This window comes from Microbacterium sp. MRS-1, from assembly GCF_000585455.1.
GTDB lineage: Bacteria > Actinomycetota > Actinomycetes > Actinomycetales > Microbacteriaceae > Microbacterium > Microbacterium laevaniformans.
The window spans coordinates 1-40,510 of the sequence record NZ_JAUF01000086.1 but is presented as its reverse complement, the minus strand read 5'-3'; the positions used below and the strand labels follow the sequence as shown (position 1 = coordinate 40,510).

The 40,510-nt window shown below is 68.6% G+C and carries 38 protein-coding genes and 4 tRNA genes; 15 read left to right on the top strand and 27 right to left on the bottom strand.

The window, feature by feature from the left end; translation table 11 throughout:
* Positions 1-362: 362 nt before the first annotated feature.
* Together AS96_RS13430 and AS96_RS13425 are read left to right on the top strand one after the other, a co-directional pair.
* A complete protein-coding gene (locus tag AS96_RS13430) occupies positions 363-611 on the top strand; it encodes an SHOCT domain-containing protein (RefSeq protein WP_036290716.1) in 249 nt (82 codons plus the stop codon).
* A complete protein-coding gene (locus tag AS96_RS13425) occupies positions 611-2,071 on the top strand; it encodes a multicopper oxidase family protein (RefSeq protein WP_036290713.1) in 1,461 nt (486 codons plus the stop codon). The genes AS96_RS13430 and AS96_RS13425 overlap by 1 nt, the downstream gene beginning before the upstream one ends.
* Positions 2,072-2,098: 27 nt before the next feature.
* On the opposite strand, the gene AS96_RS13420 is transcribed toward AS96_RS13425, so the two are convergent.
* From AS96_RS13420 to AS96_RS13405, 4 genes are all read right to left on the bottom strand, one after another.
* Positions 2,099-3,400, bottom strand: coding sequence for an ISL3 family transposase (locus tag AS96_RS13420; RefSeq protein WP_036290710.1), 1,302 nt, complete (start codon positions 3,398-3,400; stop codon positions 2,099-2,101).
* 185 nt (positions 3,401-3,585) lie between these two features.
* On the bottom strand, positions 3,586-4,317 hold the full coding sequence (locus tag AS96_RS13415) for a DUF1361 domain-containing protein (protein ID WP_036290708.1): 732 nt from the start codon (positions 4,315-4,317) through the stop codon (positions 3,586-3,588).
* A 25-nt stretch (positions 4,318-4,342) separates the two neighbouring features.
* Positions 4,343-5,851 (bottom strand): tetratricopeptide repeat protein, encoded by a 1,509-nt coding sequence (locus AS96_RS13410; protein ID WP_036290705.1) that lies wholly within the window; start codon positions 5,849-5,851, stop codon positions 4,343-4,345.
* Between the two features lie 58 nt (positions 5,852-5,909).
* Positions 5,910-7,190 carry a replication-associated recombination protein A gene (locus AS96_RS13405; RefSeq protein WP_016465246.1) on the bottom strand — a complete coding sequence of 427 codons (1,281 nt, stop codon included), beginning with the start codon at positions 7,188-7,190 and terminating at the stop codon, positions 5,910-5,912.
* 188 nt (positions 7,191-7,378) lie between these two features.
* Here AS96_RS13405 and AS96_RS13400 point away from each other — a divergent pair, with 188 nt between their 5' ends.
* From AS96_RS13400 to AS96_RS13390, 3 genes are all read left to right on the top strand, one after another.
* Positions 7,379-7,681, top strand: coding sequence for a hypothetical protein (locus AS96_RS13400; RefSeq protein ID WP_016465245.1), 303 nt, complete (start codon positions 7,379-7,381; stop codon positions 7,679-7,681).
* Positions 7,682-7,797: 116 nt separating this feature from the next.
* Positions 7,798-9,252, top strand: coding sequence for a DUF349 domain-containing protein (locus AS96_RS13395; RefSeq protein WP_036290751.1), 1,455 nt, complete (start codon positions 7,798-7,800; stop codon positions 9,250-9,252).
* A gap of 93 nt (positions 9,253-9,345) precedes the next feature.
* Positions 9,346-9,903 (top strand): SAM-dependent methyltransferase, encoded by a 558-nt coding sequence (locus AS96_RS13390; RefSeq protein ID WP_036290702.1) that lies wholly within the window; start codon positions 9,346-9,348, stop codon positions 9,901-9,903.
* On the opposite strand, the gene AS96_RS13385 is transcribed toward AS96_RS13390, so the two are convergent.
* From AS96_RS13385 to pdxS, 12 genes are all read right to left on the bottom strand, one after another.
* Positions 9,882-12,158 carry a RelA/SpoT family protein gene (locus AS96_RS13385; protein WP_036290688.1) on the bottom strand — a complete coding sequence of 759 codons (2,277 nt, stop codon included), beginning with the start codon at positions 12,156-12,158 and terminating at the stop codon, positions 9,882-9,884. The two genes, AS96_RS13390 and AS96_RS13385, sit on opposite strands and share 22 nt — an antisense overlap.
* Positions 12,159-12,217: 59 nt before the next feature.
* Positions 12,218-13,207 carry a protein translocase subunit SecF gene (gene secF, locus AS96_RS13380; protein ID WP_016465244.1) on the bottom strand — a complete coding sequence of 330 codons (990 nt, stop codon included), beginning with the start codon at positions 13,205-13,207 and terminating at the stop codon, positions 12,218-12,220.
* On the bottom strand, positions 13,207-14,946 hold the full coding sequence (gene secD / locus AS96_RS13375) for a protein translocase subunit SecD (RefSeq protein ID WP_036290686.1): 1,740 nt from the start codon (positions 14,944-14,946) through the stop codon (positions 13,207-13,209). The genes secF and secD overlap by 1 nt, the downstream gene beginning before the upstream one ends.
* A 35-nt stretch (positions 14,947-14,981) precedes the next feature.
* Positions 14,982-15,419 (bottom strand): preprotein translocase subunit YajC, encoded by a 438-nt coding sequence (locus AS96_RS13370; protein ID WP_005049530.1) that lies wholly within the window; start codon positions 15,417-15,419, stop codon positions 14,982-14,984.
* 65 nt (positions 15,420-15,484) lie between these two features.
* Entirely contained in the window at positions 15,485-16,516 is a 1,032-nt protein-coding gene (gene ruvB / locus AS96_RS13365; RefSeq protein WP_005049529.1) for a Holliday junction branch migration DNA helicase RuvB, read from the bottom strand.
* Positions 16,509-17,132, bottom strand: coding sequence for a Holliday junction branch migration protein RuvA (gene ruvA / locus AS96_RS13360; protein WP_036290684.1), 624 nt, complete (start codon positions 17,130-17,132; stop codon positions 16,509-16,511). Before ruvA ends, ruvB begins: the two co-directional genes overlap by 8 nt.
* Positions 17,133-17,196: 64 nt before the next feature.
* Complete coding sequence (gene ruvC, locus AS96_RS13355; protein ID WP_036290681.1) at positions 17,197-17,766, bottom strand: crossover junction endodeoxyribonuclease RuvC; 570 nt, start codon at positions 17,764-17,766, stop codon at positions 17,197-17,199.
* A 156-nt stretch (positions 17,767-17,922) separates the two neighbouring features.
* Positions 17,923-18,681 (bottom strand): YebC/PmpR family DNA-binding transcriptional regulator, encoded by a 759-nt coding sequence (locus AS96_RS13350; RefSeq protein WP_036290679.1) that lies wholly within the window; start codon positions 18,679-18,681, stop codon positions 17,923-17,925.
* Between the two features lie 34 nt (positions 18,682-18,715).
* Positions 18,716-19,249, bottom strand: a complete 534-nt coding sequence (locus AS96_RS13345) for a DUF1697 domain-containing protein (RefSeq protein ID WP_036290676.1) — start codon at positions 19,247-19,249, stop codon at positions 18,716-18,718.
* A gap of 46 nt (positions 19,250-19,295) precedes the next feature.
* Positions 19,296-19,703: a hypothetical protein gene (locus tag AS96_RS15785; protein ID WP_231477268.1), complete on the bottom strand. Its 408-nt coding sequence runs from the start codon at positions 19,701-19,703 to the stop codon at positions 19,296-19,298.
* A 438-nt stretch (positions 19,704-20,141) separates the two neighbouring features.
* Positions 20,142-20,744 carry a pyridoxal 5'-phosphate synthase glutaminase subunit PdxT gene (gene pdxT, locus AS96_RS13335; RefSeq protein ID WP_036290674.1) on the bottom strand — a complete coding sequence of 201 codons (603 nt, stop codon included), beginning with the start codon at positions 20,742-20,744 and terminating at the stop codon, positions 20,142-20,144.
* Positions 20,738-21,628: a pyridoxal 5'-phosphate synthase lyase subunit PdxS gene (gene pdxS / locus AS96_RS13330; RefSeq protein ID WP_005049522.1), complete on the bottom strand. Its 891-nt coding sequence runs from the start codon at positions 21,626-21,628 to the stop codon at positions 20,738-20,740. The genes pdxT and pdxS overlap by 7 nt, the downstream gene beginning before the upstream one ends.
* Before the next feature lie 106 nt (positions 21,629-21,734).
* On the opposite strand from pdxS, the gene AS96_RS13325 reads away from it, so the two are divergent.
* Together AS96_RS13325 and pdxY are read left to right on the top strand one after the other, a co-directional pair.
* Positions 21,735-23,093 carry an aminotransferase class I/II-fold pyridoxal phosphate-dependent enzyme gene (locus tag AS96_RS13325; RefSeq protein WP_036290671.1) on the top strand — a complete coding sequence of 453 codons (1,359 nt, stop codon included), beginning with the start codon at positions 21,735-21,737 and terminating at the stop codon, positions 23,091-23,093.
* Positions 23,094-23,100: 7 nt separating this feature from the next.
* Positions 23,101-23,952, top strand: a complete 852-nt coding sequence (pdxY, locus tag AS96_RS13320; RefSeq protein WP_016465235.1) for a pyridoxal kinase PdxY — start codon at positions 23,101-23,103, stop codon at positions 23,950-23,952.
* A 105-nt stretch (positions 23,953-24,057) separates the two neighbouring features.
* Here the strand turns inward: pdxY and AS96_RS13315 are convergent, their stop codons facing one another.
* The 3 genes from AS96_RS13315 to thrS are packed head-to-tail and all read right to left on the bottom strand — an operon-like array spanning position 24,058 to position 27,117.
* Positions 24,058-24,519, bottom strand: coding sequence for an SMI1/KNR4 family protein (locus AS96_RS13315; RefSeq protein WP_036290668.1), 462 nt, complete (start codon positions 24,517-24,519; stop codon positions 24,058-24,060).
* Complete coding sequence (locus tag AS96_RS13310; protein WP_036290666.1) at positions 24,516-25,085, bottom strand: HIT family protein; 570 nt, start codon at positions 25,083-25,085, stop codon at positions 24,516-24,518. The genes AS96_RS13315 and AS96_RS13310 overlap by 4 nt, the downstream gene beginning before the upstream one ends.
* Positions 25,086-25,098: 13 nt before the next feature.
* On the bottom strand, positions 25,099-27,117 hold the full coding sequence (gene thrS / locus AS96_RS13305; protein ID WP_036290663.1) for a threonine--tRNA ligase: 2,019 nt from the start codon (positions 27,115-27,117) through the stop codon (positions 25,099-25,101).
* 182 nt (positions 27,118-27,299) lie between these two features.
* On the opposite strand from thrS, the gene AS96_RS13300 reads away from it, so the two are divergent.
* A complete protein-coding gene (locus tag AS96_RS13300) occupies positions 27,300-28,460 on the top strand; it encodes an SLC13 family permease (protein WP_081768069.1) in 1,161 nt (386 codons plus the stop codon).
* A gap of 28 nt (positions 28,461-28,488) precedes the next feature.
* Here AS96_RS13300 and AS96_RS13295 read toward each other — a convergent pair whose 3' ends face one another.
* From AS96_RS13295 to AS96_RS13280, 4 genes are all read right to left on the bottom strand, one after another.
* The gene (locus AS96_RS13295) at positions 28,489-28,998 is read right to left on the bottom strand and encodes a glycine cleavage system protein R (protein WP_036290657.1); all 510 of its coding nucleotides are present in this window, start codon (positions 28,996-28,998) and stop codon (positions 28,489-28,491) included.
* A 417-nt stretch (positions 28,999-29,415) separates the two neighbouring features.
* A tRNA-Val gene (locus AS96_RS13290) sits at positions 29,416-29,487 on the bottom strand.
* A 28-nt stretch (positions 29,488-29,515) separates the two neighbouring features.
* A tRNA-Cys gene (locus tag AS96_RS13285) sits at positions 29,516-29,586 on the bottom strand.
* 67 nt (positions 29,587-29,653) lie between these two features.
* Positions 29,654-29,726: transfer RNA gene (locus AS96_RS13280), tRNA-Gly, on the bottom strand.
* A 160-nt stretch (positions 29,727-29,886) separates the two neighbouring features.
* On the opposite strand from AS96_RS13280, the gene AS96_RS13275 reads away from it, so the two are divergent.
* From AS96_RS13275 to AS96_RS13265, 3 genes are all read left to right on the top strand, one after another.
* Positions 29,887-29,962 (top strand) — tRNA-Val (locus AS96_RS13275).
* An 84-nt stretch (positions 29,963-30,046) separates the two neighbouring features.
* Positions 30,047-30,472, top strand: a complete 426-nt coding sequence (locus AS96_RS13270) for a hypothetical protein (RefSeq protein WP_005049514.1) — start codon at positions 30,047-30,049, stop codon at positions 30,470-30,472.
* Between the two features lie 54 nt (positions 30,473-30,526).
* Complete coding sequence (locus AS96_RS13265; RefSeq protein WP_005049513.1) at positions 30,527-30,874, top strand: YnfA family protein; 348 nt, start codon at positions 30,527-30,529, stop codon at positions 30,872-30,874.
* A 24-nt stretch (positions 30,875-30,898) separates the two neighbouring features.
* Here AS96_RS13265 and AS96_RS13260 read toward each other — a convergent pair whose 3' ends face one another.
* The 4 genes from AS96_RS13260 to AS96_RS13245 form a co-directional block, all read right to left on the bottom strand.
* A complete protein-coding gene (locus tag AS96_RS13260; protein ID WP_005049512.1) occupies positions 30,899-31,465 on the bottom strand; it encodes a type II toxin-antitoxin system PemK/MazF family toxin in 567 nt (188 codons plus the stop codon).
* A 91-nt stretch (positions 31,466-31,556) separates the two neighbouring features.
* Positions 31,557-32,828 (bottom strand): ammonium transporter, encoded by a 1,272-nt coding sequence (locus tag AS96_RS13255; RefSeq protein WP_016465228.1) that lies wholly within the window; start codon positions 32,826-32,828, stop codon positions 31,557-31,559.
* Between the two features lie 191 nt (positions 32,829-33,019).
* Entirely contained in the window at positions 33,020-34,048 is a 1,029-nt protein-coding gene (zapE, locus tag AS96_RS13250) for a cell division protein ZapE (RefSeq protein ID WP_036290653.1), read from the bottom strand.
* Entirely contained in the window at positions 34,045-35,286 is a 1,242-nt protein-coding gene (locus AS96_RS13245; protein WP_005049508.1) for an alpha/beta hydrolase, read from the bottom strand. Before AS96_RS13245 ends, zapE begins: the two co-directional genes overlap by 4 nt.
* 25 nt (positions 35,287-35,311) lie before the next feature.
* On the opposite strand from AS96_RS13245, the gene AS96_RS13240 reads away from it, so the two are divergent.
* The 4 genes from AS96_RS13240 to AS96_RS13225 form a co-directional block, all read left to right on the top strand.
* Positions 35,312-35,917: a DUF3000 domain-containing protein gene (locus tag AS96_RS13240; protein WP_036290729.1), complete on the top strand. Its 606-nt coding sequence runs from the start codon at positions 35,312-35,314 to the stop codon at positions 35,915-35,917.
* On the top strand, positions 35,910-37,106 hold the full coding sequence (locus tag AS96_RS13235) for a ribonuclease D (protein WP_016465224.1): 1,197 nt from the start codon (positions 35,910-35,912) through the stop codon (positions 37,104-37,106). Before AS96_RS13240 ends, AS96_RS13235 begins: the two co-directional genes overlap by 8 nt.
* Before the next feature lie 72 nt (positions 37,107-37,178).
* Positions 37,179-38,381 (top strand): thiolase family protein, encoded by a 1,203-nt coding sequence (locus tag AS96_RS13230; RefSeq protein WP_036290650.1) that lies wholly within the window; start codon positions 37,179-37,181, stop codon positions 38,379-38,381.
* Between the two features lie 13 nt (positions 38,382-38,394).
* Positions 38,395-40,510 (top strand): 3-hydroxyacyl-CoA dehydrogenase NAD-binding domain-containing protein (locus AS96_RS13225; protein WP_036290648.1); only part of this gene is annotated, 2,116 nt, incomplete at its 3' end.

The window sequence follows — 40,510 nt, the reverse complement described above, 5'->3', positions numbered from 1 at the left end:
AGGAGCCTGCTCGAGGCCGGAGGTTTCAGACCCTCGCTACACCCTTGATTCCGAAGAGCCCGTTGACTATTCTGGCTGTGCGGGTCGTCGGCGGCCGACCAAAGGCGGCACGACCCAAGGCGCACGAAGATCGCTCGCAACGCCGCGATCGCCCGAGCGATCCAGGTCAGCCGTTCGAGGCTACGAATATCCGAGCCGAGTTGCCGACCAAGACTTCACACCCCACAAGGGGCAAGGACGAGAGTCGGATGCTCGGCAGGCCCGCATCTGCTTCCGGTTCGGCCAGCACGATGGCCGCGCTCCCGCAGAACCATCCAACTGGTTGGTGACCGCAAGCAAATTCAAGGAAAGGCGCACGTGTCATGATGAACGGGATCGGGATGGGTGGCGGATGGCTGTTCGGGGTGCTCATCGCCGCGGGAGTCGTTCTGCTCATCATCCTCTTGGTTCGCTTCCTCGGGGGCGGCATGAAGCACGACCGTCCCGACGAGCAGAACATGCCAAGCCGAAGTAGCAGCGCCCGCCAGCTGCTCGACGAGCGGTATGCCCGAGGGGATCTGACGACGGAGGAATACCAGGAACGAATCCGTGTTCTCGGGGATGGAACCTGATGGAGCCCATAAGCCGACGGCAGGCTCTGATCCTCGGTGGTCTCGGAACAGCCAGCATCGTTGCCGGCGGCGCCGGGCTCTTCTGGACGGCGAATCCCGGGTTTGTCCCAGCGGCAGCCCAACGCTTTACCGAACCGACAGCGCTGCGCAGTGTCAACGGTGCCCTGCAACTCACACTGACGGCTGCGGAAGGGCCCGCGCAGATAGCCGGACGCCACGCAACAGCTCTCACTTACAACGGCGGACTGCCCGGCCCAACGTTGATTATCCGCCCGGGTGACCGGCTGAAGATTTCCGTGGATAACCAGCTAAAACAGCCCACCAACCTCCATGTTCATGGGCTTCACGTTTCCCCGGACGGTAACAGCGACAACGTATTTGTGTCGATCGATCCGGGATCATCCTTCGACTACGAATACCAGTTGCCGAAAGATCATCCGCCGGGTGTGTACTGGTACCACCCGCACCATCACGGCATGGTTGCCACCCAAGTATTTGGTGGCCTTTATGGTGCCATCATCGTCGAGGATCCCACCCCGATTCCTGTCAGCCGGGAGCGGGTTCTCGTCCTCTCCGACATCACTCTTGACGCGGCCGGAACAATACCCGCGGCGTCCGCGATGGATCGGATGGTTGGGCGAGAAGGGAACCTGATGCTCGTCAACGGGCAAGCCTCACCGCAACTGAGCGCTCGACCGGGTGAGCGCGAACGATGGCGGATTATCAACGCGTGTGCTGCACGGTATCTCCGACTTCGCCTTGACGGTCAGCGGTTGCAACTCCTGGGGATTGATTCTGGGAGATTCCCGCGCCCGCAGGACGTCAGGGAAGTCGTCCTCGCTCCAGGAAACCGCGCCGACCTTCTAGTCACGGGAGTGGCAGGAACGGCATCGTTTCAGACTCTGCCCTTTGACAGGGGAGCCGCGATGGGAATGATGAGCGGAACACGTCCGTCCTCCACGACGGTGAATCTGGCCACCTTTATTGTTGCCGGCCCACCTGCCGCGCCTGCCGCTGTGCCCACGCAGCCACAACCTCGCGATCTGAGGAACTCAACGGTTGATGGTCGACGCGAGCTGACCTTCGCGATGGGGATGGGTGCCGGCGGGATGGGCATGGGGTCGGGAGGCAACATGATGAGCTTCACCATCGATGGGAAGGAGTTCGACCCAGCCAGGATCGACACGATCGTGCGGGGTGGCACCGTCGAGGAGTGGACGCTGAGCAACACCAGCCCGATGGATCATCCCGTGCATCTGCACGTCTGGCCCATGCAGATCGTCGAGCGAGCCGGCGCCGCCGTAAACGGCGTCCTCTGGCAAGACGTGGTGAATGTGCCCGCGATGAGCAGTATTCGGGTGCGGATCCCCTTCGACGACTTCACCGGCAAGACGGTGTATCACTGCCACATCCTGGACCATGAAGACGGCGGCATGATGGGAATCGTCAACGCCACCTAACAACAGACGCAAACAGGCTCTTCGGAATTAGGGGTGTAGCGCGGGTCTGAAGCCTCCGGCTTCGAGCAGTGATCTCGCGATGTAGTGGGTGAGGTTGCGGAAGCCGAGGGCGGAGCCGCGGAGGTGCTCGAGCCGGCCATTGATCGCTTCCGTCGGACCGTTGCTGGTGCCGGGCCGGTCGAAGTACGCGAGCACGTCGAGGGCGCGCTGTTTGAGGGTTCGACCGAGCCTGCGGATCTCGACGAGCGCGGCGGGGACGCCAGCGGTGACGGCGTCGATCAGGTCCCGCATCAGCTGCTTCGCCTTCTTCTTGTCGGGCTCTCGGTAGGCGGCAACGATGCGCTGGTAGATGCCCCAGGTCGCTTCGACCTCGACGTGCTCTTCGATCGCGAACACCGCCTCGAGACGGGCGTGCTGCTTCTCCGTGAGCAGACTGGCACCGGTGTGCAGTGTGCGGCGCGCCTTGTAGAGCGGATCGCCGGCGCGGCCACGATGCCCGAGCGTGTCCTGCTGCACCCGCTGCCGGCAGCGGTCCAGCGCGTCGCCCGTGAGACGGACGACATGGAACGGGTCCATCACCGGGACTGCGTCGGGGAGCTCTTCCGCGGCGGCCGTCTTGAACCCGCTGAACCCGTCCATCGCGACCACCTCGATTCCGTCTCGCCATGCCTGCGCGCGACCCGCGAGCCACTGCTTGAAGACGGCCTTGGAGCGGCCCTCGACCATGTCCAGCAGCCGTGCAGGGCCCGTGTTCTCGCGGGCCGGGGTGAGGTCGATGATCACCGTAACGTACTTGTCGCCCAGCCGCGTGTGCCGCCAGACGTGCTCATCGACACCGATCGTGGTGACACCATCGAACCGGGCCGCATCATCGATCAGGCGGCGCCGACCCTCGGCGATGATCGCGCTGTTCGCGGTATGCCACGACACCCCGAGACCGGCTGTGGCGCGTGTCACGGTGAGGTGATCGACGACGATCGCGGTCAGCGCCCAGCCCAACCCGCCGCGCGAGATCTTCGCGCGAGGCGCCGCGGCCTTCGATGTGTCCTGCCGCCACGTCTTCCCGCAGTGGGCGCATCGGTAGCGGCGCACCCTCACCTGCAGGATCGTGGGCCGGTGCCCGAACGGCTCATGCGCGAGCCGACGGACCACGGTGTCCCGCGGCACGCCCTCTGCTCCGCACTTGCGGCACCACGGATCGTCGTCGACAACGCGGCACTCGATCACCGCCCGATCCGCGTCGAGATGCTGCCCGACGGCCTCGAGGCCGAGCTCATCGAGGCGGCAGAACGTGGTGAGGCAAGGCGCGGCGAAGGTAGCGTTGAGCACGTCGAGGTCTTCCGGATGGTGAGTGTAGGAACTTCCCTCCTCGGGGGACCTCGACCCCTATCCAGCCACCGCCGCCCGACCCCCGGCTACACCCTCAACTGCGAAGAGCCGCTTGAGGTACCGCCCTTCCCTTCGTGTGGCTGGCCCACCTGCGGCGCGATAAGGGCGACATTTATCGCCGCAGTTCACACGTCCGCGCGCAACGCGGTCCAGCCCAGCGCGAACAGCGGCACGTAGAGGATGGCGATGAGCAGTGCGTGGGTGAGGACGAAGCCGAACGCTTCCAGAGCTTTGCCCCGATGACGCAGATGGTCACGCAGCTTGCGGATCATGGATCCCGGATGCCGGATGTCCCAGCTGTTGAGCCGCAGGTAGCGCCCCAGATAGACGCCGATGGCACCGAGCAGGATCACGGTCGCGGCGAAGCCCCAGCTGGCGGCGGGGATGCGTCCGTCGGGGCGATCGATGAGAACGAGGCCCATCGTCTGCACGACGGCCAGGCTGAGGACCGCATTGGCGATGCCGGAAAGCGTCAGCGCCAGCGTCTGGACGATGTCGTACCACAGGGGTACCGGTGTGGTCTCGGCTCGATGGCTGAAGTTGAGCTCCGTGATCAGGTACACCGAGTTCGGGAAGAACACGAGCCACAGCAGCGTCGCGACGATCAGGTAGGCCCACACGGCAAACGTGCCCGCCCCGGCGATCGCCTCGGTCGCCCGCCCGATCAAGGGGGTCAGCAGAAGCAGGCCCGCGCCGAGCACGACCGCGAGCAGCACAGGAAGAAAGGAGAGTCCGATGTTCAGCAGCATCGGCCGGTACAGCTTCACGCCGTAGACCCGCGCGCGCAGCACGATCAGGACGGCCGCGTACAGGTTGAGCAGCGTGACGGCGATGACGCCGATGAGCAGAGCCGACATCCCGTCAGCCTGTCACAGTCGACACTCAGCGCAGCAGGTCGAGGACGCCGACCGGGTACACGGGCGGCGCATCCGCAGCCCACAGCGCCGCGATCTCGTACCAGCCCACCGTCGTGTGGCTGTCCCGCACGGGCAGCCGTTCACCCACCGGCAGCGCGGCCAGCTGCGGCGAACGTCCCCGGAAGACATGCACGATCTCGTGCCCGCGACCGCTGCCGCTGTCGAAGATGTTCTCGGTGACGGCCGCGAGCACGGCGTCGTCGAACTCCGCCGCAAGCTCCTCGGCGAACTCCCGGACGACGGCGCGCGCCGCGGTCTCGCCGAACTCGATGCCGCCACCCGGAGCACGGAGGAACTCGCCGTGCCGGTCGGTCTCCGGGTACGACTCCAGCAGCACACGTCCGTCCTGGACCACCAGCCCGACGGCGATCGCGCGGATGCGGGCGAGGCTCGCCAGCTCCCCCGCGTACGCGTCGACGGCCCGGCGATACTGCGGCAGCATCGGCGCGAGCGTCTGTAGAGCCGTGCGCACCGCCGCGGTCGGCTTCTCGTCGTCATGCAGCGCGAGGGCGAGGAAGGCGCGGGCGGGGGCGATCAGCGGGTCGTCGTCGCCGACCGTGCGCAGGAGCGCCATCGCGGCGGAGGCGTCGCCCACGTTGCGCAGTGAGCTCGCCAGCTGGATGACCGCCTGCGTGCGGTGCGGGGCGGCCAGGCCCCGATCAAGAGCCTGCCGGTACAGCGGGATCGCGGCTTCTTCCTCGCCGAGCGCGTCATACAGCGACGCCCGCTCGAATGCGGCGCGGGCATCCTCCTGTCCACACGCGTCGAGGAGGCGCCCAAGCTCTGCGTGCGCCGTCGCGGGGTCCGCCGGATCGAAGCGATCCCAGAACAGTGCGAACTCATCGACGGGATCAGCGACCGGCGTCGATCGCAGCGCACGCTCCAGCGCGGAGCGCACTCGCTCCTGTGCACGGCGGAGCACGGGGTCGGCGACGGATGCCCGCGTGAACACGAGCAGCCCACGCGCAGCCTCCCCCGCGTCGCTCAAACCGCCCGCCAGCAGGTGCGCGACGAGCTCGTCGATCCCGATCGTGCGAACGACACCCGTCTCGCCGTCTTCCCAGTGCGGATCTGCGACGCGGCGGCAGCCGGCGGCGACCACGACGTTCTTGCGTCGAGTGGAGTTGGCTCCCGACCACTCGCTCCCGGCGTGGAACAGGGCCGCGGCGCGATGCCCCGTCTCCTCGAGCAGCTCGCGCGCGCCGGCGGTGAGAGCATCCTCGCCTGTGTCGATCAGCCCGCCGGGAAGCTCGCGCACCAGAGCGCGCGGACCGACGCGGTACTGCTCGAACAGGAGGGCGTCACCGGTGTCGGTGAAAGCGATAACGGCGACGGTGTCGCCCTGATCGAGCACGTCCCAGTCGGAGACCGAGCCGTCCGGAAGACGGTACGTGTCGCGGCGTACCCGCGTATACCCGTTGTAGACCTCGGTCTCGGTGAGCAGCTGCCAGGGCTGTGCGCGCTCGTCGTCCATCTCTCGATCCTCGCACCGGCCGGCGGAGCGACAGTCTCCTCGCACGCCGCGGGCGCTCTCAATCCCCGAGAATCTTGCGGATCTTCTCGACGCGTGCCGCGATGTCGCGCTCCAGACCGCGTCCGGTGGGCTCGTAGTAGTGGCGCCCCCGCAGCTCGTCCGGCAGGTACTGCTGGGTAGCGACGCCCACCTCGAGGTCGTGCGGATAGACGTAGCCCTTGCCGTGGCCGAGCCGCTTCGCGCCCGGGTAGTGCGCGTCGCGGAGGTGCGTGGGCACACGGCCGAATCCCCCGGCACGCACGTCGGCGATCGCCGTGTCGATCGCGAGGTAGGCGGCGTTGGACTTGGCCGTCGTCGCGAGATAGGCGGTGGCCTCCGCGAGCGGGATACGGCCCTCGGGCATGCCGATGAAGGCGACGGCGTCGGCGGCGGCGACCGCGATGACCAGCGCCTGCGGGTCGGCGAGGCCGATGTCCTCGGATGCCGAGATCACGAGACGCCGGGCGATGAAGCGCGGGTCCTCCCCCGCCTCGATCATCCGCGCCAGATAGTGCATGGCGGCATCGACGTCGGAGCCTCGGATCGACTTGATGAACGCACTGATGACGTCGTAGTGCTCATCCCCTTGGCGGTCGTAGCGCAGCAGAGCGCGGTCGACGGCGTGGGCGACGTGGGCCGCTGTGACGGCCGGGCGCCCGTCGCCATCGGCATCGTCGTCGACGACCATGGCCGCCGCCGCTTCGAGCGAAGTGAGCGCGCGGCGTGCGTCGCCGGAAGCCAGCTGGACGAGCGCCGTGCGTGCCTCGGCATCCAGGACCACGGCCCCATTCAGCCCGCGAGCATCCGACACCGCGCGATCGAGCAGGAGGCCGAGATCGTCGTCGGTGAGCGGCTTCAGGGTCAGCAGCAGCGACCGCGACAGCAGCGGCGAGATGACCGAGAAGGACGGGTTCTCGGTAGTCGCGGCGATCAGGATCACCCAACCGTTCTCCACGCCCGGCAGAAGAGCGTCCTGCTGGGCTTTGGTGAAGCGGTGGATCTCGTCGAGGAAGAGGATCGTCGAGATGCCGTAGAGGTCGCGCTGGGTCATCGCCTCCTGCATCACCTCGCGCACGTCTTTCACGCCGGCGGTGACCGCCGAGAGCTCCACGAACCGGCGTCCCGACGTACGCGCGATCGCCTGCGCCAGTGTTGTCTTGCCGGTGCCCGGCGGGCCCCACAGGATCACCGAGACGGCTGTCTTCGCGGCGCCTGCCGGGTCGGCGAGGGCGACCAACGGAGATCCGGGGCGCAGCAGATGCCCCTGGCCGGCCACCTCCTCCAGAGAGGTCGGTCGCATCCGGACGGCCAGAGGGGTCTGGCCTTGGAAGAGAGCGGATGCCGATGCCACCGGACCAGGGTATCCGTGACCGCCGACGTCGGGGCCGCCCAGGTTTGTCGACAGCGTGCGCCGCGACGTAGTCTTCCCAGAGTGCTGCCCGGCCCGGATCACGGCGGCCGGGGCGCATCAACACGAAGGAGGTCCGGGTGGCTGCGGCGGGCAAGAAGCAATCGCGCGACGAGAAGGAACGCGCGCGCCTCTATCGGGCACGCCAGGAGTTCCACGCGAGCCTCATCGCACGCCGGCGCCGCGACAACGTCATCGCGGGCGTCGCGGGAGGCCTTCTGCTGCTCGCGGTGGTCGGCGGTCAGGTCGCGTACTACACCGCCGGACCAGGCGCGCCGACGCCCGCTCCGAGCGGCGCCGCCACACCCGCCCCGACGCCGCTGGAGTTGCCCGGCTCCTCCGAGATCCCGGCACCGACACCGTCTTCTACCACCGCGCCCTGACAGTCAGCGGTGGAGCGCGCGTCGCGGGTGAGCGCTCCACGGACGGCGGGCACGCCCGTATAGGCTGTAAGCCGACCGAACCCCCATGCGGCGTGCGCCGCGACGAGGTGCTATCCGTGACTGACGTCTCCCCTTCCCAGCCCGACCACGAGCCTGCCGAACAGGCCGCTGTCGAGGACACCGCCACCGTTGCCGCCGACGAGGCCGCGCCCGTCTCCGACGAGGCCGCAGCCGCGGAGGCTACGCCCGCTTCGGCGCGACCGGCGCCGGCTCCGACTCCCCGGGCGATGCCGGTCCCGCGCCCTCCCGCGCGTCGCGCCGCCGTCGCCCCCCTCCCGGCAGCCGCGCCCGACTCGTTCGGTCGCGTGGATGACGACGGCACCGTCTCGGTGCGCGAGGGCGATGACTGGCGTGTCGTGGGTCAGTACCCCGACGGCACGCCCGCGGAGGCCCTCGCCTATTTCGAGCGGAAGTACGTCGATCTCGCCGGTGAGGTCACTCTGCTCGAGGTTCGTCACCGCAACGGCGGGGCGTCCGCCTCCGATCTCCGTTCGACGCTGGCGACCGTGCGTGAGCGCGTCGTCGGTGCGGCCGCCGTGGGTGACCTCGCGGCCCTGGAGGCGCGACTGGGCGCGCTGGATGCCGCACTCAGCGAGGCGTCGGCCGAAGAGGCGCAGGCGCAGCGCGAGGCGGTCGATGCCGCCATCGCAGAGCGGACGGCGCTCGTCGAGAGGATCGAGGCCCTGGCGGCCCGCGACCCCAAGTCGATCCAGTGGAAGCAGACCACCGCGGATATCGGCGAGCTCTTCGCGCAGTGGCAGGCTCACCAGGCGACGGGTCCGCGCCTGCCCAAGAGCACGGGCCAGCAGCTGTGGAAGCGCTTCCGCGATGCGCGCGCCACACTCGACAAGCACCGCCGCGAGTTCTACTCGGGCATGGACGAACAGCACCGCGCCGCTCGCGACGCCAAGGCGCGCCTCGTCGAGCGCGCCGAGGCGCTCGCCAGCAAGGGCGAGGACGGCATCGGCGCCTACCGCACGCTGCTGGACGAATGGAAGAGCGCGGGTCGCGCCGGCAAGAAGGCCGACGACGCGTTGTGGGCGCGCTTCAAGGCGGCCGGCGACGCGCTGTACGCCGCACGCAGCGATCGTGAGCAGGCGGATGCCGAGGCGTCGCGAGAGAAGATCGAGGCAAAGCGCGCGCTGCTCGCGGAGGCCGCCGCGGTGCCGCAGGAGAAGGACCTGGTGAAGGCCCGCACGCTGCTGACCGGCATCCAGCGTCGCTGGGACGAGATCGGCCGGATCTTCCCGCGCGAAGCCGAGCGTGGGCTTGACGACGAGCTGCGCAAGATCGAGCAGGGCGTCAAGGCGCGTGAGGATGCCGACTGGAAGAGCAACAACCCCGAGACCAAGGCCCGTCAGAACGACATGACGCAGCAGCTGCGTGATGCCATCGCCGGCCTGGAAGCCGACCTGGAGAAGGCCAAGGCGTCGAAGAATGCGGGAGCCATCGCGAAGGCCACCGAGGCGCTCGAGGCACGCAAGGGCTGGCTGAAGGCCCTCGGCGGCTGAGGACACGTCCTCCCCGGCCGGGCCCCGTCCGAATCTGTCCACAGATCGCCGTCTCCCCGTCCGCGCACCGCGCGCGACGGGGAGACTGCCCTCATGGGCTGGCCCTTCCTCTACTTCGCCGGAGATCGGCTGTCGACCGCTGAGCTGAGCGCGGCTCGACTGGACGGCGACCTCGTCGAGGTCGGCGAGGCCTACATGCCGACGGATGCCGTGGAGACACGGGAACTGCGCGCGGGATCCCTGCGTCCGCTGATGTCGGCAGCGCTCGCGCTGACGCGGCGATCGGCGGCCTGGGTGCACGGTGCGCTGGCGGAGCCGCCGGTGCGCCATGACGTCCAGCGGTTCTCAGCGCGGCGGATCCACTCCGTGGTCGACAACCGACTGGTCTATCGCGACGTTACGCTGCGCGGCGAGGACGTGATGGCGATCTCGGGTGTCGCCGTGACCACACCGGCCCGGACGCTCGCTGATCTCGTGCGGGATCAGTGCGGCGGCGTCGACACGGCGGCGGAGATCGCCGCTGTTCTCCGCTGGTCTCCGGGTCTTGCCTCGACGGCCGCGCAGGTCCTGGCCGACGGCCCACCGCTGCACCACAAGCGCGCGGCCATCGCCGTGCTGCGCACGTGCGCTCAGGAAGAGGTCACCCGGTAGACGTCGTACACGGCGTCGATGCGGCGGACGGCGTTGAGCACCCGGTCCAGATGCACGATGTCGCCCATCTCGAACACGTAGCGGCTGAGCGCGAGGCGGTCGTTGGTCGTCTGCACCGAGGCCGAGAGGATGTTCACGTGGTGCTCGCTCAGCACGCGCGTGATGTCGCTGAGCAGTCCCGAGCGATCCAGTGCCTCGACCTGGATGTGGACCAGGAACACACTCTTGGTCGTCGGCGCCCATGCCACGTCGATCATGCGATCGGGATCGTCCTGAAGGGATCGCACGTTCGTGCAGTCCGCCCGGTGCACGGATACTCCGCTGCCACGCGTGACGAAGCCGACGATGTCGTCGCCCGGCACCGGCGTGCAGCACTTGGCGAGCTTGACGAGGATGTCCGGCGCGCCGCGCACCAGGACACCCGAATCGCCGCCGCGGGGTGCTTTCGAGCGGCCGATGTGCGGAATCTCGATCGGGCCGGTGGAGGTGTCCTCCTCCGAACTGACGAGCGCCGTGACCTTCTCGATCACCGACTGCGTCGACACGTGGCCCTCGCCGACGGCGGCGTACAGGGCGGTGACGTCCTCATAGCGCAGTTGGTGGGCGACCTCGGTGAACGAGTCCTGGTTCATCAGGCGCTGCAGCGGCAGGTTCTGGCGGCGCATGGCCCGCGCGATGGCGTCCTTGCCCTGCTCCACGGCCTCTTCGCGGCGCTCCTTGGTGAACCATCCGCGGATCTTGTTGCGTGCCCGCGTGCTCTTGACGAAGCTCAGCCAGTCCTGGCTCGGCCCGGCATCCGGGTTCTTCGACGTGAAGACCTCAACGACATCGCCGGAGTGCAGCTCTGACTCCAGCGGCACGAGTCGACCGTTGACCTTCGCGCCCATCGTGCGGTGACCGACCTCGGTGTGCACCGCATAGGCGAAGTCCACGGGCGTGCCGCCGGCGGGAAGCCCGATGACCCGGCCCTTCGGCGTGAAGACGTACACCTCTTTCGCGCCGATCTCGAACCGCAGCGAGTCGAGGAACTCCCCCGGATCCGCCGTCTCCGCCTGCCAGTCGGAGATGTGCGCGATCCAGGCCATATCGGTGTCGACGGCCTTCGTATCGGACTTTCCGCCCGCCATCCGCTCCTTGTACTTCCAGTGCGCGGCGACACCGTACTCCGCCTGCTGGTGCATCTCGTTGGTGCGGATCTGGATCTCGACGGTGCGACCGCCGGGGCCGATCACCGTCGTGTGCAGCGACTGGTAGAGGTTGAACTTGGGTGTGGCGATGTAGTCCTTGAAGCGACCCGGAATCGGGGTCCAGCGCGCATGGATCGAGCCCAGCACGGCGTAGCAGTCGCGCACGGTCCCGACCAGCACCCGGATGCCGATGAGGTCGTAGATGTCGTCGAACTCGCGGCCGCGCACGACCATCTTCTGGTACACGGAGTAGAGCTGCTTCGGGCGCCCCATGACGCGGCCGCGGATGCGGAGGTCGCGGAGGTCCGCCTCGACGGCGTCGATCACGTTGTGGACGTACTCTTCACGCTGTGGCGTGCGCTGCTTCACGAGGCTGTCGATCTCGGCGTACAGCTTCGGGTGCAGCACCGCGAAAGACAGGTCCTCCAGCTCGTTCTTGACGGCCTGGATGCCGAGTCGGTGGGCCAGCGGCGCGTAGATCTCGAGCGTCTCGGTCGCCTTCTTCGCGGCCTTCTCCGGAGGCACGAACCCCCAGGTTCGCGCGTTGTGCAGGCGATCGGCCAGCTTGATGATCAGCACCCGGATGTCCTTGGACATCGCAACGATCATCTTGCGGACGGTCTCCGCCTGCGCGGCATCCCCGTACTTGACTTTGTCGAGCTTGGTCACGCCGTCGACGAGCATGGCGACCTCGTCGCCGAACTCCGCCGTCAGCTCGTCGAGACGGTAGTCGGTGTCTTCGACGGTGTCATGCAGGAGGGCGGCGGCGATCGCGCGCGGGCCGAGACCGAGATCGGCGAGGATCTGTGCGACAGCGAGCGGGTGCGTGATGTAGGGCTCGCCGCTCTGCCGCTTCTGGCTGGCGTGCGCCCGCGCCGCCACCTGATAGGCGCGCTCGATGATCGCGACGTCGCCCTTGGGGTGGTGCGTGCGCACCGTGCGGATCAGCTGCTCGACGCCGTTGCGCGAGGGCGCGCGGGAGAAGATCCTCGGGACGAGGCGACGCAGAGAGCTGGGCGGGGGCGCGACGTTTCCGGCACTGGCAGACGTGGGAACCGTCTCGGCCATCCGCTCACCTCCGCCTTGACTGATCCGTTTATCCTACGCCCGGGCGGACCGTGTCCTGCTCACGCGTCGACGCGGGCGCGCTCGCGAGCAGCGAGAACGCGCGCGTCGCGCGACCTGAGGTCCGACTCGTTCTCGCGCAACAGCGAATACAGCGGGGCAGCGACGAACAGCGTCGAGTATGCGGCGACGATCGTTCCGACGAAGATCGACAAGGAGATGTCGGTCAGCGTCTGCGCGCCGAGCCACAGCGCTCCGATGAACAGGATCGCACCCGTCGGCAGTGCGGCGACCACCGTCGTGTTGATCGATCGGATCAGCGTCTGGTTGACGGCGAGGTTGACGGACTCGCCGAAGGTGCGTCCTGACTTCTCACCGTCATCGCGTGTGTTCTCACGGATCTTGTCGAAGACGACCGTCGTGTCGTACAGCGAGTACGACAGGATCGTGAGGAAGCCGATGACGGCCGCCGGCGAGATTTCGAACCCGAAGAGGGCGTAGACACCCACGGTGATGACGAGCACATCGACCAGGCCGATGATCGCGGCGACCGACATCTTCCAGGTGCGGAAGTAGATCGCGAGGATCACGAAGGTGAGGGCGAGGAAGATCGCGAGACCCCACAGCGACTGACGCGTGACGTCCTGACCCCAGCTCGGGCCGATGAAGGACGAGCTGACGTCGGACTCCTGCACCCCGAACTTCTGTGCCAGGGCCGTGGTGACGGCCTGCGTGTCGGTGTTGGTCATCTGGTCGGTCTGGATGCGCAGCGCGTCCGATCCGATGGTCGTGACCTTCGTCGTCGCTCCGGGAACCACAGACTGCACCGCTGCGGTCGCGGCGGTCTGATCGGGGTTCGCGACCTGGTTGACGGTGAACTGCGATCCGCCGGTGAACTCGATCGAGAACTGGATGGGACGAATCAGCGGTACGAGCGCTGCGGCGATGACGAGGGCTGCGGCGATGATGAACCACAGGCGGCGACGTCCGACGAAGGGGAAAGAGGTCTTGCCGGTGTAGAGGTCGTTGCCGAACTCGTTCATGGAGCGCATCAGTCGTCTCCCTCCGTCGTCGAAGTCGGTTTGCCGGCGTTCTTCGCCGCGAGCTCGGCCTGCTTGCGCTCGGCGATGGTCTGACGGCGTTCCGCCTCACCGCGCGAGCGGCCCGCGCGTCGCGCAGCCGAGCCCTTCGCGCCGTCCAGCACCGGAGCCCGGAACTGCGCGCGCCCGCGATAGACGGCGCCGAGGGCATCGGGATCGAGCCCCGACAGCGGGTGGCCCCCGCCGAAGAAGCGCGTTCGAGCCAGCAGCTGCAGGACCGGGTGGGTGAACAGGATGAAGATCAGGATGTCGATCAACGTCGTCAGGCCCAGCGTGAACGCGAAGCCCTTGACGGTGGCGTCGGCGAGGATGTACAGCACCACGGCGGCGAGGATGTTGATCGACTTCGAGATGTAGATGGTGCGCTTCGCGCGACCCCAGCCGTCCTCGACCGCGCCGGTGATCGACTTGCCGTCACGCAGCTCGTCGCGGATGCGTTCGAAGTACACGATGAACGAATCCGCGGTGAACCCGATCGTGACGATCAGACCCGCGACGCCGGCCAGCGACAGGCGGAATCCCATGCGCCAGGCCAGGATGCAGAGGGTGATGTAGGTGAGCACCCCCATCACGCCGAGGGAGGCGATGATGACGAAGCCGAGCGCGCGATACACGACGAGCGAGTACAGGGCAACGAGCGCGAGACCGATGAGGCCCGCGATGAGGCCGATCTGCAGCTGCTGCGAGCCCAGAGTGGCCGAGATGGCATTGTCGCTCACGATGCCGAAGCTGAGCGGCAGCGCGCCGTACTTCAGCTGGTCGGCGAGCGTCTTGGCGCTCTCCTGGTTGAAGGAGCCGCTGATCTGCGGCTTGCCGTCGAGGATCACGCCGTTCATGGACGGTGCGGAGATGACCGCTCCGTCCAGAACGAAGGCGAACTGGTTCTGCGGGCTCTTGCCCGCCTGGGTGAACGCGTACAGGCGCTGGCTGACCTCACCGAAGGTCTTGGTGCCCTGATCGTCGAAGACGATGTTGACGACCCACTGTCCGTTCTGGGTGTTCATGCCGCTCGTGGCGTCGCTGATGGACGAGCCGTCGAGTTCGACGGGACCGAGAAGATACTTCGCCGTGCCGGTCGGGTCGCACGCGATCAGCGGCTGGTCTGCCGGGCTGTTTGCCGGGTCATTGTCCTTGTTCGCGCAGTCGTAGGCGAGGAACTTCGCCTGGAGTGCGGGGGTGATCCAGCTGAGGTCGCTGCCGTTGGTGGGCGATGCCGTGGGTGTGGAGGGCAGCGACGGGTCGGGCGTCGGGTACGGCGTGGAGTTGCCGTCCTGTCCGACGAACGACGTGCTCGCGGCGGTCGTGGCCAGCACTGCCCGCAGCTGCATCTGTGCGGAGGACTCGATGCGCTTGCGCGTCTCCTCGTCGGCCTGTCCCGGGATCTGCACGACGATCTGGTTGCCGGCCTGGGTGGTGATGTCGGCCTCGCCCACGCCGGACGCGTCGACGCGCTGGCGGATGATGGCTGCGGCCTGGTTCATCTGGTCGGTCGTCGGCGCGGCACCGTTGGGAGTCTTCGCCTCGAGGATGATCTGCGTGCCGCCCTGCAGATCGAGCGCGAGCTCAGGCGCCCACGAGCTCTTGCCGAAGACGTAGACGCCGAGGGCGTTCACTCCGAACAGCAGTGCCGTGATGACGAGAAGTCCGGTCAGTGCGCGCCAGGCACGGCGCACCGGGGTGGGTGTGGCCACGGAGGGTCAGCTTTCTTCGGGAACGTGCGGCGAGATCAGGCGTGCGGCTTCGCGTCGCCGGAATCGGCCGGCTTGTCGGCGACCTTCTCGGCGGCTTCTGCGGCACGGTCGTCGCTCACCGACGAGATGACGCCGTTGGCGACATCGCCCTCGTACTCGGCCTGGTCGGCCTCGGCTTCGATGAACTCGTCCTCGGTGACGTCCTCGTCGTCCACGACGCGCAGGATCGCCTGGCTGTGGACCTCGACCGCGACGCCGGGCGCGAGCTCGACGGTTGCCGCCTTGGACAGGTCCTCGCCGTCGTACGAGACGAGCACGCCGTACAGGCCCCCCTGCAGCAGCACCTTGACGCCGGGGAGCATCGCCCGTGCCTTGGCCTCCTGCTCCGCCTTCATCTTGGCGGCGCGCTTGCGAGAGCTCCAGAACATGAAGCCGAGCAGCGCCACCATCGCGACGAGCAGAATCCAATCCATGCGGATACACCTTTCGGGAGCGCGCCGGATCGACGCTGAAGAGGGCGGCAGGAAGCCTTCAGTGATTATAGGTCATCGAATCTCAGCGCCCCGTCCGGACGAGGCACGCGCAGATGCGCGTAGGCCTCCGGCGTGGCAACCCGTCCCCGCGGCGTGCGCCCGAGGAATCCGATCCGCACCAGGTACGGCTCGACGACCGATTCGATCGTCTCCGCCTCCTCGCCGACGGTCACCGCGAGCGTGCTGAGGCCGACCGGTCCCCCGCGGAACCGACGGACCACGGCATCCAGCACCGCACGGTCGAGGCGATCGAGACCGATCGCGTCGACGTCATAGAGCTCCAAGGCGGCCGCGACGTGCGCATCGGTCGCCGACGACGCGCTCTTTCCGTGCACGATGACGTAGTCGCGTACTCGCCGCAGGAGACGGTTGGCGATGCGGGGTGTGCCGCGAGAACGTCGGGCGATCTCGGCGCGGGCGGTGCGGGGCAGATCGACGCCGAGGACCGCTGCCGAACGGGAGATGACCTGTTCGAGCTCGCCGGGTTCGTAATACTCCAGGTGCGCGGTGAACCCGAACCTGTCGCGGAGCGGGTTGGGCAGCAGGCCAGACCGGGTGGTCGCACCGACCAGGGTGAACGGCGCCAGGTCGAGCGGGATGCTGGTCGCCCCCGCTCCCTTGCCGACCATGATGTCGATGCGGAAGTCCTCCATCGCCAGATAGAGCATCTCTTCGGCGGAGCGCGCCATCCGGTGGATCTCGTCGATGAAGAGCACCTCGCCGGGCACCAGGCTCGACAGTAGTGCGGCGAGATCGCCGGCGTGCTGGATGGCCGGCCCGCTGGACAGACGCAGAGGCCGCTGGCTCTCGTGCGCCACGATCATGGCGAGCGTGGTCTTTCCGAGCCCCGGCGGACCGGACAGCAGGATGTGGTCCGGCGGTCGCTGTTGGATGCGCGCCGCATCGAGCAGCAGCTGGAGTTGTCCGCGCACCTTCTGCTGGCCGACGAACTCGGCGAGGGATGCCGGCCGCAGCGCGCCCTCGACGGCGAGCTCGGTCTCGTCTTCCGCCACGGCGGGATCCTGGGAATCAGACACCGGCGCGCTCCGGACGGGCGGGACCCAGCTGGGCGAGGGCGAGCTTGAGCAGCACCGGCACCGACCGCCTGTCGGCATCGGTCGCGGCATCCAGCACCAGCGTCACCGTCTCGACGCTCGTGCGCTCGTTCCACCCGAGGGCTGTGAGTGCTGCGACGACCTGGCCCGCGATATCGCCGGCGGCGGAGCCGGCAGTCGGCCGGCTTGTTGCGGAGCTCACGTGAAGTTTGCCGGCGAGCTGCACCACGATGAGCTTGGCCGTCTTGGGCCCGATCCCGGAAACGCGCCGGAACGGGTCGTCATCCTCGTCGGCGACGGCGTGCGCGATCTGATCGACGCTCAGCGACGACAGCACGCCGAGGGCGGACTTGGGGCCGACCCCCGACACGCTGAGCAGGTGATGGAACACGGTGAGCTCGTCGCGCTCGGCGAAGCCGAACAGCGACAGGGCGTCCTCCCGCACGATGAGCGCGGTGTGCAGTGTCGTCTCGTCGCCCACGTGGAGCGAGCGGGCCACGGAGGCGGGCACTGCCACGCTGAAGCCCACGCCGCCGACCTCGACGATCGCCGATTCGGCGTCCAGATGCAGCACACGGCCGCGCAGCGAGGAGATCATGGCACCACCCTAGACAGTCATTCGCAGTTTTGTTCGATCGACACGCGCGCGGGGTACGCAGCTGTCAGCGTCGCGTCGCTCTCTTCTCGGCATCCGCCCACGCCCGTTGCGCCGGCGTGAGCGCCCCGGCGGCGGCGCTGCCCGAGGGGGCACCTCTCCGCCACCCGTGGCAGAGGGCGATGGCGAGGGCGTCCGCGGCATCGGCGGGCTGTGGCAGGGCGTCCAGGCGCAGTACTCGGGCGACCATCGTCTGCACCTGGAGCTTGTCGGCGGAGCCGTAGCCGGTGATCGCCGCCTTGACCTCGGAGGGAGTGTGCGTGGCGGCGGGCAGGCCGTGTTCGGCGGCGAGGAGCAGTGCGATGCCGCTGGCCTGCGCGGTGCCCATCACCGTGCTGCGGTTCTGCTGGGCGAACACCCGCTCGACGGCGACCACGTCCGGGCGGTGTGTCGCGAGCACCTCCCGCAGCCCCCGCGCGATGAGGGCGAGGCGTTCCGCGACGGGAAGCTCGGCGCCCGAGCGGACCACGCCCACGTGGACGAGTGCCGCCGACCGGTCGGCGCGCACGTCGACGACACCGACACCGCACCGGGTCAGGCCGGGGTCGATGCCGAGGATGCGCACAGCGGATGCCACTCCCCCACGCTAAGCGCTCGACGCGGATGGGGGCGTTTCGACTCGCGGCTGCGCCCCTCGCTCAACGACCGGTGCCCCGGGTCGTTGCGCGAGAGGAGCGAGTCGAAACGCGTGCGCCCCCGGTCGTTGCGCGAGCGGAGCGAGTCGAAACGCGGCTTACTCGTCGTTCTCGAGCTCGGCCTGAACCTCGGCGGTGAGGTCGAAGTTGCTGAAGACGTTCTGCACGTCGTCGCTGTCTTCGAGCGCGTCGATCAGGCGGAAGATCTTGCGTGCCGTCTCGGCGTCGATCTCGACCTTGAGGTTCGGCACGAACTCGACGTCGGCGGATTCGTACTCGATGCCCGCATCGGTCAGTGCCGAGCGGACCGCAACGAGATCGGATGCCTCGGTGATGACCTCGAAGCCCTGCGCGTGCGGCTCGATCTCCTCGGCGCCGGCCTCGAGGGCGGCCAGCATGACGTCCTCTTCGCTGGTGTTCTCTTCGGACACGACGATGACGCCCTTGCGGGAGAAGTTGTAGGCGACCGAGCCGGGGTCGGCGAGCGTTCCGCCGTTGCGGCTGAGGGCGGTGCGCACCTCGGCGGCGGCGCGGTTCTTGTTATCGGTCAGACACTCGATCATGAGGGCCACGCCGTTCGGTCCGTAGCCCTCGTACATGATCGACGAGTACTCGACCGACTCGCCGCCGATGCCGGCGCCGCGCTTGATGGCGCGGTCGATGTTGTCCTTGGGCACCGAGGTCTTCTTGGCCTTGAGGACCGCGTCGAACAGGGTCGGGTTCCCCTGCAGGTCCGGGCCGCCGAGCTTCGCGGCGACTTCGATGTTCTTGATGAGCTTCGCCCACGACTTCGCGCGGCGGGAGTCGATGACCGCCTTCTTGTGCTTGGTCGTGGCCCATTTGGAGTGTCCGGACATGGTCTCCAGTTTACTCAGGCGACACCGTTGCTTTTCAGCCGAGGATCTTGACGAGTGTGCGCAGATTGCGCGTGGTCGTCGTCGGCTTGTACGCCGCGCGCCCGAGGAGCTTTCCGAACGGGGTGTCGATCGTCCGGCCGACCTCGGGGCTCCAGTACACCACCCCGATTCCGGGGTGCGTGGGGTCCTCCGCCGGGTCGAGGGATGCCGCGGCATCCACCAGCGCATCGCGCACGGCCACGTCGGTGCAGAAGACGACGTACGGTTGCCGGCTCGGCTCTGCCGCATCGAAGGGGTAGGCGGTGACGGCCGCGGCGAGCTCGTCGAGCGTCACGAGGACGATCCACGCGTCGTAGTCGAAGCGGTCACGCAGGGCCGCCTCGATGCGAGTCTTCAGCTCAGCGCGCCGGGCGACGTCGACATCGACCGTGAAACGGGCGTTGCCGCTGGCGAGCACCGTCTTCACCTCTTCGAATCCGAGCCCGCGCAGCAACGCCGCCAGCTCCGCGCTGCGGATCGTGATGCCGTTGACGTTCACGCCGCGAAGCAACGCCACCCAGGTCGTCATGCAGCCACGTTAGCCCGCCGCGCCGACACCGCGCGCGAGTCGAGGATCAGTGCGGCGGGCGCAGATCGCTGCGTGCGGTCGTTCCGCGGCAGCCGAGCTCGCCTGGCTGCAGGTACACGCGCGGCGCATACACCCGCTCGGTGCCGTCCACGCGGCGCACGAGCACGCACCTGCGCTCGGTGCCCATCGAGGCGCCGATCGCGCCGTCGGCGGTCCGCACGACCTCGAGGGGGGCGAGCTGCTCGTAGGGGCCGGTGGGCGCAGTGAGTCGGGCCAGGATCGCGCTCTCCAGCTCGCTCGTCGAGACCGTCGCGGAGGCGTCGGCGACCACGGCGAGGATCGCGTCGGCTGCCCCCTCGGGACCACGAAGACCGGAGAGGTGTCGGGCGGCGGCGTCACCGACCTCGCCCCGTCCGGGCAGTCGATCGCTCGGACCGTGCGGGGATCGCTCCACGGCCGATCGTTCGCGACCGGGCCGTATCTCGTGAAGTCGACGGCGTAGCACGACGTGCTCGACACGGTCTCGGCGGACCACATGCCGGTGCGGCGCGCGGTCATCTCAACGCGGAAGGACAGCGTGCCCAGCGGGTCGATCGGGTTCTGCGCGGTCTGCGGGGTGATGCCGATGAGCGTGATCGCGCTCCGGTCACCCGTGGCTTGCGCAGCCAGCCGCGCCCATCCGTCGATGTCGGGCGCCTGCCGATGCGAGATCTCGCCGATGAGGTCCGCGACCGCGTCGCGTGCGGCCGCGTCCGCCGCGTTCTCGTGGGCCGCGAACCGCGTGAGGACGATGACCGCGATCGCACCGGCCGCGGCGCTGCCGATCATCCGCGATGCACGTCGTGTCATGGCGCGATCCTCCGCATCCGCAGATGCGGGTCGCGGCATCCGCTCAGCTCGCGCGTGCGGCGACGAGATCGAGGAACAGCTCGTGGAACCGCGTCTCCCCCGACACCTCGGGGTGGAACGCGGTGCCGAACAGCGCTCCCTGCCGGACGGCGACGATCGCTCCGTCCAGAAGGGAGGCCAGCACTTCGACGGCCGGTCCGGTCTCCACCACCCGCGGCGCGCGGATGAAGGTGGCGGACACCGGCTCATCGAAACCCGCGACCGTGAGCTCCGTCTCGAAGGAGTCGATCTGCGAGCCGAAGGCGTTGCGCTGCACGGTGATGTCGATCCCTCCGAAGGTTTCCTGTCCGCGGATGCCGTCGGCGATGCGGTCCGCCAGGAGGATGAGCCCGGCGCACGTGCCGTACGCCGGCATCCCGCCTGCGAGGGCCTCACGGATCGGCTGCTGCATACCGAACGTCCGCGCCAGCTTGTCGATCACGCTGGACTCGCCGCCCGGGATCACGAGCCCCGAGACGGTTGCGAGCTCCTCGGGGCGGCGCACCGCGACGACCTCCGCGCCCAGCGTCTCCAGGGCCCGGACGTGTTCGCGGACATCCCCCTGGAGGGCGAGGACGCCGACCCGAGGCATCCCCGTCGTCACCATCCGCGCTCGGCGAGCCGGTGCGGGGCCGGCAGGTCGGCGACGTTGATGCCGACCATGGCCTCGCCGAGGCCGCGCGAGACATCCGCGATGACCTTCGGGTCGTCGAAGAACGTGGTCGCCTTCACGATCGCGGCGGCACGGGCGGCCGGGTCGCCGCTCTTGAAGATCCCTGAGCCGACGAAGACGCCGTCGGCGCCGAGCTGCATCATCATCGCGGCATCGGCGGGTGTGGCGACCCCGCCGGCGACGAACAGCACGACCGGGAGCGTGCCGGTCTCGGCGATCTCGGCGACGAGCTCGTACGGTGCCTGCAGCTCCTTGGCCGCGACGTACAGCTCGTCGCGGGACAGCGCCCCGAGCGCGGCGATCTCGCCGCGGATCTTGCGGATGTGCTTCATGGCCTCCGACACGTCGCCGGTGCCCGCCTCCCCCTTGGAGCGGATCATCGCCGCCCCCTCGGTGATACGTCGCAGCGCCTCGCCGAGGTTGGTGGCGCCGCAGACGAACGGAACGGTGAAGTTCCACTTGTCGATGTGGTTCACGTAGTCGGCCGGTGAGAGCACCTCGGACTCGTCGATGTAGTCCACGCCGAGCTCCTGGAGCACCTGAGCCTCGACGAAGTGGCCGATGCGCGCCTTCGCCATGACGGGGATCGATACGGCCTCGATGATGCCGTCGATCATGTCGGGATCGCTCATCCGTGACACGCCGCCCTGGGCGCGGATGTCGGCGGGCACGCGCTCGAGGGCCATGACGGCGACGGCGCCGGCGTCCTCGGCGATCTTCGCCTGATCGGGGGTGACGACGTCCATGATGACGCCGCCCTTGAGCATTTCGGCGAGTCCGCGCTTGACGCGGGACGAGCCGGTGACGGGAGTGGACACGGGTTTCTCCTTCGGGTGTGGACGTCGCTCGGGGCGGCGGAGCGGGATGCCGTAGCTATTGGCCTAGGCCAAAACGTAGCATGTCCTGTCACATACACTGATCACCGTGAACGCCGTCCCCGATGCCTCCTCCGTGCTGCGCATCGCCGGGGCCACCGCGACCGATATCGCCGACAGCGTGCGACAGAGGATCGAGCGCGGCGAGCTGGCGCCCGGCTCGGCACTGCCTCCGGTGCGAACCCTCGCCGACGAGCTGGGGGTCAATCGCAACACCGTCGTGTCCGCGTATCGTCTGCTGACGCAGGCCGGGCTCGTCGAGGCCCGCGGCCGCGCCGGCACGCGCGTCGCCGAACGCACCCCCGTGGCGCAAGAAGGCTTCGCACGCGGCACGGTGCTGCGCGACCTCGCGGCGGGCAACCCCGACCCGGCACTCATCCCCGATCTGCATCCAGCCCTCAGTCGCATCGCGGGTCGGCCGGTGCTGTACGGCGAACCCGTCATCGACCGCGACCTGGCAGCGTGGTCCGAAGAGTGGATGCGGGCCGCCGTCGGAGACGACCGCGCGCTGCGTCTCACGATCACGGGCGGCGCCTCCGACGCGATCGAACGTCTGCTCGCCCAGACGCTGACGCGCGACGATGCCGTGGCTCTCGAGGACCCGTGCTTCCTCGCGAGCCTGAACACGGTTCGCCTCGGCGGTTACCGCCCCATCGCCGTCCCCGTCGACGATGAGGGCATGACCGTCGCCGGGCTCCAGGCCGCGTTGGATGCCGGGGTGCGCGCCGTGCTGCTCACTCCTCGGGCTCAGAACCCCACGGGGGCGAGCCTCAGTGCCGAGCGCGCTGCGGCGCTGCGCACACTGCTGGCCGACCACCCGTATGTCCTCGTCATCGAGGACGACCATTTCTCGATGCTGTCGGCGCAGCCCTTTCACTCGGTGATCTCCGCGTCCCATCGGCGCTGGGCGCTCATCCGGTCCGTCTCGAAGTTCCTGGGGCCCGACATGTGTCTCGCCGTGGTCGCCTCCGACCCCGACACGGCCGAGCGGCTCGCTGAGCGCCTCAATCCGGGCGCGACGTGGGTCAGCCACCTCCTCCAGCGCGTGGCGCTCGAACAGCTCACCGATCCGGACGCCCTCGCGGCGGTGGCAGCGGCATCCGCCCACTACGCCGCGCGCAACCGCGCGGCCGCCGCGGCGTTCACCGCGGCGGGCGTCCCGGTGGTCGCGGGCGACGGTCTGAGCCTCTGGGTGTCGCTGCCGGTTCCGGCGCGCGCGGCATCCGAGCAGCTCATGCGTCGCGGATGGCTCGTGCGTCCGGGCGACGAGTTCGTGCTCGAAGGCGCGCGCGCCGCCCGCCATCTGCGCATCACCGTCCACGACCTCTCGGACGCCGATCTCGCGCGTCTGGCCACCGACCTGGCCGCGGCGATCCCCGCCGCAGCCGCGACCTCGAAAGCAGGATGATCGCCCGATGAAGATCCTCTCCATCCAGTCCGCCGTCGCGTACGGCCACGTCGGCAACTCGGCCGCCGTGTTCCCGCTGCAGCGCATCGGCGTCGAGGTGCTGCCGGTGTACACCGTGAACTTCTCCAACCACACCGGTTACGGCGCCTGGCGCGGTCCGCTCATCGCCCCCGACGACGTCCGCGACGTCATCACGGGCATTGAGGAGCGGGGCGTGTTCGGGGAGATCGACGTCGTGCTCAGCGGCTATCAGGGCGGGGAGGGCATCGCGGACGTCATCCTCGATGCGGTGGCGCGCGTGAAAGCGGCCAATCCTGCGGCGGTGTACTCCTGCGATCCCGTGATGGGCAACGCCAAGAGTGGGTGCTTCGTCGCTCCGGCGATCCCCGTGCTGCTCCGCGATCGCGTCGTGCCGGCGGCCGACATCATCACGCCCAACCAGTTCGAGCTCGGCTTCCTCACGGAAACCGAGCCGACGGACCTCGCCTCGACGCTCGCGTCGGCGGATGCCGCGCGCGCGATGGGCCCGCGCACCGTGCTCGTCACGTCGGTCGAGCGTCCGGATGCCCCCGAAGGCACGATCGAGATGCTTGCCGTGACCGATGACGGCGCGTGGATCGTGCAGACGCCGCGCATCCCCATGAAGGCGAACGGGTCGGGCGACGTCACGGCGGCGTTGTTCACGGCCCACTATCGTGCGAGCGGCGACGCCGCAGATGCGCTGGCGAAGACCGTGTCGAGTGTGTACGACCTACTGCAGACGACGTTCGACTCCGGGCAGCGCGAACTGCAGCTGGTCGAGGCGCAGGAGTTCTACGCCCACCCGCGCCTGCAGTTCCCCGTCACCCGGGTGCGCTGAGGTTCGGCGTTTCGACTCGGCGCTGCGCGCCTCGCTCAACGACCGGGACTTCGCGCCCTTCCCCGGTCGTTGAGCGAGCGCAGCGAGTCGAAACGCCCTGCCTGGTCAGACCAGCTCGTATGGCCAGCGCACACCGAGCTCGGGCGAGATCGCATCCAGTGCGGCGAGGGTGCGCTCCACGGCGGCATCATTCGCCTCGTCGAACTGCTCGAGCGCGTGCAGCACGTGCCCCACCATCAGCCACTGCGTGATCGAGAGGTGCATCGGCGCGAAGCGCGACACGGCCCGTTCGCCGTCGACGTGGTCGAAGAACCAGACGTCGCCACGCGGACCGAGCCACCACTCATCGCCCTGGCCGTTGTCGCCGACGAGCACCCATCCCCGTGGCACCTCGAGGTCGACCCAGTACAGCGGGTCCTGACGCTCGCGCGTCTCTGCCTCGGCGCGGCGAGCGTCGAACGCGGTGATGTCTCCGCACAACTCCACAGTGGATGCCGGGAGCGTGCGCAGGCGCCGCGCGTCGACCGTGAACGGCTCCGCGCCGTCGTCCGGACCGCCCGGGCTCACGCCGCCGGCCAGGCGGCCGCGACGGCCTCGCGAACCTCGCCGAGCAGCTGCGGCAGCGCCTTCGTACGCGCGATGATCGGGAAGAAGTTCGCGTCCGAGCTCCACCGCGGAACGATGTGCTGGTGCAGGTGCTCGTCGACCCCCGCGCCGGCGACCGCGCCCTGGTTCATGCCGATGTTGAAGCCGTCGCAGCGCGAGACCTCGCGGAGCACCCGCATCCCGGTCTGTGTGAGAGCGCCGATCTCGGCGACCTCCTCCGGCGTGGCCTGGTCGTACGTCGCGATGTGGCGGTACGGGCACACCAGCATGTGACCCGAGTTGTACGGGAACAGGTTCAGCAGCACGTAGGACGTGACACCGCGGTGGACGATGAGCCCCTCGGCATCCGACTTCTGCGGCGCGGCGCAGAACGGGCAGCCCGAGCCCCGGAGGGCATCGGCGCCCGTGTTGATGTAGGCCATACGGTGCGGCGTCCAGAGCCGCTGGAAGGCGTCGGGGACGGCCGCGAACGTCGCGGCGTCCTCGAGGGCGGCGTCGGCGTTTCGACTCGCCTCCGGCTCGCTCACCGACCGGGCCCTCTCACGCCAGGTCCTCGGCGGTGTTGACGAGCAGCTTGCCGGCGATCGCGGCGACGATCTTGTCGATCGCCTCATCCACCGGGATGCCGTTGGTCTGCGACCCGTCACGGAAACGGAACGAGACGGTACCGGCGGAGCGGTCCTGCTCCCCCGCGATCAGCTGCAGCGGCACCTTCTGGGTGGTGTGCGTGCGGATCTTCTTCGGCATCCGATCGTCGGAGTGGTCGACCTCGGCCCGCACGCCGGAAGCGCGCAGGCGCGCGACGATCTCATCGAGGTAGGGCGCGAAGTCGTCCGCGACGGGGATGCCGACGACCTGCACGGGCGCGAGCCACACCGGGAAGGCGCCCGCGTAGTGCTCGAGCAGGATCGCGAAGAACCGCTCGACCGAGCCGAAGAGCGCGCGGTGGATCATCACCGGGCGGTGCTTCTCGCCGTCGGGGCCGGTGTACTCGAGCTCGAACCGCTCGGGCTGGTTGAAGTCGAGCTGGATGGTCGACATCTGCCAGGTACGGCCGATCGCGTCGCGCGCCTGCACCGAGATCTTCGGCCCGTAGAAGGCGGCGCCGCCCGGGTCGGGCACGAGCTCGAGCCCGGATGCCTCGGCCACCTCGCGCAGGGTTTCGGTCGCCTCCGTCCAGAGCTCGTCGGCGCCGATGAACTTCGGGTTGCCGTCTTCCTTCGTCGACAGCTCCAGGTAGAAGTCGTTGAGGCCGTAGTCGCGGAGGGTCTGCAGCACGAAGTCGAGGCTGTGGGTGAGCTCGCCCTTGACCTGGTCGGCCGTCACGTAGATGTGGGTGTCGTCCTGGGTCATGCCGCGCACGCGCGTGAGGCCCGAGAGGGTGCCGCTCTTCTCGTAGCGGTACACCGACCCGAACTCGCTGAGGCGCAGCGGCAGCTCGCGGTAGGAGCGGCCGCGCGAGCGGAAGATCAGGTTGTGGAACGGGCAGTTCATGGGCTTCAGGTAGTACTCCTGGCCCTCGCGGCTGACGTGACCGTCGGCATCCACGACCTCGTCGAGCACCATGGGCGGGTACATGCCGTCGGCGTACCACTGCAGGTGGCCGCTCGTCATGAACAGGTCGCCCTTCGTGATGTGCGGCGTGTTCACGACCTCGTAGCCGCTGGCGAGCAGACGCTCGCGCATGTAGCGTTCGATCTCGTAGCGGATGATGCCGCCCTTGGGGTGGAAAACGCTGAGGCCGGGGCCGATCTCGTCGGGGAACGAGAAGAGGTCGAGCTCCTTGCCGAGCTTGCGGTGGTCGCGCTTGGCCGCCTCTTCCAGACGCTGCTGGTAGGCGCGCAGCTCGTCTTTCGTGGGCCACGCGGTGCCGTAGATGCGCTGCAGCTGCGGGTTCTTCTCGCTGCCGCGCCAGTAGGCGCCGGCGACGCGGGTGAGATCCCAGCCGTTGGCGACATAGCGCGTGCCGGGAACGTGAGGCCCGCGGCAGAGGTCGCGCCAGACGACCTCGCCGTCGCGGTTGACGTTCTCGTAGACGGTGAGCTCGCCGGCGCCGATCTCCACCGAGGCGCCTTCTGCGGCGTTCGCCCCGGAGCCCGGGCCGCCCGCGAGCGAGATCAGCTCGAGCTTGAACGGCTCGTCGGCCATGAGCTCTCGCGCCTCGGTCTCGTCGACCACGCGGCGGACGAAGCGCTGGTTCTCGCGGACGATGCGCTCCATCTCCTTCTTGATGGCCTTGAGGTCCTCGGGAGTGAACGGGTCGACGTTGCCGAAGTCGAAGTAGAAGCCGTCGGTGATCGGCGGGCCGATGCCCAGGTTCGACTGCGGCTTGATGCGCTGCACGGCCTGAGCCATGACGTGCGCGGTGGAGTGGCGCAGGATCGACAGGCCGTCGGCGCTGTCGATCAGAACGGGCTCGACCGCGTCATCGGCCGTGACGATGGTCGAGAGGTCTTTCAGGTCGCCGTTGACGCGCAGAGCGACGACGGAGCGGTCGGGGAACAGGGCGAAGCCGTCGGCGGGATAGGTCACGTCCGCCGCGGGTGAGACATCGGTCAAGGGAAGGTCTCCAGAAGAGGGATCGGATGGGGTGCTCAGCTTCGGGCGCCGTGCGCCCTGCCCGCTCAGGCCCAGATCGTTCGTACGCCGGGCGTGCGCGCGCCGGTCGCGAAGGCGGTGATCCGGCTCAGTTCCATATGTGCAGTCTATCGCCGCACGGGACGGGTCGATGAGGGTCCATGATGGATGCCGTGATGCTTGCCGTGATCGGAGCGGTGCTCCTGCTCCTGGGCGGCGCAGCCGTCGTGTTCGGAGTTCTTCCGCTGGATGCGGCGCTGGAGATCGGCGACCGTGTGTGGCCGATCCTCCTGTTCGTCGTCGCCGTGACGATCGTCGCCGAACTCGCCGCCCGGGCCGGCGTGTTCGACGCCGCCGCAGCGCGCCTGGCGCGACTGTCGCGAGGTCGGGTGATCCTGCTGTGGCTCATGGTGGTGGCGTTCGCCGCCGTCGTGACGGCGTTCCTGTCGTTGGACACCACGGCCGTGCTCTTGACGCCGGTGGTCGTCGCGGTCGCCCGCGCCAATGGGCTCTCGCCGATGCCCTTCGCCTTCGCGACCGTGTGGCTGGCCAACACCGCGTCGCTGTTCCTGCCGGTCTCCAACCTCACCAACCTGCTCGCCGCGCATCGGCTCGGCGATCTCGACGCGCTCGGCTTCCTGGGCCTTCTGGGACCGTCGGCGATCATCGCGACGGTCGTCACGGTGATCCTGCTGTGGCTCACGAACCGACGTGACCTGCGGGGTCGCTTCACCCCCGCCCGTCCCCCGCGGGTGTCCGACCCCGTGCTCCTGCGGATCTCCGCCGTCGTGCTCGTCGTCATGATGCCGCTGCTGGTCGTCGGCATCCCGCCGTGGATGCCGGCGCTCGGCGCCGCCGTCGTGCTCGCCGCCGTCTTCGCCTGGCGCTCGCCGACGGCGCTGCGCTGGGCGCTCGTGCCGTGGCAGCTGGTCGTCTTCGCGTCGGGGCTCTTCCTGGCAGTCGGTGCGGCCGAGGCGCTCGGGTCGGGCGCCCTCCTTGCCGCGGCGACCGGTTCGGGAGAAGACCTCGTCTCGCTCTGGCAGGTCGCCGGGGTCGGCATGCTGGGCGCGAACGTGGTCAACAACCTGCCGGCCTACCTTGCTCTCGAATCCGCCGCAGGCTCCCCCGTGCGGCTCGCCGCTCTGCTCATCGGCGTCAACGCGGGTCCGCTGATCACGCCGTGGGCGTCACTGGCGACCCTGCTCTGGCACGAGCGTCTGCACGCCGTCGGCGTCGATGTGCCCTGGAAGCGCTACATCCTCTTGGGTCTGGTCGTCGCCCCGCTCACGGTGGCGCTCGCCGTCCTCCCGCTGGCGTTGCACTGACGACTGCTCACGCAGACGCGCGTTCGACTCAGGCGACGGTGAGGTCGACCTGGATCTCGCCGGCGAGGGCTTCGAGTGCGGCGGTGAGCGTCTCGGCATCCGCCGCCGCCGGCAGGCTGACGGTGACGGTCGCCTCGAACAGCGTGCCGCCGGCCATGGGGGCCTCGAGGGTGCGGCTGCGGAAGGTGTCGATGCTGAGCGTGTGGGCGGCGATGGCGGCGGTGACGTCGCGGACGATGCCCGGGCGGTCGTTGCCCAGGACGGTGAACGAGACGGTGTGAGGCGCATCGACGGATGCCGCGGCCGGCGCGTCGTGCGTCGTCACACGCAGCAGCCCGTCGAGGCCGCTGAGGGCGCTCGTGAGGGCCTGCTGCTGGTCGTCGGGCACCGCGACGAGCACGATGCCGGCGAAGGCGCCAGCGAGTTCGGCGAGCTCGCTCTGCTCCCAGTTACCGCCATGATCGGCGATGGTGCGGGCGAGAGCGCTGACGAGTCCGGCACGATCGTCGCCGACGACAGTGAGCACGAGGTGGGCCATGCGGCGAGCCTAACGCTCAGGCTGCGGAGGGTGCGAGCGTTGCTGCGCGACGCCACGCCGGACGCCATGACGTCCTCTCGGATCGGGTGTGGCTACGGTGAGAGGGTGAACGGTCTGGGGACCATCACGATCGCAGAGCAATCCCCCGAGATGAACTGCGCAAGGCGGGACGTCAGATGCAAACGTCCCGCCTTTTCGTTGCCTCGCGGGATCGCAACACCCTATGGTGATCGTGATGGCCTGGGGGTCATCGAGTTCCACTTTCGATAGCTGATGCGAGCTATGGAGAGGCGGGTCGCAGTGCCGCGTCCCGCCTCTCTGCGTTTCCGGCTCTGCCCATGGTCCCGGCGCGGTCTGCACACGTTGCGCCGCACCTTCCGGGCACAAAAAAAACCCGGCTAACCGGGGCTTATTCTGTGCGCGATACTGGGATCGAACCAGTGACCTCTTCCGTGTCAGGGAAGCGCGCTACCGCTGCGCCAATCGCGCCTGTACAGGCTTGTTCAGTTATGAGGCGAGGTGGCGACGGGATTCGAACCCGTGTAAACGGCTTTGCAGGCCGGTGCCTAGCCGCTCGGCCACGCCACCGTGTGGATTAACCGTGTGGTTTGACCCCACGTGCCGTGATCGTTTCGAAAAACGATCCCTGCACTCGAGCGGATGACGAGACTCGAACTCGCGACCCTCACCTTGGCAAGGTGATGCGCTACCAACTGCGCTACATCCGCATGCTCCCTGGTTGCCCCGGGAACTTGATCGACTTTAGCCGACTATTTCGCCATCGCAAAACCGAGCGCCGCCCGCGCGTGTCTCGCGGTCTGGGCGGCCACAGGATTCGTGTCAGCGCCCGGCATCCGGTAGCATCGAGTCTCGGCCCGCACGGGTCTTGGGCGATTGGCGCAGTTGGTAGCGCGCTTCCTTCACACGGAAGAGGTCATCAGTTCGAGTCTGGTATCGCCCACCACGAAACCCCCGGCCCCGCCGGGGGTTTCTCTATTCACGGCGAACAATCGAACACCCGGTGGCGCTGACGCGTAGCGTCACGATCGTGAGCGTCTCCCCCGGCATCCGCGTGACGCTGGTGGTCGTCGCCCTCTTCAATCTGGCATCGTCCGTTGCCGGGTGCGTGCTCCTCGTGCTCGTGGGCGGCGACCGTGTCGGAATGCCGCACGAGTGGCTCGAGCGCACGCCCTTCTCGTCGTGGGTGTGGCCGGGACTCATCCTCGGCGTCATCGTCGGCGGCTCTCAGCTGCTGGCGATCGTCGCGCAGCGAGGGCGATACTCCATCGCATGGGGGCTGCACGCGGCATCCGGTCTCGTGATGATGATCTGGATCTTCGTCGAGATCGCCCTGCTGCTGGTCTGGTCCCCGATGCACGGCATCTACTTCACGACCGGGCTCCTGCAGACCGTGCTCGCCGTTCTCGCCCTCGGGGCCTGGCCACGGCCGTTCCTCGCCCGGATGCCGAGATGATCTCGCACCGGCACGGGAAACACGGCCGATACGTCCGCCTGACAAACTGGCGTGATGACCACCGCGCGGATCATCATCCTGTTCGTGCTCGCGGCGATCGCCGAGATCGGCGGGGCCTGGCTCATTTGGCAGTCGGTCCGTGAGAACCGGGGGTGGCTGTTCGCCGTGCTCGGGGTGATCGCCCTCGGCGGCTACGGGTTCGTCGCGGCTTTCCAGCCCGACGCACACTTCGGGCGTGTGCTCGCGGCGTACGGTGGAGTCTTCGTCGCCGGCTCCCTTGCCTGGGGAATCGTCATCGACGGCTTCAAACCCACGCTCTGGGACTACATCGGCTCGGCTGTGGCGCTTCTCGGAGCCGCGATCATCATCTTCGCCCCCGCACTCCAGCGCGGGGCGGAGTAGCCGGCACCGGGTGCGCCGGGCCGCTCAGACCTCGCTCAGCCAGCCGTAGCGACCCTGAAGTGCCGCGGCGACCCCCGCGAACCGTCGACGGTCCAGGGCTGCGGCCTCGCGTCGCATCCCGCGCACGTGCACGCTGTAGAGCTGCTCGATATCGACCCACGACGGCCGGCCCTGCGAGTCCCACGCCCCGGTGCCGATGGAGAGGTAATCACGGTCGCCATCGTGGGCCTTGCTGGTCAAACGCACCGCGAACACCCGGTCGGCGCCGTCGTGGCCGATCACCAGGACGGGGCGGTCCTTGCCGCGCCCGTCGTTCTCCTCGTACGGCACCCAGGTCCACACGACCTCCCCGGCATCCGGAGCCCCGTCACGCTGTGGGGCGTATCTGATCGTCAGACCGCCACGCGCCGGCGGGCGGACCTCGCGTGTCGCCGTCTGTCCGTCCTGACCGGGGCTGAGCGTCGTGGGGGCGGTGGGCCGCGACGGCCCCGGCGTCCTCGCGGGCGCCGAGGGGCGGGAGCGGCCACCGAAGAGGCCGAGAATCCCCCGGACGAGCGATGTCAGAGTGCCGCGTCCGTCGCGAGATGCCATGGCTTCACGCTACCAATCGCTGTCGGATGTGTTCGCACACGCCGAAGGGGCGCCGGATCGTGAGATCCGACGCCCCTTCGAGGGATTCGTGTCAGTCGACGAGCGCGTAGCCCTCTTCACCGTGCACGACGGTGTCGATGCCGGCGATCTCGTCCTCGTTCTTGACGCGGAAGCCGATCGTCTTCTCGATGATGAAGCCCAGCACGTAGGCGACCACGAAGGAGAACACCAGCACGGTGACGGCAGCGATCGCCTGGAGGATCAGCTGGTCGGCGTTGCCGCCGAGGAACAGGCCCGTGCCCGTGGCGAAGAAGCCGAGGTACAGCGTTCCGATCAGACCACCGACGAGGTGGACGCCCACGACATCGAGCGAGTCGTCGAAGCCGAGACGCCACTTGAGCTCCACCGCGAGGGCGCACACCGCGCCGGCGATGACACCGAGCAGCAGCGACCAGCCCGGTGCCAGGTTGGCGCAGGAGGGCGTGATGGCGACGAGACCCGCGACGGCACCCGAGGCGGCGCCCACGGCGGTCGGCTTTCCGTCCTTCAGCTTCTCGACGATCGCCCAACCGAGGATGGCGGCAGCGGTCGCTCCCAGCGTGTTCAGGACGATGAGGCCGGCAGGCGATCCGACCCCGGCGATGCCGGAGAGGATGTCACCGCTCGTGCCCTCGGGGGCGGCGTAGAAGGCCGCGGCGCCGGCGTTGAAGCCGAACCAGCCGAACCACAGGATCGCTGCTCCCAGCATCACCAGCGGCACGTTGTGCGGCTTGTGGATGCCCTTCTGGAAGCCGACGCGCTTGCCGAGCACCAGGGCGAGAGCGAGCGCGGCTGCACCGGCGTTGATGTGGACAGCGGTTCCACCGGCGTAGTCGATCACCTCGGTCGAGAAGCCCAGGGTGGTTCCGAGGTTGAAGATCCAGCCGTTGGTGTTCCACACCCAGCCGGCGACGGCGAAGTAGTCGATCGTCGCGAAGAAGAACGCGAAGATCATCCACGAGCCGAAGCGGGCGCGGTCGGCGATGGCGCCGGAGATGAGGGCCACGGTGATGATCGCGAAGGTGGCGCCGTAGGCGACGGCCGTGAGGTTCACGGTCGCGTTCTCACCGGTCGCCATCGCGCCGAGGCCGAAGTCGGAGAAGGGGTTGCCCAGGATGCCGCCCCACCAGTCGGCGGTCTGCATGTTGTATCCGTAGAGGATCCAGAGCACCGCGACGAGACCCATCGCGCCGAAGCTCATCATCATCATGCTGATGACGCTCTTCGCCTTGACGAGGCCGCCGTAGAAGAAAGCCACGCCCGGCGTCATAAAGAGCACGAGAGCCGTAGCGGCGATATACCAAGCGAGATTTCCGCTGTCCATGAAGGTCCTCACTGATGTGTTGTGTAACTCGGACCGGGTCGCCGCGGTTTCGGGGTCGGGACGTCCCAGCGCACTCAGTGTTGCGGTACGCGGTTACCGCCGGTATCCGCGTCGTGTTTCGCGTTGGTTACGCGCGCCGCGTCCAGGTAAACATCACGTTTCGGGGTGGCGGGCATCGCCGCTGAGGGCGATCAGGAATGCGTGAGCGCGTTGAGGCGCGAGATCGCGCGCAGGTATTTCTTGCGATAGCCGCCCGCGAGCATCTCTTCGCCGAAGACCTCGTCGAGGGGGCGACCGGTCGCGCGCACCGGGATCTGCGCGTCGTATGCCCGGTCCACGAAGGCGACGAAGCGCAGTGCGGCGGACTGGTCCTGAAGAGTGATCACGTCACGCAGGCCGATCATCGACAGGTTCTCGATCAGGCGCACGTAGCGCGAAGGGTGCACGGTCGCGAGATGGCGGATCAGTTCGGCGAACGCGTCGTCCGAGACGACACCGGATGCCGCGGCGCCATCGATGGCCGCGCGGTAGGCGGCGTCGTCGCACACCTCGGCGTGCCCATCGAGGGCGCGCTGACGGTAGTCGGTGCCGTCGATGCGGATGGTCTCGAAGCTCGATGCCATGGCGTGGATCTCGCGGAGGAAGTCCTGCGCGGCGAATCGCCCTTCGCCGAGCGCATTGGGCGGGGTGTTCGATGTCGCCGCGAGCCGCGTTCCGGTGGGGACCAGCTCCCCCAGCAGTCGGGTCATCACCATGGTGTCACCCGGGTCGTCGAGCTCGAACTCGTCGATGCACAGCAGGTCCGCTCCGCGGAAGAGCTCGACCGTCTTCTGGTACCCGAGTGCTCCGACCAACGCGGTGTACTCGATGAACGATCCGAAGTACTTCCGTCGCGCCGGCATCGCGTGATAGATGGCCGCGAGCAGATGGGTCTTGCCGACGCCGAACCCGCCGTCGAGATACACGCCCGGCTTCATCTCCGGCACCTTCTTCGCACGACGGAAGAGTCCTCCGCGTTCTGCCGGTCCTCCGCCGAGACTGAACGAGATGAGTCGCTCCTTGGCCTCCTGCTGCGAAGGAAACGCCGGGTCTGCGCGATACGTGTCGAACGTGGCGCCGTCGAACTGCGGCGGCGGTACCAGCGCGGCGACCATCTCTGCGCCGGACACCGCCGGCTGACGATCGACGAGGCGAATCGTGCCGGAGTCGGTGGATGTCATCGTTCTCCCTCGTCGACCGCCGGTGCGCCCACCAGGTCGTGTGCGCGCAGCCAGTCGCCGATCGCGTCGGTCCAGCGCTGCTGGTCGTAGTTCCAGAGCTTCGTGTGACGCGCCGTGCGGAACACCTGCAACTCGACCAGGTCGGGTCGGGCATCGGCCAGGCGGTGCGAGGCGCTGGACGGGACGAACCCGTCGTCATCGCTGTGCAGGATGAGCACGGGATGGCGCAGTTCTGCGGCACGCGCCACGATGTCGAGTCGGTCGAGCGGAATCGCTCCGTCGGCGCCGATCGCGGGCGCCGCCCATCCCGTGCGCAGTGCTCCCATCGCCAGATCGGTGACGGGCGCGGGCACGTGCAACGCCTTGGCCTGATAGGAGAGGACGGTGCGCCAGTCCACCACCGGCGAATCGAGGATGACGCCGACGATCTGCTCGCGGTGCGCGGAGCCGAGCGACGTCTGCAGCGCGATCGCGCCGCCCATCGACCAGCCCATGAGCACGATGCGGCGGGCGCCGTGTCGCAGAGCCCAGCTGACGGCGGCATCCACATCGCGCCACTCGGTCGCGCCGAGCGCGTAGGCTCCGGCACGGCTGCGCGGAGCGTCGCCGTCGTTGCGGTACGACACGACGAGCGACGTGATGCCCAGAGCATGGAACACCGGCACGGCACGCAGGCATTCGGCACGCGTCGTGCCGCGTCCATGGATCTGGATGACCCAGGTCTCGTCGTCGAGGTCGCTCGACGGCTCTGCCGGGAACAGCCACGCCGGGCAGGCGCCGATCGCCGCCGGCACGTGCTCGCGCGTGAACGGCAGATGCAGTTCCTCCGGGCGCTGGTAGTACCAGCCGCTGAACGCCGCGTCGGCATCGAGGCTCGACTGACCGCCGACCTGCGTGAGCAGCTTCCGCTTGACGGTGTCGCCGTCGCTGGCCAGCACCGAGCCCACCTTGAGATAGTCGGCGGAACCGGTCGTGAACAGGCCGTAGCGTCCGGGCAGCACCGTGTCGGGCGTGCGTGCCAACGTGATCGTCTGCGCGGACACGTCGATGTCGACGATGCGCGTGTCGGGGACGCGCGTTGACGGGGTGACCACTCGACGTGCCATGCGCAGTGCGACGGCGAAAGCCATCGCGGCCGTCGCGAACAGGGCCGCAGCGAGGGAGAGGGCTAGCATCCGCAGGGTGGCCGGAGCGCCGATTCGTGAGGCGCCGAGGGCGGCGCGCCTGGGTGCCTTCATCGTGGGCCCATCCTAGTCTGTGACCGTGGATGACACCCGTCCCGCCGCTGAGACACCGGCCTTCGCACGCGCCGCAGAGCAGCTGCGGTCCCTGACTTTCCGGTCTGACTTCTCCGTGCGCGAGATCGCCGCTCCGACGAGTCTCGCCCCGGAGGCGATCGCCTTCGCGGGTGACGTCCGTCCGGATGCGGACGGGCTGGATTCGCCCTACGGCACCGGGCGCTTCGTCCTCATGCACGACCCTGCCGAACCGGACGCATGGGGTGGGCCGTGGCGTATCGTGTGTTTTGCGCAAGCTCCACTCGAAGCCGAGATCGGCGTCGACCCGCTGCTCGCGGACGTCGCCTGGTCGTGGCTCGTCGATGCGCTCGAGGCGCGCGGCGCGGCCTTCCATTCGGAGTCCGGTACGGCGACCAAGACCCTGTCGAAGGGGTTCGGTTCGCTCGCCGCCGAGGGCGACGGGGCGCAGATCGAATTGCGGTCGTCCTGGACGCCCGCCGGTGACCTGACGGCCCACATCGAGGCGTGGGCGGAGCTCGTGTGCATGTTGGCGGGATTGCCGCCGGGATCAGAGGGCATCGCCGTGTTCGGCTCGCAGCGGGGTGCATCAGGAAGGGGAACGCGTGGCTGAGTACGACGTCATCACGGATGCCGCCGGCCTCGCCGCCGCCGCCGACGCGCTCGCCGCGGGCACCGGCCCGGTGGCCGTCGACGTGGAGCGCGCATCAGGCTTCCGCTACTCGCAGCGGGCGTATCTCATCCAGGTGTACCGGCGCGGTGCCGGCGTCTTCCTCGTCGACCCTCCTGCGGTGGGCGATCTGTCGCCGCTGCAAGAGGCGATCGGAGACATCACCTGGATCCTCCACGCCGCTAGCCAGGACCTGCCCTCCCTTCGGGAGGAGAACCTCGAGCCGCCTCAGATCTTCGACACCGAACTCGCCGCCCGTCTTCTCGGGCATGAGCGCGTGGGCCTCGGCGCGGTCGTCGAGGACACGTTGGGAATCACCCTCGCGAAGGCGCATTCCGCGGCGGATTGGTCGACGCGTCCGCTGCCTCAGCCCTGGCTCGAGTACGCCGCGCTGGATGTGCTGCACCTCGTGGATGTCTTCGAGGTGCTGCGCGACGAGCTCGAGGAGCAGGGGAAGACCGACATCGCGGCTCAGGAGTTCGAGACGGTGCGTACGCGGCCCGTGAAGCCCGCTCGCGAGGAGCCCTGGCGGCGCCTCAGCGGTCTGCACACCGTCCGCGGTCGCCGAGCGCTGGCGATCGCGCGAGCCCTCTGGATCGCCCGCGAGGAGTACGCGCGTGAGCAGGACACCTCGCCCGGTCGACTCGTTCCCGATCGCGCTCTGGTGGCCGTCGTCATCGCCGACCCCAAGACGAAGCAGGATCTGGCGCGCGTCAAGGACTTCACTGGCCGCGCGAGCCGCAGTCAGCTCGACCGGTGGTGGGCCGCGATCGAGGCCGGCCGCGCCGATCCCGCGTTGCCCGCGGAGCGCGCCTCCGGCGATGGAATGCCGCCTCCGCGGGCATGGGCGGAGCGCAACCCGGCGGCGGACCTCCGGCTGAAGGCGGCGCGCCCGCTCGTGGAACAGCTTGCCGTCGACCTGCGAATGCCGACGGAGAACCTTCTGACCCCCGACACCCTGCGGCGGGTCGCGTGGGCTCCCCCGGCCGAGATCGACGCGGCATCCATCGGCGAAGCGCTCGCGGCCCATGGCGCGCGTCCGTGGCAGATCGAGACGACGGCGAGGGTCATCGCCGGCGCGTTTGTCGAATCCGTGCAGACCACCGAGGCTGCCTCCGACCTCGCGTCGTAGAATCGTTCCAAGCGTTTCCGTGAGACTGAGTTTCACCGTACGCTGGACTGAATCTCAACCCTTGGAGGCAGTGTGGCCGAGCTCTCGGACGTCTACTTCGTCGATGGAATGCGCACCCCGTTCGGTCGCGCCGGCGAGAAGGGCATGTACTGGAACACCCGCGCGGACGACCTCGCCGTGAAGGCGACGATCGGACTGATGGCGCGGAACACCGCGGTTCCCGCCGACCGGGTCGACGACGTCGCGATCGCCGCGACGAGTCAGACGGGCGAACAAGGCCTCACGCTCGGGCGCTCCGTGGCCATCCTCGCAGGCCTTCCGCAGACCGTGCCGGGCTTCGCGATCGACCGGATGTGCGCCGGCGCCATGACGAGCGTCGCCATGATGGGCGCCTCGATCAGCGCCGGCATGTACGACGTCGCCCTCGCCGGCGGCGTCGAGCACATGGGCCACTACCCCATCGGCGCAAACGCCGACCCCAACCCGCGGTTCGTGGCCGAGAGGATGGTCGACCCGGGTGCGCTGAACATGGGCGTGACGGCCGAGAGAATCTTCGACCGGTTCCCGCAGCTCACCAAGGAGCGCTCCGACCGCTTCGGCATGCTCAGCCAGCACAAGGCGCAGGCGGCATACGAGGCCGGCAAGTTCCAGCCCGATCTGGTGCCCGTCGCGGTGAAGGATGCCGAGGGCAGCTGGGGCCTGGCGACGGAGGACGAGGGCCGTCGCCCGCAGACCACGATGGAAGACCTCGCCGCGTTGAAGACCCCGTTCCGTCCCCACGGGCGGGTCACCGCCGGCACGTCCTCACCGCTCACGGACGGGGCGACGATGTCGCTGCTCGCCGGGGGCGGCGCCGTCAAGGAACTCGGTCTCACCCCGAAGATGCGCATGGTCTCGTTCGCCTTCGCCGGAGTGCAACCGGAGATCATGGGCATCGGCCCGATCCCCTCCACCGAGAAGGCGCTCAAGAAGGCGGGTCTGACCATCGCCGACATCGGGCTGTTCGAGCTCAACGAGGCCTTCGCGGTGCAGGTCATCTCGCTTCTGGATCACTTCGGCATCGCCGACGACGACCCGCGCGTCAACCAGTGGGGCGGGGCGATCGCCCTCGGCCACCCGCTGGCCGCGTCGGGCGTGCGCCTGATGATCCAGCTCGCCGCGCAGTTCGCCGAACGCCCCGACGTCCGCTATGGCCTCACGGCCATGTGCGTGGGGCTCGGCCAGGGCGGGTCGGTCATCTGGGAGAACCCGCACTACAACGGTCGCAAGCGCTGAGAGGACGACGGACATGACGAACTACGACGAGATCGACTTCTCCCCGCTCACCGCACTCGCAGACGGTGAGGTCGTAACCCACTCGCGCGTGCGTGACATCACGTTGCCCTCGGGCAAAGTGCTCGCACTGATCACGCTCGACAACGGTCGCGACCACACGCGCCCCAACACCCTCGGGCCGGCGACCCTCACCCAGCTCGGAGAGACGCTGGCGGCACTCAAGGCCCGCGCCGCCGCCGGCGAGATCCAGGCCGTCGGCATCACGGGCAAGCAGTACATCCTCGCCGCCGGCGCCGATCTCTCCGACATCACTCGGGTGGGCTCGAAGGATAACGCCCGACTGGTCGCGCAGCTCGGCCACAAAGTGCTCGGCTCGCTCGGCGATCTCGGGGTGCCCTCCTTCGCCTTCGTGAACGGCCTCGCTCTCGGAGGCGGCCTGGAGATCGCGCTGAACTCGACGTACCGCACGGTCGATGCCTCGGCAGCCGCGATCGCGCTGCCCGAGGTGTTCCTGGGCATCATCCCCGGCTGGGGCGGCGCGTACCTGCTGCCCAACCTGATCGGCATCGAGAACGCGCTCGAGGTTGTCATCAGCAACCCGCTCAAGCAGAACCGCATGCTGAAGCCGCAGCAGGCGTTCGACTACGGGATCGTCGACGCGATCTTCCCCGCGGCGACCTACCTCGAGAGCTCCCTGGCCTGGGCCGACGCGGTGCTCACGGGCGCCGTCAAGGTCGAGCGCAAGAACGAGCCGGGCAAGATCGAGCGCCTCACCAAGTGGCCCATCGCCATCAAGATGGCCCGCGGCATGCTCGAATCCAAGATCGGCACCGTCCCCCGCTCCCCCTACGCCGCGCTCGAACTGCTCGACAAGGCCAAGAGCGGCACGAAGGCCGAAGGCTTCGCGCGGGAAGACGAGGCTCTGGCCGATCTCGTCACGGGCGATCAGTTCGCGGCATCCATGTACGCCTTCGACCTCGTGCAGAAGCGGGCGAAGCGACCCGTCGGCGCCCCCGACAAGGCACTCGCGAAGAAGGTCACGAAGGTCGGCATCATCGGTGCCGGACTCATGGCGAGCCAGTTCGCCCTGCTGTTCGTGCGCAAGCTCCAGGTGCCGGTGCTCATCACCGACCTGGATCAGGCCCGCGTCGACAAGGGTGTCGCCTACATTCACGACGAGATCGGCAAGCTCGAGGCCAAGGGCCGCCTCGATGCCGATGCGGCGAACAAGCTGCGCACGCTCGTGACCGGGACGACCGACAAGAGCTTGTACGCCGATTGCGACTTCGTCATCGAGGCCGTCTTCGAGGAGGTCGGCGTCAAGCAGGCCGTCTTCGGTGAGATCGAGAAGATCGTCGCCGAGGATGCGATTCTCGCGACCAACACCTCGTCGCTGTCGGTCGCGGAGATCGGCTCGAAGCTCGCGCACCCCGAGCGGCTCGTCGGATTCCACTTCTTCAACCCGGTCGCGGTCATGCCGCTGATCGAGATCGTCAAGACGTCGGACACGACGGATGCCGCGCTGTCGACCGCTTTCGTGGTGGCGAAGGGCCTCGGCAAGAACGCGGTGCTGACCGCGGATGCCCCCGGCTTCGTCGTCAACCGTCTTCTGGCCAAGGTCATGGGCGAGGCGGCCCGCGCCGTCTATGAGGGCACTCCCGTCGCGGATGTCGAGAAGGCGTTCGCGCCGCTCGGCCTGCCGATGGGGCCGTTCCAGCTGATCGATCTCGTCGGCTGGAAGGTCGCTGCGCACGTCCAAGACACGATGGTCCATGCGTTCCCCGACCGCTTCTACGCGAACGAGAACTTCCATCAGCTCGCAGAGCTGCCGGAGGTCGTCGAGAAGGACAAGGGCGGACGGGTCACCGGTTTCACCAAGGCCGCCGAGAAGGCGCTGAAGGGGCATGTTGCGTCGGCCCCGGCATCCGCCGACACGATCCTGCGCCGCGTGCAGGACGGCTTGGCCACCGAGATCAAGCTGATGCTCGACGAGGGTGTCGTGCCCGAGGTCGAAGACATCGACCTGTGCCTCATCCTGGGCGCCGGCTGGCCGTTCATCGACGGCGGCGCCTCACCCTACCTCGACCGCGAGGGCGCGTCGGAGCGGGCGTTCGGCGACACCTTCCACC

What these genes read in the sequence shown, in the direction of transcription:
- AS96_RS13430 (WP_036290716.1), top strand. Translation starts at nt 363, where the DNA reads ATGATGAACGGGATCGGGATGGGTGGCGGATGGCTGTTCGGGGTGCTC.
- AS96_RS13425 (WP_036290713.1), top strand. Translation starts at nt 611, where the DNA reads ATGGAGCCCATAAGCCGACGGCAGGCTCTGATCCTCGGTGGTCTCGGA.
- AS96_RS13415 (WP_036290708.1), bottom strand. Translation starts at nt 4,317, where the DNA reads ATGTCGGCTCTGCTCATCGGCGTCATCGCCGTCACGCTGCTCAACCTG.
- AS96_RS13410 (WP_036290705.1), bottom strand. Translation starts at nt 5,851, where the DNA reads ATGGACGACGAGCGCGCACAGCCCTGGCAGCTGCTCACCGAGACCGAG.
- AS96_RS13405 (WP_016465246.1), bottom strand. Translation starts at nt 7,190, where the DNA reads ATGCGACCGACCTCTCTGGAGGAGGTGGCCGGCCAGGGGCATCTGCTG.
- AS96_RS13390 (WP_036290702.1), top strand. Translation starts at nt 9,346, where the DNA reads ATGGGCTGGCCCTTCCTCTACTTCGCCGGAGATCGGCTGTCGACCGCT.
- AS96_RS13385 (WP_036290688.1), bottom strand. Translation starts at nt 12,158, where the DNA reads ATGGCCGAGACGGTTCCCACGTCTGCCAGTGCCGGAAACGTCGCGCCC.
- secF (WP_016465244.1), bottom strand. Translation starts at nt 13,207, where the DNA reads ATGCGCTCCATGAACGAGTTCGGCAACGACCTCTACACCGGCAAGACC.
- AS96_RS13370 (WP_005049530.1), bottom strand. Translation starts at nt 15,419, where the DNA reads ATGGATTGGATTCTGCTCGTCGCGATGGTGGCGCTGCTCGGCTTCATG.
- ruvA (WP_036290684.1), bottom strand. Translation starts at nt 17,132, where the DNA reads ATGATCTCCTCGCTGCGCGGCCGTGTGCTGCATCTGGACGCCGAATCG.
- AS96_RS13350 (WP_036290679.1), bottom strand. Translation starts at nt 18,681, where the DNA reads ATGTCCGGACACTCCAAATGGGCCACGACCAAGCACAAGAAGGCGGTC.
- AS96_RS13345 (WP_036290676.1), bottom strand. Translation starts at nt 19,249, where the DNA reads ATGACGACCTGGGTGGCGTTGCTTCGCGGCGTGAACGTCAACGGCATC.
- pdxT (WP_036290674.1), bottom strand. Translation starts at nt 20,744, where the DNA reads ATGGTGACGACGGGGATGCCTCGGGTCGGCGTCCTCGCCCTCCAGGGG.
- pdxY (WP_016465235.1), top strand. Translation starts at nt 23,101, where the DNA reads ATGAAGATCCTCTCCATCCAGTCCGCCGTCGCGTACGGCCACGTCGGC.
- AS96_RS13300 (WP_081768069.1), top strand. Translation starts at nt 27,300, where the DNA reads ATGGATGCCGTGATGCTTGCCGTGATCGGAGCGGTGCTCCTGCTCCTG.
- AS96_RS13295 (WP_036290657.1), bottom strand. Translation starts at nt 28,998, where the DNA reads ATGGCCCACCTCGTGCTCACTGTCGTCGGCGACGATCGTGCCGGACTC.
- AS96_RS13265 (WP_005049513.1), top strand. Translation starts at nt 30,527, where the DNA reads ATGACCACCGCGCGGATCATCATCCTGTTCGTGCTCGCGGCGATCGCC.
- AS96_RS13260 (WP_005049512.1), bottom strand. Translation starts at nt 31,465, where the DNA reads ATGGCATCTCGCGACGGACGCGGCACTCTGACATCGCTCGTCCGGGGG.
- AS96_RS13255 (WP_016465228.1), bottom strand. Translation starts at nt 32,828, where the DNA reads ATGGACAGCGGAAATCTCGCTTGGTATATCGCCGCTACGGCTCTCGTG.
- zapE (WP_036290653.1), bottom strand. Translation starts at nt 34,048, where the DNA reads ATGACATCCACCGACTCCGGCACGATTCGCCTCGTCGATCGTCAGCCG.
- AS96_RS13245 (WP_005049508.1), bottom strand. Translation starts at nt 35,286, where the DNA reads ATGAAGGCACCCAGGCGCGCCGCCCTCGGCGCCTCACGAATCGGCGCT.